Source organism: Nocardioides nitrophenolicus (assembly GCF_016907515.1).
In the GTDB taxonomy this organism is placed as follows: Bacteria; Actinomycetota; Actinomycetes; order Propionibacteriales; family Nocardioidaceae; genus Nocardioides; species Nocardioides nitrophenolicus.
This window is the reverse complement of the sequence record NZ_JAFBBY010000001.1, coordinates 3,032,512-3,088,186: the sequence shown is the minus strand read 5'-3', so window position 1 is coordinate 3,088,186 and position 55,675 is coordinate 3,032,512. Positions and strand designations below refer to the sequence as shown.

The 55,675-nt window shown below is 72.6% G+C and carries 55 protein-coding genes (1 of these 55 cut by a window edge); 26 read left to right on the top strand and 29 right to left on the bottom strand.

The genetic code is table 11. The features are described from left to right. Positions 1-190 precede the first annotated feature (190 nt). The gene (locus JOD66_RS15025) at positions 191-907 is read right to left on the bottom strand and encodes a TetR/AcrR family transcriptional regulator (RefSeq protein WP_307823542.1); all 717 of its coding nucleotides are present in this window, start codon (positions 905-907) and stop codon (positions 191-193) included. A gap of 49 nt (positions 908-956) precedes the next feature. On the opposite strand from JOD66_RS15025, the gene JOD66_RS15020 reads away from it, so the two are divergent. Genes JOD66_RS15020 through JOD66_RS15010 form a run of 3 tightly spaced genes read left to right on the top strand, consistent with a single transcriptional unit; the run spans position 957 to position 4,601 of the window. Continuing rightward, entirely contained in the window at positions 957-2,543 is a 1,587-nt protein-coding gene (locus tag JOD66_RS15020; RefSeq protein ID WP_204837650.1) for an acyl-CoA carboxylase subunit beta, read from the top strand. After that, positions 2,540-2,806, top strand: a complete 267-nt coding sequence (locus JOD66_RS15015; RefSeq protein ID WP_204837649.1) for an acyl-CoA carboxylase subunit epsilon — start codon at positions 2,540-2,542, stop codon at positions 2,804-2,806. The genes JOD66_RS15020 and JOD66_RS15015 overlap by 4 nt, the downstream gene beginning before the upstream one ends. Before the next feature lie 16 nt (positions 2,807-2,822). Next, positions 2,823-4,601, top strand: a complete 1,779-nt coding sequence (locus tag JOD66_RS15010) for an acetyl/propionyl/methylcrotonyl-CoA carboxylase subunit alpha (RefSeq protein ID WP_239545241.1) — start codon at positions 2,823-2,825, stop codon at positions 4,599-4,601. A gap of 181 nt (positions 4,602-4,782) precedes the next feature. Here JOD66_RS15010 and JOD66_RS15005 read toward each other — a convergent pair whose 3' ends face one another. Next, positions 4,783-6,051 (bottom strand): MFS transporter, encoded by a 1,269-nt coding sequence (locus JOD66_RS15005; RefSeq protein ID WP_204837648.1) that lies wholly within the window; start codon positions 6,049-6,051, stop codon positions 4,783-4,785. Between the two features lie 45 nt (positions 6,052-6,096). Between JOD66_RS15005 and JOD66_RS15000 the strand changes: the two genes are divergently transcribed. The 3 genes from JOD66_RS15000 to JOD66_RS14990 all read left to right on the top strand — a co-directional run bounded on the left by JOD66_RS15000 (position 6,097) and on the right by JOD66_RS14990 (position 7,589). Beyond that, positions 6,097-6,585: a winged helix-turn-helix transcriptional regulator gene (locus tag JOD66_RS15000; protein WP_204837647.1), complete on the top strand. Its 489-nt coding sequence runs from the start codon at positions 6,097-6,099 to the stop codon at positions 6,583-6,585. A gap of 16 nt (positions 6,586-6,601) precedes the next feature. Then, positions 6,602-7,138: a gamma carbonic anhydrase family protein gene (locus JOD66_RS29530; protein ID WP_204837646.1), complete on the top strand. Its 537-nt coding sequence runs from the start codon at positions 6,602-6,604 to the stop codon at positions 7,136-7,138. A 121-nt stretch (positions 7,139-7,259) separates the two neighbouring features. After that, a complete protein-coding gene (locus JOD66_RS14990; RefSeq protein WP_204837645.1) occupies positions 7,260-7,589 on the top strand; it encodes a HipA domain-containing protein in 330 nt (109 codons plus the stop codon). A 304-nt stretch (positions 7,590-7,893) separates the two neighbouring features. Here JOD66_RS14990 and JOD66_RS14985 read toward each other — a convergent pair whose 3' ends face one another. Then, on the bottom strand, positions 7,894-8,985 hold the full coding sequence (locus JOD66_RS14985) for a hypothetical protein (protein ID WP_204837644.1): 1,092 nt from the start codon (positions 8,983-8,985) through the stop codon (positions 7,894-7,896). 203 nt (positions 8,986-9,188) lie between these two features. Here JOD66_RS14985 and JOD66_RS28460 point away from each other — a divergent pair, with 203 nt between their 5' ends. Next, positions 9,189-9,656: an OsmC family protein gene (locus tag JOD66_RS28460; protein WP_204837643.1), complete on the top strand. Its 468-nt coding sequence runs from the start codon at positions 9,189-9,191 to the stop codon at positions 9,654-9,656. Then, positions 9,653-10,909, top strand: a complete 1,257-nt coding sequence (locus JOD66_RS14975) for an amidohydrolase family protein (RefSeq protein ID WP_204837642.1) — start codon at positions 9,653-9,655, stop codon at positions 10,907-10,909. Before JOD66_RS28460 ends, JOD66_RS14975 begins: the two co-directional genes overlap by 4 nt. Here the strand turns inward: JOD66_RS14975 and JOD66_RS14970 are convergent. Both JOD66_RS14970 and JOD66_RS14965 read right to left on the bottom strand, forming a co-directional pair. Then, a complete protein-coding gene (locus JOD66_RS14970; RefSeq protein WP_204837641.1) occupies positions 10,879-11,598 on the bottom strand; it encodes a GntR family transcriptional regulator in 720 nt (239 codons plus the stop codon). The genes JOD66_RS14975 and JOD66_RS14970 overlap by 31 nt on opposite strands. A 63-nt stretch (positions 11,599-11,661) precedes the next feature. Then, positions 11,662-12,831, bottom strand: a complete 1,170-nt coding sequence (locus JOD66_RS14965) for an acyl-CoA dehydrogenase family protein (RefSeq protein ID WP_204837640.1) — start codon at positions 12,829-12,831, stop codon at positions 11,662-11,664. Between the two features lie 79 nt (positions 12,832-12,910). Between JOD66_RS14965 and JOD66_RS14960 the strand changes: the two genes are divergently transcribed. From JOD66_RS14960 to JOD66_RS14935, 6 genes are all read left to right on the top strand, one after another. After that, positions 12,911-13,504 (top strand): TetR/AcrR family transcriptional regulator, encoded by a 594-nt coding sequence (locus JOD66_RS14960; protein WP_307823539.1) that lies wholly within the window; start codon positions 12,911-12,913, stop codon positions 13,502-13,504. 5 nt (positions 13,505-13,509) lie between these two features. Further along, a complete protein-coding gene (locus tag JOD66_RS14955) occupies positions 13,510-14,412 on the top strand; it encodes an LLM class flavin-dependent oxidoreductase (protein ID WP_204837639.1) in 903 nt (300 codons plus the stop codon). Positions 14,413-14,486: 74 nt separating this feature from the next. Next, entirely contained in the window at positions 14,487-15,398 is a 912-nt protein-coding gene (locus JOD66_RS14950; RefSeq protein ID WP_204837638.1) for a collagen-like domain-containing protein, read from the top strand. Between the two features lie 40 nt (positions 15,399-15,438). Beyond that, the gene (locus JOD66_RS14945; RefSeq protein WP_204837637.1) at positions 15,439-16,644 is read left to right on the top strand and encodes an aminotransferase-like domain-containing protein; all 1,206 of its coding nucleotides are present in this window, start codon (positions 15,439-15,441) and stop codon (positions 16,642-16,644) included. A 61-nt stretch (positions 16,645-16,705) separates the two neighbouring features. Then, the gene (locus tag JOD66_RS14940; RefSeq protein ID WP_204837636.1) at positions 16,706-17,041 is read left to right on the top strand and encodes an ArsR/SmtB family transcription factor; all 336 of its coding nucleotides are present in this window, start codon (positions 16,706-16,708) and stop codon (positions 17,039-17,041) included. Beyond that, a complete protein-coding gene (locus JOD66_RS14935; RefSeq protein ID WP_204837635.1) occupies positions 17,038-18,726 on the top strand; it encodes a SulP family inorganic anion transporter in 1,689 nt (562 codons plus the stop codon). Before JOD66_RS14940 ends, JOD66_RS14935 begins: the two co-directional genes overlap by 4 nt. Here the strand turns inward: JOD66_RS14935 and JOD66_RS14930 are convergent. The 3 genes from JOD66_RS14930 to JOD66_RS14920 form a co-directional block, all read right to left on the bottom strand. Further along, positions 18,713-19,528, bottom strand: a complete 816-nt coding sequence (locus JOD66_RS14930; RefSeq protein ID WP_204837634.1) for a WD40 repeat domain-containing protein — start codon at positions 19,526-19,528, stop codon at positions 18,713-18,715. The two genes, JOD66_RS14935 and JOD66_RS14930, sit on opposite strands and share 14 nt — an antisense overlap. A 134-nt stretch (positions 19,529-19,662) precedes the next feature. Beyond that, positions 19,663-20,880: an acetyl-CoA C-acetyltransferase gene (locus JOD66_RS14925; RefSeq protein ID WP_204837633.1), complete on the bottom strand. Its 1,218-nt coding sequence runs from the start codon at positions 20,878-20,880 to the stop codon at positions 19,663-19,665. A 14-nt stretch (positions 20,881-20,894) separates the two neighbouring features. Further along, positions 20,895-21,824: a LysR family transcriptional regulator gene (locus tag JOD66_RS14920; protein ID WP_204837632.1), complete on the bottom strand. Its 930-nt coding sequence runs from the start codon at positions 21,822-21,824 to the stop codon at positions 20,895-20,897. A 71-nt stretch (positions 21,825-21,895) separates the two neighbouring features. On the opposite strand from JOD66_RS14920, the gene JOD66_RS14915 reads away from it, so the two are divergent. Next, complete coding sequence (locus tag JOD66_RS14915) at positions 21,896-22,915, top strand: YeiH family protein (protein WP_204837631.1); 1,020 nt, start codon at positions 21,896-21,898, stop codon at positions 22,913-22,915. Positions 22,916-22,985: 70 nt separating this feature from the next. Then, complete coding sequence (locus tag JOD66_RS14910) at positions 22,986-23,216, top strand: hypothetical protein (protein ID WP_204837630.1); 231 nt, start codon at positions 22,986-22,988, stop codon at positions 23,214-23,216. On the opposite strand, the gene proC is transcribed toward JOD66_RS14910, so the two are convergent. The 7 genes from proC to JOD66_RS14875 all read right to left on the bottom strand — a co-directional run bounded on the left by proC (position 23,176) and on the right by JOD66_RS14875 (position 30,890). Then, a complete protein-coding gene (proC, locus tag JOD66_RS14905) occupies positions 23,176-24,060 on the bottom strand; it encodes a pyrroline-5-carboxylate reductase (protein WP_204837629.1) in 885 nt (294 codons plus the stop codon). The two genes, JOD66_RS14910 and proC, sit on opposite strands and share 41 nt — an antisense overlap. A gap of 62 nt (positions 24,061-24,122) precedes the next feature. Further along, the gene (locus tag JOD66_RS14900; protein ID WP_204837628.1) at positions 24,123-25,301 is read right to left on the bottom strand and encodes a thiolase family protein; all 1,179 of its coding nucleotides are present in this window, start codon (positions 25,299-25,301) and stop codon (positions 24,123-24,125) included. A gap of 16 nt (positions 25,302-25,317) precedes the next feature. Next, positions 25,318-26,094 carry an enoyl-CoA hydratase/isomerase family protein gene (locus JOD66_RS14895; protein WP_204837627.1) on the bottom strand — a complete coding sequence of 259 codons (777 nt, stop codon included), beginning with the start codon at positions 26,092-26,094 and terminating at the stop codon, positions 25,318-25,320. 11 nt (positions 26,095-26,105) lie between these two features. Beyond that, positions 26,106-27,074: a zinc-binding dehydrogenase gene (locus tag JOD66_RS29525; RefSeq protein ID WP_204837626.1), complete on the bottom strand. Its 969-nt coding sequence runs from the start codon at positions 27,072-27,074 to the stop codon at positions 26,106-26,108. An 8-nt stretch (positions 27,075-27,082) separates the two neighbouring features. Beyond that, the gene (locus JOD66_RS14885) at positions 27,083-28,018 is read right to left on the bottom strand and encodes an LLM class flavin-dependent oxidoreductase (RefSeq protein WP_204837625.1); all 936 of its coding nucleotides are present in this window, start codon (positions 28,016-28,018) and stop codon (positions 27,083-27,085) included. Then, positions 28,015-29,226 carry an epoxide hydrolase family protein gene (locus JOD66_RS14880; protein ID WP_204837624.1) on the bottom strand — a complete coding sequence of 404 codons (1,212 nt, stop codon included), beginning with the start codon at positions 29,224-29,226 and terminating at the stop codon, positions 28,015-28,017. Before JOD66_RS14880 ends, JOD66_RS14885 begins: the two co-directional genes overlap by 4 nt. Further along, positions 29,223-30,890 carry an AMP-binding protein gene (locus tag JOD66_RS14875; RefSeq protein ID WP_204837623.1) on the bottom strand — a complete coding sequence of 556 codons (1,668 nt, stop codon included), beginning with the start codon at positions 30,888-30,890 and terminating at the stop codon, positions 29,223-29,225. The genes JOD66_RS14880 and JOD66_RS14875 overlap by 4 nt, the downstream gene beginning before the upstream one ends. Before the next feature lie 145 nt (positions 30,891-31,035). On the opposite strand from JOD66_RS14875, the gene JOD66_RS14870 reads away from it, so the two are divergent. Together JOD66_RS14870 and JOD66_RS14865 are read left to right on the top strand one after the other, a co-directional pair. Next, positions 31,036-32,049: an LLM class flavin-dependent oxidoreductase gene (locus JOD66_RS14870; RefSeq protein ID WP_204837622.1), complete on the top strand. Its 1,014-nt coding sequence runs from the start codon at positions 31,036-31,038 to the stop codon at positions 32,047-32,049. Then, complete coding sequence (locus JOD66_RS14865; protein WP_204837621.1) at positions 32,046-32,822, top strand: SDR family oxidoreductase; 777 nt, start codon at positions 32,046-32,048, stop codon at positions 32,820-32,822. The genes JOD66_RS14870 and JOD66_RS14865 overlap by 4 nt, the downstream gene beginning before the upstream one ends. 45 nt (positions 32,823-32,867) lie before the next feature. Here JOD66_RS14865 and JOD66_RS14860 read toward each other — a convergent pair whose 3' ends face one another. Further along, a complete protein-coding gene (locus JOD66_RS14860) occupies positions 32,868-33,329 on the bottom strand; it encodes a MaoC family dehydratase (protein WP_204837620.1) in 462 nt (153 codons plus the stop codon). Positions 33,330-33,475: 146 nt separating this feature from the next. Between JOD66_RS14860 and JOD66_RS14855 the strand changes: the two genes are divergently transcribed. Then, a complete protein-coding gene (locus tag JOD66_RS14855) occupies positions 33,476-33,982 on the top strand; it encodes a thioesterase family protein (protein ID WP_204837619.1) in 507 nt (168 codons plus the stop codon). A gap of 180 nt (positions 33,983-34,162) precedes the next feature. Here JOD66_RS14855 and JOD66_RS14850 read toward each other — a convergent pair whose 3' ends face one another. Next, positions 34,163-35,848, bottom strand: a complete 1,686-nt coding sequence (locus JOD66_RS14850) for an AMP-binding protein (protein ID WP_204837618.1) — start codon at positions 35,846-35,848, stop codon at positions 34,163-34,165. A 91-nt stretch (positions 35,849-35,939) separates the two neighbouring features. Then, on the bottom strand, positions 35,940-36,704 hold the full coding sequence (locus JOD66_RS14845; RefSeq protein ID WP_204837617.1) for a PaaI family thioesterase: 765 nt from the start codon (positions 36,702-36,704) through the stop codon (positions 35,940-35,942). Between the two features lie 124 nt (positions 36,705-36,828). Between JOD66_RS14845 and JOD66_RS14840 the strand changes: the two genes are divergently transcribed. Beyond that, on the top strand, positions 36,829-37,623 hold the full coding sequence (locus JOD66_RS14840; protein WP_204837616.1) for an enoyl-CoA hydratase-related protein: 795 nt from the start codon (positions 36,829-36,831) through the stop codon (positions 37,621-37,623). 9 nt (positions 37,624-37,632) lie between these two features. Continuing rightward, positions 37,633-38,769, top strand: a complete 1,137-nt coding sequence (locus JOD66_RS14835) for an acyl-CoA dehydrogenase family protein (RefSeq protein ID WP_204837615.1) — start codon at positions 37,633-37,635, stop codon at positions 38,767-38,769. Positions 38,770-38,801: 32 nt separating this feature from the next. On the opposite strand, the gene JOD66_RS14830 is transcribed toward JOD66_RS14835, so the two are convergent. Beyond that, positions 38,802-39,923, bottom strand: coding sequence for an NAD(P)H-dependent flavin oxidoreductase (locus tag JOD66_RS14830; RefSeq protein WP_204837614.1), 1,122 nt, complete (start codon positions 39,921-39,923; stop codon positions 38,802-38,804). 69 nt (positions 39,924-39,992) lie between these two features. On the opposite strand from JOD66_RS14830, the gene JOD66_RS14825 reads away from it, so the two are divergent. Genes JOD66_RS14825 through JOD66_RS14815 form a run of 3 tightly spaced genes read left to right on the top strand, consistent with a single transcriptional unit; the run spans position 39,993 to position 43,470 of the window. Beyond that, a complete protein-coding gene (locus JOD66_RS14825) occupies positions 39,993-41,171 on the top strand; it encodes a 2-hydroxyacyl-CoA dehydratase subunit D (protein WP_204837613.1) in 1,179 nt (392 codons plus the stop codon). A 17-nt stretch (positions 41,172-41,188) separates the two neighbouring features. Beyond that, a complete protein-coding gene (locus tag JOD66_RS14820; RefSeq protein ID WP_204837612.1) occupies positions 41,189-42,535 on the top strand; it encodes a 2-hydroxyacyl-CoA dehydratase subunit D in 1,347 nt (448 codons plus the stop codon). Beyond that, a complete protein-coding gene (locus tag JOD66_RS14815; RefSeq protein ID WP_204837611.1) occupies positions 42,532-43,470 on the top strand; it encodes an acyl-CoA dehydratase activase in 939 nt (312 codons plus the stop codon). The genes JOD66_RS14820 and JOD66_RS14815 overlap by 4 nt, the downstream gene beginning before the upstream one ends. 13 nt (positions 43,471-43,483) lie before the next feature. Here JOD66_RS14815 and JOD66_RS14810 read toward each other — a convergent pair whose 3' ends face one another. Next, complete coding sequence (locus JOD66_RS14810) at positions 43,484-44,341, bottom strand: oxidoreductase (RefSeq protein ID WP_204837610.1); 858 nt, start codon at positions 44,339-44,341, stop codon at positions 43,484-43,486. Positions 44,342-44,538: 197 nt separating this feature from the next. Between JOD66_RS14810 and JOD66_RS14805 the strand changes: the two genes are divergently transcribed. Continuing rightward, positions 44,539-45,567 carry a helix-turn-helix transcriptional regulator gene (locus JOD66_RS14805; RefSeq protein ID WP_204837609.1) on the top strand — a complete coding sequence of 343 codons (1,029 nt, stop codon included), beginning with the start codon at positions 44,539-44,541 and terminating at the stop codon, positions 45,565-45,567. Here the strand turns inward: JOD66_RS14805 and JOD66_RS14800 are convergent. After that, positions 45,533-47,155, bottom strand: coding sequence for an AMP-binding protein (locus JOD66_RS14800; protein WP_204837608.1), 1,623 nt, complete (start codon positions 47,153-47,155; stop codon positions 45,533-45,535). The genes JOD66_RS14805 and JOD66_RS14800 overlap by 35 nt on opposite strands. A gap of 136 nt (positions 47,156-47,291) precedes the next feature. Here JOD66_RS14800 and JOD66_RS14795 point away from each other — a divergent pair, with 136 nt between their 5' ends. Continuing rightward, the gene (locus JOD66_RS14795) at positions 47,292-48,080 is read left to right on the top strand and encodes an SDR family NAD(P)-dependent oxidoreductase (RefSeq protein WP_204837607.1); all 789 of its coding nucleotides are present in this window, start codon (positions 47,292-47,294) and stop codon (positions 48,078-48,080) included. 21 nt (positions 48,081-48,101) lie between these two features. Here the strand turns inward: JOD66_RS14795 and JOD66_RS14790 are convergent, their stop codons facing one another. From JOD66_RS14790 to JOD66_RS14755, 8 genes are all read right to left on the bottom strand, one after another. Next, positions 48,102-48,959, bottom strand: a complete 858-nt coding sequence (locus JOD66_RS14790) for a PaaX family transcriptional regulator (protein WP_204837606.1) — start codon at positions 48,957-48,959, stop codon at positions 48,102-48,104. A gap of 50 nt (positions 48,960-49,009) precedes the next feature. Then, entirely contained in the window at positions 49,010-49,780 is a 771-nt protein-coding gene (locus JOD66_RS14785; RefSeq protein ID WP_204837605.1) for a FadR/GntR family transcriptional regulator, read from the bottom strand. A gap of 34 nt (positions 49,781-49,814) precedes the next feature. Next, a complete protein-coding gene (locus JOD66_RS14780) occupies positions 49,815-51,035 on the bottom strand; it encodes an ABC transporter substrate-binding protein (protein WP_204837604.1) in 1,221 nt (406 codons plus the stop codon). A 51-nt stretch (positions 51,036-51,086) separates the two neighbouring features. Then, on the bottom strand, positions 51,087-51,785 hold the full coding sequence (locus tag JOD66_RS14775; RefSeq protein WP_204837603.1) for an ABC transporter ATP-binding protein: 699 nt from the start codon (positions 51,783-51,785) through the stop codon (positions 51,087-51,089). Next, entirely contained in the window at positions 51,782-52,480 is a 699-nt protein-coding gene (locus JOD66_RS14770) for an ABC transporter ATP-binding protein (RefSeq protein ID WP_205126396.1), read from the bottom strand. The genes JOD66_RS14775 and JOD66_RS14770 overlap by 4 nt, the downstream gene beginning before the upstream one ends. Then, positions 52,464-53,552, bottom strand: coding sequence for a branched-chain amino acid ABC transporter permease (locus JOD66_RS14765; RefSeq protein WP_204837602.1), 1,089 nt, complete (start codon positions 53,550-53,552; stop codon positions 52,464-52,466). The genes JOD66_RS14770 and JOD66_RS14765 overlap by 17 nt, the downstream gene beginning before the upstream one ends. Next, the gene (locus JOD66_RS14760) at positions 53,549-54,403 is read right to left on the bottom strand and encodes a branched-chain amino acid ABC transporter permease (RefSeq protein WP_204837601.1); all 855 of its coding nucleotides are present in this window, start codon (positions 54,401-54,403) and stop codon (positions 53,549-53,551) included. Before JOD66_RS14760 ends, JOD66_RS14765 begins: the two co-directional genes overlap by 4 nt. 96 nt (positions 54,404-54,499) lie before the next feature. Beyond that, positions 54,500-55,675: the 3' portion of an AMP-binding protein gene (locus JOD66_RS14755; RefSeq protein ID WP_204837600.1), read on the bottom strand. 696 nt of this gene lie beyond the right edge of the window; 1,176 of the gene's 1,872 nt are visible here — the last part of the coding sequence; its start codon lies off the right edge, out of view; it ends in the stop codon at positions 54,500-54,502.

Here is a 55,675-nt window from a genome sequence, read left to right as displayed (position 1 = left end):
GCGGGTGGCCCGTCCCCGTCGGCGGGCGCTGTAACACGCGGTCCGCTGCTGTAGCAGACCCGAGACGTCGCGCGGGACCCGTCGTACGGGTCCGGTACAGCCGACGGGGGTCATCGAGAGCGGCGGACAACGTGTTACAGCCCACTCCCAGCCGAGACCCGGCACGCCGCGCCGCGCCGCGCCGCGCCGCTTAGAGCCCGCGCAGCTGCTCTGCCACCGCGGCCAGGTCCTGGTCGGTGCGCACCACCACGATCGCCCCCGGCCCCGCGGCGCCCCCGGCACCACCAGCACCACCAGCACCACCAGCGCCGGGCGCGAAGAGCGCGTTGACCTGCGCCATCGCCTCGTCGATCTCGACGTGGGGGTCCTCGCACTCCTCGCGCAGCCACCGGCGCAGCACCCGGTTGTGGGCGGCGACGACGGCGGCGGCCATCAGCTCGCCGCGCCGCTCGGACTCCTCGGAGCCGTCACCCCAGGCGCTGATGTACTGCCGGAACAGCTGCTGGTAGCGGGCGCCACTGATCAGCTCGCGCTCACGCAGGGCGGGCACGGTGGAGGTCAGCTGGTAGCGGCGGCGGGCCAGCGGTCCCTCGGCGATGTAGTGGAAGAGCACGATCCGGACGGCGTCCGAGACGGCGAGGATGGCGCTCTTCTCGGTGGAGGCGGCGAGGCGCTCCTCGACGGCGGCGAGGAGCGCGTCGTGCTCGGGGAAGATCACCATCTCCTTCGACCCGAACAGCCGGAAGAAGGAGCTGCGGCTCACCCCCGCGGCGGCGGCGATGTCGTCGACGCTGGTGGCGTCGTACCCGTGCTCGGCGAACAGCCGGAAGGCGGCCTCGACGATGGCGCCGGCCGCGCCCTTGGCGGCCGGGCCGCGCCGGACGGTCTCGTCCTGCGAATGCGTCACACCCCACCCCCCTTGAGAACTCCAGTGTCAATGGATGATACTCAGTTTCATGACCGAGATCGACCTGCACACGACGGCGGGCAAGCTGGCGGACTTCGACCGCCGCACCGACGAGGCCGTGCACGCTCCCGCCGCCAAGGCGCAGGAGAAGCAGCACGCCAAGGGACGCAAGACCGCCCGCGAGCGCATCGAGCTGCTCTTCGACGAGGGCAGCTTCGTCGAGCTCGACGAGTTCGCCCGCCACCGCTCCACCGCCTTCGGCCTCGAGAAGAACCGCCCCTACGGCGACGGCGTGATCACCGGCTACGGCACCGTCGACGGCCGCCAGGTCTGCGTGTTCTCGCAGGACTTCACCGTGTACGGCGGCTCGCTCGGCGAGGTCTACGGTGAGAAGATCACCAAGGTGATGGACCTGGCGATCAAGTCCGGCTGCCCCATCATCGGCATCAACGAGGGCGCCGGCGCCCGGATCCAGGAGGGCGTGGTCTCGCTCGGCCTGTACGGCGAGATCTTCAAGCGCAACGTGCACGCCTCCGGCGTGATCCCCCAGATCTCGATGATCATGGGCAACTGCGCGGGCGGCCACGTCTACTCGCCCGCCGTCACCGACTTCACGATCATGGTCGACCAGACCTCCGCGATGTTCATCACCGGCCCCGACGTGATCAAGACCGTCACCGGCGAGGACGTCACGATGGAGGAGCTCGGCGGCGCCCGGGCCCACAACACCAAGTCGGGCAACGCCCACTACATGGCCTCCGACGAGGAGGACGCCTTCGAGTACGTCAAGGCGCTGCTCGCCTTCCTGCCCCAGAACAACCTCGACGAGGCGCCGTCGTACGACGAGGCGGCCGACCTCGAGCCCTCCGCCGAGGACCTCGCGCTCGACACGCTGATCCCGGACTCGCCCAACCAGCCCTACGACATGCACGACGTCATCACGACGATCGTCGACGACGGCGACTTCCTCGAGGTGCAGCCGCTGTTCGCGCCCAACATCATCGTCGGCTACGGCCGGGTCGAGGGCCGCTCGGTCGGCGTGGTCGCCAACCAGCCGATGCAGTTCGCCGGCACGCTCGACATCGACGCGTCCGAGAAGGCCGCCCGCTTCGTGCGCTTCTGCGACGCCTTCAACATCCCCGTGCTGACCTTCGTCGACGTCCCGGGCTTCCTCCCGGGCGTCGACCAGGAGCACCTCGGCATCATCCGCCGCGGCGCGAAGCTGATCTACGCCTACGCCGAGGCCACCGTCCCGCTGGTCACGATCATCACCCGCAAGGCCTACGGCGGCGCGTACGACGTGATGGGCTCCAAGCACCTCGGCGCCGACATCAACCTGTCGTGGCCGACCGGCCAGATCGCCGTGATGGGGGCCCAGGGCGCGGCCAACATCGTGCACCGGCGGACGCTCGCCGAGATCGAGGCCGCCGGTGGCGACGTCGAGGCCAAGCGCGCCGAGCTGATCGACGAGTACGAGACCACGCTCGCCAACCCCTACATCGCGGCCGAGCGCGGCTACGTCGACGGCGTGATCAAGCCGTCGGAGACCCGCGCCGAGGTGGTCAAGGCGCTGCGCCTGCTGCGCAACAAGCGCGAGGTGCTGCCGCCCAAGAAGCACGGGAACATCCCGCTGTGAGCGCCGAGACCGTGACCGAGCCCGCGACCGAGCAGGTGGCGGCGGCGCCCGCCGCTCCGCTGCTGCGGGTGATCACCCCGGGCACCACGCCGGAGGAGGTCGCCGCGATCGTCGCCGTGCTCTCCGCCGTCGGCGGTGGCGCCCCGGCGCCCGACGCACCACGCTCGGAGTGGATCAACCCGGCCCGCCGCCTGCGTCGTACCGCCAGCTCCCACCCGAATCCCGGACGCGGCGCCTGGCGTGCCAGCGCCCTGCCCCGCTGAACTGGAAGGCCACACCATGTCGTTGAAGAAGGTCCTCATCGCCAACCGCGGCGAGATCGCGGTGCGGGTCATCCGTGCCGCCAAGGATGCCGGGATCGGGTCGGTCGCGGTGTACGCCGAGCCCGACGCCAACGCGCTGTTCGTGCGCCTGGCCGACGAGGCCTACTCACTGGGCGGCTCGACGCCGGCGGACACCTACCTCGACATCGCCAAGATCATCGAGGTCGCCCATCAGTCCGGCGCCGACTCGGTCCACCCGGGCTACGGCTTCCTCGCCGAGAACGCCGCGTTCGCGCAGGCCGTGCTCGACGCCGGCCTGATCTGGATCGGCCCCTCCCCCGAGGCGATCGACGGCCTGGGCGACAAGGCGAAGGCGAAGCAGATCGCCCTCGCCGCCGGCGCCCCGCTGGCCCCGGGCCTCAAGGACCCGGTCAAGGACGCCGACGAGATCGTCGCCTTCGCCAAGGAGCACGGCCTCCCGGTCGCCATCAAGGCGGTCTTCGGCGGTGGCGGTCGCGGCCTCAAGGTCGCCCGCACCCTCGAGGAGATCCCCGAGCTGTTCGAGTCCGCCACCCGCGAGGCGATCAGCGCCTTCGGCCGCGGCGAGTGCCTGGTCGAGAAGTTCCTCGACAAGCCGCGCCACGTCGAGACCCAGTGCCTGGCCGACTCCCACGGCAACGTCGTGGTCGTCTCGACCCGTGACTGCTCGCTGCAGCGCCGCCACCAGAAGCTGGTCGAGGAGGCGCCCGCGCCCTTCCTCACCGACGAGCAGGTCGAGCGGCTGTACTCGTCGTCCAAGGCGATCCTCAAGGAGGCCAACTACGTCGGCGCCGGCACCTGCGAGTTCCTCGTCGCCGCCGACGGCACCATCTCCTTCCTCGAGGTCAACACCCGCCTCCAGGTCGAGCACTGCGTGTCCGAGGAGGTCACCGGCATCGACCTGGTCCGCGAGATGTTCCGCATCGCGGCCGGCGAGGAGCTCGGCTACGACGACCCGGAGATCCGCGGCCACTCGATCGAGTACCGGATCAACGCCGAGGACGGCGGCAACAACTTCATGCCCGCCCCCGGCACCCTCACCGCCTGGAACCCTCCGCAGGGCCCCGGCGTACGCGTCGACGGGGGCTACGAGGTCGGCGAGACCGTTCCCGGCGCCTTCGACTCGCTGATCGCCAAGCTGATCATCACCGGCTCCTCGCGGACGCAGGCGATCGAGCGCTCGCGCCGGGCGCTCGCGGAGTTCGAGGTCGACGGCATGCCGACCGCGATCACCTTCCACGAGGTCATCGTCAACGACCCGGCCTGGGTCGGCGCCTCCAACCCGTCGGGCGAGGGCTCCTTCGACGTCTACACCACGTGGATCGAGACCGACTTCGACAACCAGATCACGCCCTACGGCGGCGCGGCCGGTGAAGCGGCGGATCCCGGCGAGAAGCAGAAGGTCGTCGTCGAGGTCGGCGGCAAGCGGATCGAGGTCGTCCTCCCCGCCGGCCTGGGTGGTCTCGGTGGGGGCGCGGCCGCCGGCGGCGCGAAGAAGCCGAAGCGCGCGGGCGGCAAGAAGGCCGGCGCCGCCGCCTCGGGCGACTCGGTCACCTCCCCCATGCAGGGCACCATCGTCAAGGTCGCCGTCGAGGAGGGCCAGGCGGTCGAGGAGGGCGACGTGGTCGTCGTACTCGAGGCGATGAAGATGGAGCAGCCCCTCAAGGCCCACAAGGCCGGCACCATCACCGGCCTGACCGCCGAGGTCGGCGCCACCATCGGCAACGGCGAGGTCGTCTGCGAGATCAAGGACTGACCCGTCTCGAAGTGGCTCTGGTTTTGCGCCGACCCGGCAGAAACTAGCCTCAGTACGACGCCGACCCGGCAGAAAGTGGCTCGCCTAGATGCCACTTTCTGCCGGGTCGGCGCATTTCCGGAGCCACTTTCTGCCGGGTCGGCGCATTTCCGGAGCCAGTTTCTGCCGGGTCGGCCCAAAATCAGAGCCAGTTTCTGCCGGGTCGGCGGACGAGGGACAGCACCGCGGCGAGGGCGCAGAGGGCCGCGCCGCCCCACCAGGCCCAGGTGTAGGCGCCGAGCTGGTCGCGGATGACGCCCGCGGCGAGGGCCGCGGCGGCGGCGCCGAGCTGGTGGGAGGCGAACACCCAGCCGAAGACGATGGTGCCGCGCTCACCGAACGCCTCACGACACAGCGCCGCGGTGGGCGGGACGGTGGCGACCCAGTCGAGGCCGTAGATGACGATGAACAGCACCATGCTCGGGTGGACGGCGTCCGCGAGCAGGCTCGGGAGCAGCAGCAGGCCCAGGCCGCGGAACAGGTAGTAGGCGACGAGCAGCGCGCGCGGGTCGAACCGGTCGGTGAGCCAGCCGGAGGCGATGGTGCCGACGATGTCGAAGACGCCGACCACGGCGAGCAGGCCGGCGGCGGTGGTCGTGGACATGCCGTGGTCGTGGGCCGACGGGATGAAGTGGATCCCGATCAGGCCGTTGGTGGTCGCGCCGCAGATCGCGAACGCGCCGGCGAGCGCCCAGAAGGCGCGGGTGCGGGCGGCGTACGTCAGGCCCTCGATCGCCCGCCGGGTGGCCCCTCCGGTGGCGCGCGGCGGGGGCGTCCAACCCGGAGCGGCGCCGTACGGCGTGACGCCGCGGTCCTCGGGATGGTCGCGGACTACCCACCACACCACGGGTACGACGGCCAGGGCCGCCGCCGCGATCACGAGGGACGCCGGCCGCCAGCCCGCCCCCTCGGCGAGCGCAGCCACGACGGGGAGGAAGACCAGCTGTCCGGCCGCGGACCCGGCGGTGAGGATGCCCATGACCAGGCCGCGCCGCTGTTCGAACCAGCGGTTGGCGACCGTGGCGGCGAAGACGAGCGCCATCGAGCCGGTGCCGAGCCCGATCAGCACGCCCCAGCACACGAGCAGCTGCCAGGACGCGGTCATCAGGACGCTGCCGCCCGAGCCGAGCGCGACCAGGGTGAGCGCGGCGGCGACCACCCGTCGTACGCCGAAGCGGTCCATCAGCGCGGCCGCGAACGGTGCGGTCAGCCCGAACAGGACCAGGTTGATGCTCACCGCGAGCGACATGACGCTCGTCGACCAGCCGAACTCGTCGTGCAGCGGCACCATCAGCGCGCCGGGCGCCGCCCGGAAGCCGGCCGCCCCGACGAGCGCGAGGAAGGCGACCGCCGCCACGACCCAGGCCGGGTGGAGACCGCGACGGGTGAGCGGCGGGGAGGAGATCGTCATCGAGCAGGCTTTCTTGAGCGAAGTCAGACCGGTACGCTAGCACGCATGGCGCTGCGCTCCGACTGGTCGACCGACTTCTGCCCGGTCCGCCGCTCGCTCGACGTCCTCGGCGACCCGTGGCTCCTGCTCATCGTCCGCGACGTGCTCCACGGCACCGGCCGCTTCGAGCAGCTGCGCGACAACCTCGGCATCTCCGAGGCGGTGCTCAGCCGGCGCCTGCGGGCGATGCGCGAGGCCGGCCTGCTCGACACCGTCGACTACGTCCGCGACGGCCGCACCCGCCAGCGGTACGTCGCCACCGAGGCCGCCGCCGACCTGCTCCCCCTGCTCCAGCAGCTCGCACTCTGGGGCGAGAAGCACACCCGGCTCCCCGAGGGCGGCGCGCACATGGGGCTGCGCCACGAGAGCTGCGGCCAGGAGACCACGCGCGCCGAGACCTGCAGCGCCTGCGGCGAGCCGCTGCGGCCCGAGGACATGACCTGGGTCAAGCCGTGGCGCGCCGCGGAGCACCGGCTGCGCGCCGCCGGCAGCTGACCCCTACGGTGGGGCCGTGTTCCTCTACGAGTTCGAGGGCCGACGGCCCCAGGTCCACCCCGAGGCGTTCGTCGCGCCGACCGCGACCCTGATCGGCGACGTCCGCGTCGAGAAGGGCGCCAGCGTCTGGTACGGCGCCGTCCTGCGGGCCGACATCTGCACGATCATCGTGCGCGAGGGCTCGAACATCCAGGACAATTCCGTGGTCCACGGCGCCCCCGACGTGGTCGTCGACATCGGCCCGAACGCGACGGTGGCCCACGGCTGCGTCTTCCACGGCGACACCATGGGCGAGAAGTCCCTGCTCGGCAACGCCAGCACCGTCCTCGACCACGCCTCGATCGGCGCCGGCTCCCTCGTCGCCGCCGGCGCCGTCGTCACGCCCGGCACCCAGATCCCCGAGGGCGTGCTCGCCGCGGGCGCGCCGGCCGAGACCAAGCGGCCGATCGAGGGCACCGGCGCGCACTTCTGGGTCGAGACCAATGCCGTCTACTACGCCGAGCTGGCGCAGCGGCACCGCGCGGGCGTCGTACCGGTCGACGGCGGACCCTGATCGCCGCCGTCCCGCGCAGGGAACGCGTCTCGGGCTTGTCGTCGTACGAGGACATTTCTGAATTGTCTTCGTACGAGGACACGTCGAATGTCGTCGTACGAGGACGACCAGGAGGCGCCGGATGCCTGACATCGAGATACCCGACCGATTCGATCGCGCAACGTCCGCCGACAGGGTCCTACGTCTTCACCAGGAGGACTTCTGCCAGGCACTGGGCCGATTGCCGGAGAAGAAGTACGAGTCGGCCGGCGGCCCCGGCCTCCGCGACCTGGCCGGGCTCGTCCGCAAACAGATGACACAGCCCGAGGACGATCTCCGCGCCCTGGCCGACTTCCTCGCCGTCAACCTGGTCGCCGGCGCCCCTGACGGTCATGCCAAGAACATCTCCCTGATCCTCGGCCCGATGGCAGCCGCTGGATCGCTCCGCTCTACGACCTCGCAACGGGACTGACCTACGACCCCGAGGCCGTCGAACGCACCGTTGCCCTGTCCATCGGCGGCGAACGGATCTTCAGCAGGATCCGAGCCAAGCAGTGGACGAAGGCCGCTGCGATCCTCGGCCTCGATCCCGACCTCCTCCACCGCCGCGTCGCCGCCCTGGCCACCGACTTCCCAGCAGCATTCGAGACGGCGCTCGGCGATGTCAGCGATGCTCCCGGCGCGACCGAGGTGGCCGAGCGGACCCTGCCCGTCCTCCGAGATCACTGCGCCGAGATCCTCGACCGACTCGACGAGTAGCCGCGACAGCCGCGATCTCACGGACCGCCAAGCAGATCCCGCACCAGCTCGACCGCCGCCGGAAGCAGCGCCAGGACGAACGGAGCTCCCACGACGGCCGCAAGGAGCAACCCGAATCGACGAAGCGGCTCGAGACCAGGGGGCAACGCCTTCACGACCCTGCTCGTGGCCACTGCGCCCGAGATCGCCTCACGGATCATGACGTCCAGCACGTCCAGGACATTGCGTCCGAGGTCGCGGCCACTCACTCCTGGCGCGGCGAGCCGTGCCAGGAGATCCTCCCGACCACCCGTCGTGTCGATACCCGTCGGGTACCGCCCCGCGACCCGACCGAGCCCCACCGCCGCGACCCAGACGAGATGTCGCTGATCGGCCAGCACTCGGGACTCCGCCGTACCGCGCAGACCGTAGGGACTGACGATCCGGTCGAGAGTCGTGGGCGCGACGGCGAGGCGCCCCGGGTCGAGCACCCGGAACCAAGCCCGACTCGCCAGCACTGCGAGCGGATCTACGTAGACGAGAACGACCTCCGTCGCCCCGAGGGCCGCGAGCCACAGCAGGAGCGGGACGAACGCCGCCGCCATCGCGAGCTGGTCGTCGTGGACGAACGCACGGATGGTGACGGCCATTGCGGGGATCAGCAGGATCGACGATCCGGCCGCCGCAGCCCCGAACCGACACCGGTAGCGCGCCACGCGCCACCCCACGGTCCGCGCGTCGTCGCCGTGCGGCCCCAGGAAGTCATCACGTGCACACCGCGTCTCCCATCGCTGGATGCTCCGCCGGCACAGCTGTCGCCAGCCTTCGACCCCGAGGACCGCGGCAACCATGACGAGACCGAGAAGGATCCACAGTTCACGCTCGGGCATGGTTTCGGGAAGCGCCCAGCCGATGGAGCTCAGCAGAGCGGGCGCAGCGAAGACGACGGCGAGCAGCCAGTTCAGGCCGACTGCCGTGGACACGAGCGCACGGGCACCCCCGCCGATCTCCTTTCCGACACGTTCGCGAAGCGCGGCCGAGAATGTCCGACCACCCACGAACAACGAGGCGAAGATTCCCTGAAGTAACCACCAAAGCGGGGTTCCCAGGATCCCGAGCAAGGCGTTCATGCGTCAGCTCCCTTCAGCAAGGACGAGGAATGTGCACTGACCGCCTATCGCCCGCCCACGGCACTGGCAACTCCTCACCCGAACCCGGACGCACGTCGTCGACACCTGACGAGCCGGCCCGGCAGCACACCCCAGGGTCTTGACACATGTCTGACAGGTGGGGACCGTCCTGTCTGACAGATCCTTGACCCCGGGGAGGACCCGTGACCGCAACGACCCATGCGTCGGCCAACCGCGACGTCGTCGTGCACAGCCTGACCGACTTCGCCTCGCTCGCCGTCGTAGGCGGCGAGCACACCGTCGTCATCGACGAGCCACGGGAGTTCGAAGGAGGCGGTACGGCGCCCAACCCGTTCGGGCTCGTGTTGTCGGCGCTCGGCGGCTGCATGGCCGGCACCCTGCGCGGCGTCGCACGTCAGCACGGCTTCGACTACGAGCGGGCCGAGATCCGGCTCTCGCTGCGAATCAACCGGCCGACGTCGGGGCCGCTGGACCCGGGCGAGCGGGAGCTGCGGATCTCGCGGATCATCGCGGACGTCACCGTCCACGGCGAGCTCACCGCCGACCAGCAGGACGCGCTGCGGCACGGTATCGAGTCCTGCCCGGTGGGCAACACGCTCCGTCGCGCGCTCACTCTGCAGGAGTCGGTCACGTTCGAGGCGGCGGCATGAGCGCGCCCTTCGACCTGCTGGTCACGAACGCACACCTGGCCGACGGCTCGCCCGTCACCCTGGGGATCCGCGAGGGCCGCTACGCGTACGTCGGCCCGGAGGCCCCGGCCGGCGCCACCGCGGCCGCGACCATCGACGCGGGCGGCGGGCTGGTGACCGAGTCCTTCGTCGACGGGCACCTGCACCTGGAGAAGGTGCACACCCTCGACCGGGCCGGCGACGGGGCGCTGGCGGCGTACACCTCGGGCAGCATGGGCGCCGCGCTGCGCTCGATCGTGCGGGAGGCGAGCGGGGTGAAGCGGCAGTACGACCGGGCCTGGCTCGAGCCCAACGTACGCCGGGCGCTCGACGCCGCGGTCGCGCACGGCGTGCTGCACGTCCAGGCCTTCGTCGACGTCGACACCACGGCGCGGCTGGTGGGGATGGAGGCGGTGCTGGCGGTGCGCGAGGAGTACCGCGACCTGCTCGACGTGCAGGTGGTGGCCTTCCCGCAGGACGGGCTGCTGCGCGACCCGGGGGCGGCCGCGCTGTGCGAGGAGGCGTTGCGGCTGGGTGCCGACGTGGTCGGCGGGATCCCGTGGATCGAGATGACCGACGCCGACGCGCGGGCGCACGTGGCCTGGGCCTGCCGGCTCGCGGCCGAGCAGGGCAAGCGGGTGGCGATGCTGGTCGACGACGCGGGCGACCCGGGGCTGCGGACCACGCAGATGCTGGCCGAGGCGATGCTCGAGCACGACCTGCGCGGACGCGGGGTGGCCTGCCACGCGCGGGCGCTGGCGACCTATCCCCAGCCGACCCTGCAGCGGCTGATGGACCTGGTCCACGCGGCCGGCCTGGGCTTCGTCTCGGATCCGCACACCGGTCCGCTGCACCTGCCGGTGCGGGACTTCGCCGACGACGGCATCCCCGTCGCGCTCGGCCAGGACGACATCGAGGACGCGTACTACCCCTTCGGCCGGCACAGCATGCTGGAGGTCGCCTTCCTCGCGGCCCACACGCTGCGCTTCCTCACCGGCGCCGACCAGCGGCTGCTGCTCGAGCTGATCACCACCCGGGCCGCCGACGTGCTCGGGATCGCGGACCACGCGATCGCGGAGGGCAACCCGGCGAACCTGTGCGTGCACGCCGACGAGCGCCTGCGCGACGTGCTCACCGAGCACGCCCGCCCCCGCTGGGTGATCCGGGAGGGCCGGGTGGTCGCCGAGTCGGAGACGACGACCCGCTACCAGTCCGCGCGCCGCACCAGCGCGTAGCGGAACGCCCCCCGCAGGTGGACCTCGCGGGTCCAGTAGCAGACCGTGCCGGTGCGGCTGATTCCCGTCGCGTCCAGGGTCATCGCCGGCTCACCTTCGGGGCGACCGGTCAGCCCGGCGTCCTCGGCCGACAGGCCGTCGGCGCCGGGCCACACCAGCTCCCAGCCGACCTGCTCGCCGGCCAGCCCACGGGCCAGCTCGGCCATCGGCGCCGCGGGCTCCAGCGTGGCCGGGTCCACCCCCGTCAGCACCGGTACGACGTCGCGCGCGACCAGCACCGGCTCACCGTCGGCGGACCACACCTTGGTGGTGCGCAACACACCCTGGCGCGGCGAGACGTCGTAGGCGTCCGCCTCCTGGAGGCTGACCTCGCCGACCTCGGCGGAGACCACCTCGACCGACGGCGTCCGGCCCATCGCGGCGATCAGCTCGGCGCTGTCGAGGCGCTGCTCGAAGCGGGCCGGGATGCCGAGCAGCGAGCTGTTGACCGTGGTGTCCGCGCCCTTGCGGCGGTGGATGAAGCCGCGCTCCTCGAGCCGGACCAGCGCCTCGCGCACCGCCGGCCGGCTGATCTCCAGCTCAGAGGCCAGGACCGTCTCGCCCGGCATCGGCCCGCCCCGCTCGGCCGCGTCGGCCCAGAGTCGCTGCAGCCGGCGCTCGACCGGCTCCGGCAGCTCCGCATCGCTCACGGCGCCACCCTAGGGTGCCCGGGTCGGACGGGCTCGTGCCGGGCCGGGCAGCAGCCCGCCCCGTCAGGCGGTGACGATGGCGCCCTGGCCCGCCTCACGGTCGAGCGAGCGGCCGATGACCATCCGCTGGATCTGGTTGGTGCCCTCGAAGATCTGCATCACCTTGGCCTCGCGCATGTAGCGCTCGACCGGGAAGTCCTTGGTGTAGCCGGCGCCGCCGAGCACCTGGACCGCGTCGGTGGTGACCTTCATGGCGGCGTCGGTGGCGACCAGCTTGGCGATCGAGGCCTCGCGGGAGAAGGGCAGGCCGAGGTCCTTGAGCCGGGCGGCGTGCAGCACCGTCGCGCGGGCGGACTGGATCGCGGCCTCCATGTCGGCGAGCACGAAGGCCAGGCCCTGGTGGTCGATGATCCGCTGGCCGAAGGCCTCGCGCTGCTGGGCGTAGGCGACCGCGCGGTCGAGGGCGCCCTGGGCGAGACCGGTCGCGACGGCGGCGATGCCGAGCCGGCCGGCGTCGAGGCCGGCGAGCGCGATCTTGAGCCCCTGGCCCTCGTCACCGAGCCGCTGCTCGACGGGGACCCGGACGTCCTCGAAGCGCACCGTCGCGGTGGTCGAGCCCATCAGACCCATCTTGTCCTCGGGGGCGTCGGCGGACAGGCCGGGGGTGCCGGCGCGGACCAGGAAGCAGGAGATGTCGCCGCGGGCGTCGCCGGTGCGGGCCATCACCTTGTAGAAGTCGGCCTTGCCGCCGTGGGTGACCCACGCCTTGGCGCCGTTGAGGACGTAGGCGTCGCCGTCGCGGCGGGCCCGGGTGCGCATCGCGGCCGGGTCGGAGCCGGCGTGCGCCTCGGAGAGGCAGTAGGCACCGAGCAGGTCGCCGCCGAGCAGCTCCGGGAGCCAGGCGGCACGCTGCTCGTCGGTGCCCGCGGTGGCCAGGCCGAAGCAGCTCAGCGCGTGGACGGAGACGCCGACGCCGACACTGGACCAGACCGAGCCGATCTCCTCGAGGACCTGCAGGTAGACCTCGTAGGGCAGCCCGCCGCCGCCGACCTCCTCCGGGTAGGGCAGACCGAGGAAGCCGGCCCGGCCGAGCAGGCGGAACACCTCGCGGGGGAAGGTCCCCGTCGCCTCGGCCTCCGCGGCGCGCGGCAGCAGCTCCTCGGTGGCGAGCTGCCGGGCCAGGCGGAGCAGGTCGGCGTACTCGTCGGACGCCATCAGGCGACGTGCGGGCATCGGGTCCTCCGGTGTTCAGTACTGAATCGGTGATTCTGGTACGGACTACGGTACCCCCTTCGTTGCTAACCTGCGACCCGTGCAGCAGCAGCGAAGCCTCCCGCCGCGCACCCGACAGCGTCGGGACGCGCTGCTCGACGAGCTCGTCGAGCTGTTCCTCGCCGAGGGCTTCGCCGCGTTCGGCATCGGCGAGCTCGCCCAGCGCCTGTCCTGCTCGCGCAGCACCCTCTACCTGGTCGCGCCCAGCAAGGAGCAGGTCATCACCGCCACCGTGCGGCACTTCTTCAAGCGGGCCGCCGAGCGGATCGAGGAGCGGGTCGCGGCGGCGCCCGACCCGGCCGACCGGCTCTCGACGTACCTCACCGCGGTGGCCGACGAGCTGGCTCCCGCCTCGCCCCGGTTCTACGCCGACCTGGCCGGCTTCCCGCCCGGCGCCGAGGTCTACCGCGCCAACACCGCCCAGGCCGCCGCCCGGGTGCAGGCACTGGTGTCCGAGGGCGTCGCGGCCGGCACCCTGCGCCAGGTCAACGCCATCTTCGTCGGCGCCGCCGTCGCCGAGGTGATGGACGCGATCGGCGACGGCCGGATCGGTACGGCGACCGGTCTCGACGACGCCCAGGCGTACCAGGCTCTGGTCGACCTGGTCGCGACCGGCCTGCGGGCGCGAGGCTGAGCGGCATGAGCACCCCGCTGGACGTCGGCATGACCCTGCCCGTGATGGAGCCGGACCTCGCGCCCGCAATGCTGCGGGACTGGGCCGAGCGGATCGACGCCGGTCCCTACAGCTCGCTGTGCTTCGGCGAGCGGATCGCCTTCGACAACCCCGACGCGCTCACCCTGCTCGGCGCCGTCGCGGCGTGGACCGGCCGGGTGCGGATCGCCACCACGGTCGTCGTACCCCAGCTGCACGATCCGGTGCTGCTCGCCAAGGCGCTCGCGACCGGCGACCAGCTCAGCGGCGGCCGGCTGAGCGTCGGACTCGGGGTCGGCGGGCGCGAGGAGGACTACGCGGCCGTCGCCGCCGACTGGAGCAGCCGGACCATGGCCGACCTGGCTGAGCGCGCCGGGGTGCTGCGCCGGGTCTGGGCAGCCGAGAACCTCACCGGCGCCACCCGTCCGGTCGGGCCGCGGCCGGTGCGGCCGGGCGGCCCGGAGCTGCTGGTCGGCACCCTCGGGCACCGCATCGTCCGGCACGCCGCGCGGTGGGCCGACGGCCTGGCCGGCATGTCGCTCACCGCCGACGTCGACGAGACCGCCGCGCTGTTCGACGTGGCCCGCGCGGCCTGGGCCGAGAACGGGCGGCCCGCCCCGCGGCTGACCACGTCCTTCTGGTTCGCGCTGGCGGAGACCTCGCCCGACCCGCGCGGGCAGATCCACCGCCACCTGCGCCACTACATGAACTGGCTGCCGCCGGCCCTGGTCGACGCGCTCGCGCCGACCGCGGGCTTCGCCGGCTCGCTGGACCAGCTGCGGGCGCTGCTCGACCGGTTCGCGGCGATCGGCGCCGACGAGGTGCAGCTGATCCCGACCAGCGACGACCCGCGCCAGGTCGACCTGGTCGCGGACCTGCTCGGCGGCTGAGCCCCGGGCGAACCGGTGGGTGAACTTCCGCGAAGCACGTCCTTCAGCGAAGGATCACCACTAGCGTGCCGGGCATGCGCATCCCCCTCAAGGGCAGCGGTCCGGCAGCGCTCGTGATCGCCCTCCTCGCCCTCCTCGTCGCCGTCTCGGGCAGCTCCTACGCGGCGGTCGTCGCCCACAAGAACTCCGTCGACACCGCCGCCCTGCAGCACCACGCCGTCACCCGCGGCAAGATCGCCAAGGGCGCGGTCGGCTCCGGCAAGGTGCTCGACGGCAGCCTGCGCGCGCGTGACTTCGCCTCCGGCGAGCTGCCGGCCGGCGCTCCCGGCGCCGCCGGGGCGAACGGGCAGCCGGGCACTCCCGGCCAGCAGGGCGCGCCGGGCCAGGCAGGCGCGGTCGGCCCCCAGGGACCGGTCGGACCCGTCGGACCCGTCGGACCCGTCGGCCCCCAGGGCCCCGCCGGCCCGGTCGGCCCGGTCGGCCCCCAGGGACCGGTCGGACCCGCCGGGCCCCAGGGCGCGGACGGCGCGGACGGCACCCCGGGCAGTGCCTACACGGCCTACGAGTACAGCGCGCCGGGCTCGATCGCCGTGCCGATCCTGGTGCTCAACACCCCGCAGAACGTGAGCGGCCTGGCGTTCGACAAGCTCGGCGACGGACCGGCCTTCCTCGGCCCCAACGGGCTGACCTTCACCCGCGCGGGCACCTATCGGATCAGCTACGGCATGGATCTGCAGACGCCGCTCGCGCTGGTGAGCCTGTACGCCTTCGCCACCAAGGGCGCCAACGGCCTGCCGACGGACCCGGTGGTGCCCGGCAGCCAGGTCAACAAGACCGTCAACAACAACGTGCTCGCCAGCGAGCGGATCAGCCAGGACTTCCTGGTCGAGGTCACCGCCGGCCAGACCGTGACGGTCTACGTGCAGACCAACCTGCTCGGCGTCGTCCGCACCAGCCAGCAGGTCGACGTGGAGCTGGTCAGCTGAGGTACCCGCTCGCGCCGGCCGGCGGGGTGACACTGTCCGGGTGACCGATCTCCTGGACTCCCTCTTCGCCGGCCGCGCGGGCGGCTTCCGGCCCTCCCCGGTGCGCGACTTCTGGGAGGTGTCGATGGAGCCGGGGATCATCTCCCTGGCCGGCGGCAACCCCGACCTCTCGGTGCTGCCGCTCGACGCGCTGGGCGAGGTCGCGGCCCGGGTGATCCGGGAGCGCGGCCTCGAGGTGCTGCAGTACGGCGGCGGCACCGGCGCTCCCGGCGCCCGCGAGGCCGCCGCCCGGACCATGGCCGCCGAGGGACTCGACGTCGACCCGGACCTGGTGCAGGTGACCGCGGGCTCCCAGCTCGGGCTGGACCTGGTGGTCAAGCTGCTGTGCGACCCGGGCGACGTGGTGCTCGCCGAGGGGCCGTCGTACGTCGGGGCGATCGGGCTGTTCGTCGGCATGCAGGTCGACGTGGCGCACGTCCCGATCGACGGCGACGGGCTGCTCCCCGAGGCGCTGGCCGAGACGATCGCGCGGGTGCGCGCCGCGGGGCGGCGGGTCAAGGCGCTGTACACGATCCCCAACTTCCACAACCCCAGCGGGGTGACCCTCGCGGCCGAGCGGCGTCCGGAGGTGGCCCGGATCTGCCGGGACGCCGGGATCGCCATCATCGAGGACAACCCCTACGGCCTGCTCTCCTTCGACGGCGGCACGCTGCCCAGCCTGCGCTCGCTCGACCCCGACAACGTGATCTACCTCGGCTCCTTCTCCAAGGTGGTCGCCCCCGGCCTGCGGGTCGGCTGGGTGGTCGCGCCCGAGTCGCTGCGCCGCCCGCTCCAGCTCGCGTCCGAGGCCACCGTGATCTGCGCGTCGGTGCTCAGCCAAGCCGTGGTCGAGGAGTACGTGCTGCGCCACGACTGGCTCGACGTCCTCGCCGGCGCCCGCGGCCGCTACCAGGCCCGGGCCACCGCCGTCCTCGACGCGCTCGCCACCGGCGCCGGGCCGGACGTCACCTGGTCGGTGCCCCGTGGCGGCTTCTTCACCTGGGTGACGCTGCCGGCCGGCACCGACGTGCACGCCGTCCTGGACGCCGCGATCGAGCGGCGGGTGGTGTTCGTGCCCGGGTCGGCGTTCTACGCCGACGGCGGCGGCGCCGAGCAGCTCCGGCTGGCGTTCTCGCTGGAGCGGGAGGAGGTGCTGGCCGAGGGGGTGCGCCGACTGCTGGACGCGGTCACGGAAGTCACGACATGAAGACTTCTTCATGTTCATGTATCGTGGGCGAGTCGATCCCCGAAGCGAGGGAGCACCCGCGATGGGCGTGCCGCTCTACCAGACCAAGGCCGAGTTCTTCCGCACCCTCGGGCACCCCGCCCGGATCCGGATCCTCGAGCTGCTCTCCGAGCGCGACCACGCCGTCCACGAGCTGCTCGAGCGGATCTCCATCGAGCCCAGCAACCTGTCCCAGCAGCTCGCCGTGCTGCGTCGGACCTCGCTCGTCGTGTCCCGGCGCGAGGGCACCGCCGTCGTCTACTCGATCAGCGCACCCGAGGTCCGCGAGCTGCTGCTGTCGGCCCGCCGGATCCTGGTCGGCCTCGCCGAGACCCGCACCGACTTCGAGGACGAGCTGATGGTCCCCGGCGCTCGATGAGTCCCCTGCTCGCGCGGGTCGGCCGGTTGGCGCCGCGCCGCGCCGACTGGCGCCCGGCAGAGCTGCGCCACGACCTGACGGCCGGCGTCATGGTCGCCCTGGTCGCCCTCCCCCTGGCGCTCGGCTTCGGGGTGAGCTCCGGCGTCGGAGCCGGCGCCGGGATCACGACGGCCGTCGTCGCCGGCGCCGTCGCGGCCGTGTTCGGCGGCAGCCACGTGCAGGTGAGTGGACCGACCGGCGCGATGACCGTCGTCCTCATCCCCATCGTGGCCGCGCACGGCGCCGACGGCGTCCTCGTCGTCGGGCTTCTCGCGGGCCTGATGCTGCTCGGGCTCGCGGTCACCGGCGCCGGCCGCGCGATCAGGTACGTCCCGGTGCCCGTCATCGAGGGCTTCACGGCGGGCATCGCGGTGATCATCGCCCTGCAGCAGCTCCCCGCCGCGCTCGGCGTCGACGTCCACGCCGAGAAGATCCTGGCCCTCACCGCCGACGCGCTCCGGGCCTGGGGCAGCGCGCCGACCTGGGCCGCTCCGTCCACGGCGGTCGGCATCGCCGTCCTCATCGTGGCGACGGCCCGGGTCCGCGCCGGCTTCCCGACGGCCCTCCTCCTCGTCGCCGTGGCCACCGTCGGCAACGCACGGCTCGCGGATCCGGACGGGACGACCCCGCTCGCCACCATCGGCACCATCCCCTCGGGCCTCCCCGCGCCCCGACTCCCCTCCGTTCCCTGGGCCGATCTCGACACCCTGGCGCTCGCCGCCGTCGCCGTGGCCGCCCTCGGCGCCCTGGAGAGCCTGCTGTCCGCCACGGTGGCCGACGCGATGAGCGTTGGACAGCGCCACGACCCGGACCGCGAGCTGCTCGGGCAGGGCCTGGCGAACCTGGCCGCGCCCCTCTTCGGCGGCATCCCCGCTACCGCGGCCATCGCCCGTACGGCGGTCAACGTCCGCTCCGGCGCCCGCTCGCGGCTCGCCGCACTGACCCACGCCGTCCTGCTCCTGGTCGTCGTGCTCGTGGCCGCGCGCTGGGTCGGACAGATCCCGCTGGCCGCGCTCGCCGGCGTACTGATCGCCACCGCCGTGCAGATGGTCCGGGTCTCGAGCCTGGTCCCGCTGCTGCGCTCCACCCGGGGCGACGCGGCCACCCTCGTCCTGACCGCCGCCGCGACGGTCGCTCTCGACCTGGTCCTGGCCGTGACCGTCGGCCTGGCCGCGGCCGGCTTCTTCGCGCTGCGCCAGGCCGCGACGACCGCCCGGCTGGAGGAGGTGCCGCTCGACGCCTCCGACCACCAGGACGAGGAGCGACGCCTGCTCGACGAGCACATCGTCGCCTACCGCCTCGACGGCCCGCTGTTCTTCGCCGCGGCCCACGACTTCCTGCTCGAGCTCACCGAGGTCAAGCAGGTCCGGGTCGTCGTCCTGCGGATGTCACGCCTGACCACGGTCGACGCCACCGGAGCGCACGTCCTCGCCGACATCATCGGCCGGCTGGAGCAGCGCGGCGTCACCGTCCTGCTCTCGGGCACCCGACCCGAGCACCTCGTCGTCCTGGAGCACCTCGGCGTCCGCCGGCGGCTCGCTCACGAGCGGCACCTGTTCGCCTCGACACCCGAGGCGATCGAGCACGCCCGGCTGCACGCCGCGCGGGTCGAGCACGATCCCGGAGCGTCGCTCAGCTCGGGCTGACCTCGACCAGCACCCGCTGGCCGGTGGCCGTGGCGGTCGTGACGACGTACGCCCGTCCGGCGGTCGGTCCGGCGGTGGACCAGGCCACCGCCCGGCCGAAGGAGGTGCCGGCGAGGTCGCTGACCGGCTGCATGGTCTGGGTGTCGACGACGCCGCTGAGCGACGACGTACCGCCGAGGCTGACGACGAACAGGTAGCGGCCGTCGGGCGAGAGCGAGGCGTCGGTGATGTCCTCGTAGTCGGGGATGGTCCAGGCGCCGGCGGCGCGCCCGTTGCGGGCGGCGACGCGGAGGTACTGGGTCGGGCCGTCGATGCTGTTGGAGTCGGTGACCAGGTACGCCGGGTCGGTCGACCGGTTGCTGGCGACCGCGAACACGTCGCCGGCGTTGATCGGCTGGCGCGAGAGCTTGCGCGGCAGCCCCTTCTTCTTCAGCTTGTAGACGGTCAGCCAGCCGTCGCCGACGGTGCTCAGGGACAGCAGTCGCTTGCCGTCGCGGGTGATGGACAGCTCACCGCCGCCCTCCTTGGCCTTGACCGTGCCGACCAGCCTGGGCTTCTTCGGGTTCTTGAGGGAGAGGACCTTGATCTTGTTGGTCTGCTTGACGTAGAGCAGCTTGCCGTTGCGGGAGATCTCGATGTCGGCGACCTCGCCCTTGCCGACGAACTTCTTGCCGGTGCGGACCTTGACCGGGTTCAGGTTGCCGCCGCGGACGTCGAGGACGTAGAGCCGGTTGGGGATCTTGATCGTCGGCGGCTCGTCGACGACATAGGCCCAGCGGCTGTCGGGGCTGATCGCGACCACGTGGCCCGCGACGCTCGTCGTGGGGCGGGTCCTTCCCCGCGCATCTGACGAACGGGCTGCGAAATCGCCTCCGCGAGAGCCCATTCGTCAGATGCGCGCTGGCCCAGCCGCCCCCGAGGGCGGGCGGGCGAACCTCAGCTCAGCCGCTCGAGGACCATGGCCATGCCCTGGCCGCCGCCCACGCACATCGACTCGACGCCGAACTGCTTGTCGTGCCACTGCAGCGAGTTGATCAGCGTCGCGGTGATCCGCGCGCCGGTCATCCCGAAGGGGTGACCGACCGCGATCGCGCCACCGTTGACGTTGAGCTTGTCGACGTCGATCCCGAGCTGCTGCGCCGAGCCCAGCGACTGCACCGCGAACGCCTCGTTGATCTCGAACAGGTCGATGTCGCCCAGGCTCATCCCGGCGTTCTTCAGCGCGGCCGGGATCGCCTCGACCGGACCGAGGCCCATGATCTCCGGGGAGAGGCCGGTGACCGCGGTCGACACGATGCGGGCGAGCGGGGTCAGGCCCAGCTCCTTGGCCCGGGTGTCGGACATGATCACCAGCGCCGCCGCACCGTCGTTGAGCGGGCACGCGTTGCCCGCGGTGACCGTCCCGTCGGGGCGGAAGACCGGCTTCAGGCCCGAGACCGCCTCGAGCGTCGTACCGGCGCGCGGGCCGTCGTCGGCGGTCACGACCGAGCCGTCGGGCAGCGTGACCGGGGTGATCTCGCGAGCCCAGAAGCCCTCGCTGATCCGCTGCTCGGTGAGGTTCTGGCTGCGCACCGCGAAGACGTCCTGCTCCTCGCGCGACATGCCCAACACCTGCGCGACGTTCTCCGCGGTCTGCCCCATCGCGATGTAGAGGTCCGGCAGGTTGCCGGCCTCGCGGGGGTCGACCCACGTCTCCGCGCCGCCCTGCGACCGCTTCTCGGTCAGCGCCTGCGCATCGGCGAAGGCCGGGTTCTGGCCCTCGGGGTTGTCGGACCAGCCGTTGAAGAAGCGCGACACCGTCTCGACACCGGCCGAGATGAACGCGTCGCCCTCGCCGGCCTTGATCGCGTGGAACGCCATCCGGGTGGTCTGCAGCGACGACGAGCAGTAGCGGTTGACCGTCACCCCCGGCAGCCGGTCCATCCCGGACAGGACGGCGACCGCACGGCCCAGGTTGTTGCCGGCCTCACCGGCCGGCTGCCCCACGCCCAGGATCAGGTCGGTGATCTCGGCGGGGTCCAGGCCCGGCACCTTCGCCAGCGCGGCCTGGACCATCTGCACGGCCAGCTCATCGGGCCGCATGTCCTTCAGCGAGCCCTTCCCGGCCCGGCCGATGGGCGAGCGGGCGGTGGAAACGATCACGGCTTCGGGCACGACGACTCCTCGGGTCAGATGTGATGCGGCCGGGCGAAAGCCTGCTCGGCACTCGCGAGCAAGCGTACGGCTGCCTCCGACGGTTCCGTCCCGGCCGGCCAGATCGCGGTGAGCGGGCGGCGCAGGAGCACGCCGTCGAGCGGTACGGCGCGCAGCTCGCCGAGCCGGACCTGCGCCTCCAGTGCCCGCTCGGACAGCGCCACCGGGCCGAGTCCGGCGATCGCCGCGTGGGTGAGGCCGTTGTTGGAGGCCATCACCAGCCCGGGCCGCAACGCGTGGCCGGCACGGCGCAGCGCCTCCTCGAGGGTGACCCGGGTACCCGACCCCTCCTCACGCACCAGCAGGCCCCCGGTCGCGAGCTCCGCGGCGCCGACCCGCTCGGCCCGCGCGGCCCGCTCCGCCCAGGGATGGCCGGGCGCCACCGCCACGATCAGCTCGTCGGTGCCGACCTGCCGGCCGCGCATCCCGTCGGGCGCGGACGGGACCTCGACGAACCCGAGCTCGGCCGCTCCGGTGCGGACCAGCCGCTCGACCTCGGTGGAGTTGGCGACGGTGAGCGCGACCTCGAGGTCCGGCGCACCGGCATGCAGCCGGGCCAGCCAGGCCGGTGCGTAGTGCTCCGCGATGGTCATCGACACCGCGGCCCGGACCACCAGCTCTCCCTCGGCGCGCAACGTCGCGACCGAGCGGGTGAACCGGTCGGCCGCACCGAGCAGCTCGGCCGCCCAGTCCACGACCAGCCGACCGTGCGCGGTCAGCGTCGTCCCCTGCGTGCTGCGGTGCAGCAGCGTGACGCCGAGGCGTCGCTCCAGCGCGAGCATCCGTCGGGACACGCTCGGCTGCGAGAGCCGCAGCTCCTGGGCGGCCTGGCCGATGCTCCCGGTCCGCGCCACGAGGGCGAGCACCTCGAGGTCGTCGAGGTCGGGTCGACGGGTGGTGCTCATGCGCTCTCCGTATGACGTGATGCCGAGGTGCTCACTACCGAAGCCTGCCCCACCGCTCGAAGGTGGTGGACATGACCTCCACGACCGTCCGGGACCGTACGACGACCGGCCGCCGCCGCGGCCCCGGGTCGGCGCCGCTGCCCGGTCTCGTGTTCACCGGCATCGGCGTCGCGCTCGCCGCGGCCGGCCACCGGCTGCTGCCGTCGGTGGGCGTGCTGACCTGGGCGGTGCTGCTCGGCGCCGCGGCCGCGAACCTGGACCTGGTCCCTCCCGCGGCCCGGCCGGGCCTGCGGGTCGCGGTCCGCCGACTGCTGCGGATCGGCGTGGTGCTGCTCGGCTGCTCGCTGCCGCTGACCGCGATCGCCGGCCTCGGCGTGCGGGTGATCGCGATCGTCGTGCTGACCCTGGTCACCACCTTGGCCCTGACCTGGTGGCTCGGCCTGCGGATGGACGTCGGCCCGGCGCGCAGCCTGCTGATCGCGACCGGATTCTCGATCTGCGGGGCCTCGGCGATCGCCGGCATGGAGCGCACCGCCGACGCGGACGAGGACGACGTCGCGACCGCGATCACCCTGGTGACGCTCTTCGGCACCGTCGCGATGATCGCGCTCCCCCTGCTGCAAGCGCCGCTCGGGCTCTCCGACCGCCAGGTCGGGATCTGGGCCGGCGCCAGCGTCCACGAGGTCGGCCAGGTGGTCGCCGCGGCCGGCCCCGCCGGAGGCGCCGCCGTCGCACTCGCGGTCGTGGTCAAGCTGACCCGGGTCCTGCTGCTCGCGCCGGTCGTGGCGGTGGTGAGCGCGGGGCGCCGCGGCCGTGCCCCCGACCTGCAGCGGCCCCCGGTCGTGCCGCTGTTCGTGCTGGGGTTCGTGGCGTGCGTCCTGCTGCGCAGCGCCGGCCTGCTGCCGGCGGGGGTGGTCGACCTGGTCGGCACCCTGCAGGCGGGGACCCTCGCCGCGGCGCTGTTCGCCCTCGGGACGGGCGTCCACCTCGGCGGCCTGCTCCACGGCGGAGGTCGACCGCTCGCGCTGGGCGCGGTGTCGACACTCATCGTCACCACGGTCTCCCTCGTCGGCGTCCTCGTCGTGGGCTGAGGTCTCCCGCCGGCCGTTGCGGGTACCGCCCGGCCATGACCAACTCCCCCGCTCCCCCGTCGGTCTCCCGATGAACGCCTCGACCGCGACCGGCGCCGGTCTCGGCGACCCGGCCGTGGAGTACTGGACCCGGGCGATGACCTCGGTGCGAGCCGAGGAGCATCGCCGGCGGGGCCTGATCGTGCCGCTGGCGCTCCACGTGACGACCGCCGTCGGCGCCGCGGTCGCGGGCTACGTCGGTGGCCACCTCACCGGTCGGCTCACCGGCTCGCGGCGTCCGGCTCGTCGACGCCACCGGTGACGCCGGTCGCGACCTCCGCCGTCAGCTCCCTGGTGATCTCGGCCGCGCGGGCGGTGGCGGCTGTCGTGCCCGCGGCGACGGTCGCGCGCAGCCCGCGCTCCTCGAACGCGGCGATCGCGCGCTCGGTGCTGCCGTGGGGGCTGCTGACCGCGCGGCGCAGCGCCGCGGGGTCGGCGGCGGGGTCGTCGAGCAGCCGACCCGCCCCGGCGACGGTGTGGGCGGCGAGGCTGCGGGACAGCGCGGCCGGCAGGCCCAGCCGCTCGCCCGCCTCGGCCATCGCCTCGGCGAGGTAGAAGACGTACGCCGGCCCGGAGCCGCTGATCGCGCCGACCGCGTCGACCTGGTCCTCGGTCACCTCGACGACCAGGCCCACCGTCGCGAACAGCTCCCGGGCGGTCGCGAGCTGTTGGGCCCCGGCGTGGGCGCCGGCGGCGAGGGCCGTCACGCCGTGCCCGACCCGGGCCGGCGTGTTGGGCATCGCCCGGACCACCGGCTGCCCGGCCGGCAGCACCTCCTCGATGCGCGCCAGGGGCACGGCGCCCGCGACGCTCACCACCACCGCGTCCGGCGCCAGCGCGGGCGCCACCTCCGCCGCCACCTCGCGGACCAGCCCGGGCTTCACGCCGAGCACGACCAGGCCCGCGTCGGCGGCGGCCTCGGCGTTGGCCGGGCTGTCCTCGGTCGACGTCGCGGTCACGCCGTAGGTGTCGGCGAGCCAGGCCGCGCGAGCGGGCGTGCGCACGGTCGCGCGGACCTGCTCGGCCGGGAAGCCGGAGCGCAGCAGTCCGGCCAGGATGGCCTCGCTCATGGCGCCGCAGCCGAGGAAGGCGATGTTCGTGCGCATGCCACGAATCCTGCCAGCCGGGCCCGACGGAATCAGGCCCGACGGAATCAGACCCGGCGGAATCAGACCCGGCGGAATAGGGCGGCCAGCGCCTGGCCCCCACCGATGCACATCGTCACCACACCCAGCTCCAGGTCCCGCCGCACCAGATCCCGCGCCACCCGCAACGACAAGATCGCACCCGTCGCCCCCACCGGATGACCCAACGCGATCGCACCCCCATAGGGGTTGACCCGCTCCGGGTCCAGACCCGCATCCCGGATGCACGCCACCGCCTGCGACGCGAACGCCTCGTTCAGCTCCACCGTCCCGATGTCCGACGGCGACGTCCCCGTCCTCTCGAACAACCCCTTCAACGCCAGCACCGGCGCATAGCCCATCAGCTCCGGCTCCATCGCCGCCGTCGCCACCGCCTCCACCACCGCCAACGGACGCAGCCCCCGCTCGACCGCAACCGACTCCCGCGCCAACACCACCACCGCCGCACCATCATTGATCCCCGACGCATTGCCCGCCGTGACCGTGCCATCGCGCTGGAACGCCGGACGCAGACCCGCCAACGTCTCCACCGTCGTCCCCGGCTTCGGATGCTCGTCCTCGGTGACCGTGACCGGCCGCCGACCACCCACCTCGACCGGCACGATCTCCTCAGCGAACACCACCCGCGCCCGCTCGGTCGCGGCCCGACGCTGCGACTCCGCCGCGAACTCGTCCTGCTCGACCCGCGACACCCCGTACCTCTCCGCGACCCGCTCCGCCGTCACCCCCATGTGGAAACCGTGGAACGGGTCGGTCAACATCATCACCGTCCCGTCCACCAACGACCGGTCCCCCAGCTTGTAGCCGGCCCGGGCACCGAAGTCATAGAACGGCATCCGCGACATCGACTCGTCCCCACCCGCCAACGCGAAGTCCAACCCGTTCCACCGCATCTGCATCGCCGCCGACCAGATCGCCTGCAGACCCGAGCCACACAACCGGTTCACCGTGTACGCCGGCACCCGCATCGGCAAGCCCGCCGCGAGCGCGACCCGCCGTGCGTTGTAGGCGTCCGGGCCGACCTGACCGATGCAGCCCATCACCACCTCCTCGACGTCGTCCGCATCCACCCCGGCGCGCGCCAACGCACCCCGCGCCGCGACCGCACCCAGCTCGAAACCCGGGACGTCCTTGAACACCCCACCGAAGCTGCCCACCGGAGTCCGCGCCCCGTCGACCAGCACGATCCTGTCGTCTGCCATGTCCTGCTCCTCCTCGTCAGCGCATCCGCCACACGGGCGCGCGCTTCTCCCGGAAGGCGGTGACGCCCTCCTTGATGTCCTCGGTCGTGAACGCCAGCGCGAGCTGCGCCTGCAGGGCGGAGAGCGCGTCCGGCAGCGCCATGTCCCGGGTCGCGTCGATCGCGTTCTTGCCCAGCCGCATCAGCAGCGGCGACCGGTCCGCGAGCCGCCGGGCCCAGTCCCGGACCGTCGCGTCGAACTCCTCGGCCGGGACCACGACGTTGACGATGTCGAGCCGCTCCGCCTCGCGGGCGTCGATCGGCTCCCCCAGCATCATCAGCTGGTTGGCCCGCATCCGCGGCAGGTTGCGGTAGATCAGCGCCGAGATCATGAACGGGAAGACCCCCACGTTGATCTCGGGACACCCGAAGCGCACCCCCTCCCGCGCGATCACCAGGTCGCACGCCAGCGCCAGGCCGAAGGCGCCGGCGAGGACGTCCCCACCCGCCGCGCAGACGACCGGCTTGCCCAGCCCGCCGAGCAGCGCGTAGAGCCGCGGGAAGCGGTCCAGGCCGGCGTACTTCTCGACGGTCGGGGCGTCGCTCGCGAATGCCTTGAGGTCGCCGCCGGCCGAGAAGACCCGCTCGTGGGACGAGCCGAGGACGACCACGCGGACCGCCTCGTCGCCCTGCGCGTCCCGCAGCCGGTCGAGGAGCTCGTCGAGCAGCGCGTCGCTCAGCGCGTTGCGGGTGTCGGGCGAGTCGAGGGTCACGAAGGCGACCCCGTCCTCCACCTCGTAGCGGACCAGGCTCATCGGGGCACCTCTCAGATCTCGAGGACGACCTTGCCGAAGCCGGCGCCGGACTCCAGGTGGGCGTGGGCGTCCGCGGCGCGGTCGAGGGGGAAGGAACGGTCGACGACCGGGGGCGGTACGTCGTGCTCGGCCATCAGCCGCAGCAGGCCGGCGAAGTCGGCGGGACTGCCCATGGTGGTGCCGAGCAGGTCGTACTGGCCGAAGTAGAACGGCCGCACGTCGAGCAGCGCCTGGTCGGACCGGTTGGCGCCGAGCACCACCAGCCGGCCACCCGGCCGCAGCGCCCGGATCGACTCGGGCCAGCTGCCGACCGAGTCGAGCACCACGTCGAAGCCGCCGCCCACCAGCTCGCGCGCGGCCTCCGGCCAGGAGTCGGCCGCGGCGCCGTCGTACCGGACCCCGCCGAGCGCGCCGAGCGCGGTCGCCTGCGCGATCTTGGCGTCGGCCGAGGACGTGACGACCACGCGGGCGCCGACCGCCGCGCCGAGGGTGACCGCCGAGCTGGCGACGCCGCCGCCGGCGCCGAGGACGAGCAGCGACTCACCGGCCCGCAGCCGGCCACGCGAGAAGAGCGCGCGATAGGTCGTGAGGCCGACCAGCGGCAGCGCCGCCGCCTCGGCCCAGGTCAGTCCGACCGGCTTCGGGGCGACGCACTCGACCGGCACGGCCACCCGCTCGGCATAGGTGCCGGGGCGGTGGTCGCCCAGGATCTCCCAGCCCGCACCGGGTGCGGACTCGTCGCGGCCCCAGGACAGCGAGGGCAGCACCACGACCTCCTCGCCGGTCGCGAGGTCGATGCCGGCGCCGTCGGCGCCGGGCGTGTGGGGCAGCGGCGACCCGTACCTCCCCTGCCGGACCAGGACGTCGTGCCAGTTCAGCGCGGCCGCGCGCAGCTCGACGACCGTCCAGCCGCGGGGTGCGTGGGGGTCCGGTCGGTCGCCGAGCCGGAGCACCTCGGGAGGCCCGTAGGCCTCCTGCACGACCGCCTTCACGAGCCGGCGGCCACGGAGCGCAGCCGGGTGCGGACCTCACCAGAGAGCGCGATCGCCTCGTCAGCCGAGTCCGCGACCGGGATCAGGGTGATCGTGCGGGCCCCGGCCTCGACGTACGACGCCACGAAGTCGGCCACGTCGTCGGGCGTGCCCGCGGCGCTGACGTGCTGGAACTTCTCGGGCGGCAGGTTGTAGAGCGCGGACATCCGCTCGCCCAGCCTCGTGCGCGCTCGGCCGGCGTCCGCGCCGAGCCCGACCCAGATGTTGAGGCCGGCGAAGGTCGGGCCGCCGCGGCCGCTCTCGGCGAAGCCGTCGAGGAGCTGCTGGTGGGTCTGGGCGTAGCGCCGCGCCGAGCACCACATACCGAGCCAGCCGTCGCCGTACCGCACCGTGCGGCGCACGGCGACGTCCCCGCCGCCGCCGATCACGATCGGGACCCGCGGGTCCGGCGGCGGCAGGATCCGGCTCCCCTCGAAGCGGTAGAACTCGCCGTCGTGGTCGACCACCTCGCCCGAGGCCAGCCGGCGCAGCACGGCGAGGGTCTCGTCGACCCGGCGGCCGCGGGTGGCGGGGTCGACGCCCATGTTGGCGACCTCGGTGCGGTCCTCGCCGGCGACGCCGACCCCGAGGGTGAGCCGTCCGGGCGCGAGCTGGCTGAGGGTGGCGAGCTGGCGCGCCGTCGCGAGCGGGTGCCGCAGGCCGACCAGGTAGACGCCCATCAGCACCTTGAGGGTGTCGCTGGTGGCCAGCGCCGCGGTCGCCGCCACGAAGCCGTCGAAGCCCTTGCCGCCGTGGAAGCTGATGTGGTCGCCGACGGTGAGGTGGTCGAGGCCGGCCGCCTCCATCGCGGCGAGCTGGGACCGGCGGGCGGCCGGACCGGCCTCGAGGAAGTCGTCGTTGAGCGCGATGCCCACCTGGATCTCACTGGTCACCGCACGATGCTCCGCCACCGGACGCCCTCCTCACAAGAATTGGCCTGACCATTAACTGGAGATCCCTCCAATGCCGCGACCGTGCCCCCGAACGCCCGCAGCTCCGCGGCGAGCAGGTCCGGCACCTCCACCGCCGGGAAGTGACCGCCCCGGTCCAGCTCGCGCCACGAGCACAGCCGCCGGTACTGACGGGCGACGGCGGAGCGCGGCGGCCGGATGATCTCGTCGGGGAAGATCGAGCACCCGGTCGGCACGTCCACCGGCGCGGCCTGGGCGCGCCAGTCGACCTCGCGGTAGAGCCGCGCCGCCGATGCTCCCGTGGCGGTGAGCCAGTAGACCGACACCACGTCGAGCACGGCGTCGTCCGAGAGCAGCGACCCACCGTCCGGGCCGCGCCCCGACCAGGCCAGCAGCTTCTCGGCGAGCCACGCGCACAGCCCGGCGGGCGAGTCGACGAGGGCGTAGCCGATCGTCTGCGGCCGGGTCCGCTGGATCTGCGCATAGCCGGAGCCGGTACGCCGGTACTCCGCCTCCCGGTCCAGGCCGCGCCGCTCCGACGCCGAGGCCCCGGCGCGGTCCTCGGCGCTCGCGGCCGACATCGGCAGGGTCAGGTGCAGGCCGGCGACCCGGTCCGGATGGCGCCGCGCGAGCGCAGTGCCGACGACGGCGCCCCAGTCGCCGCCGTGCGCGAGGAAGCGGTCGTAGCCCAGCCGGGCCATCAGGACCGCCCAGGCGTCGGCCGTGCGCTCGATCCCCCAGCCCGCGCTCGCCGGCCGCTCGCTCCAGCCGTACCCGGGCAGCGACGGCGCGACCAGGTGGAAGGCCGGCCCGCTCGCGGGCTCGGTCAGCAGCGGCACCAGGTCGAGGAACTCGAAGCAGGTGCTCGGCCAGCCGTGCGTCAGCAGCAGCGGTACGGCGTCGGGCCGGCTCGAGCGGACGTGGACGGCATGGATGCCGAGCCCGTCGATCTCGGTCACCAGCTGGGGGACCGACGCGAGCCGGGTCGCCAGCCGGGACCAGTCGTAGGTGGTGCGCCAGCGCTCGACCAGCGCCTGCACGGTCTCCAGCCGCAGGCCCTGGCCGTCGCCGGGCTCGGTCGCCTCCTCGGGCCACCGGGTGCGGGCCAGGCGGGCCCGCAGGTCGGCGACGTCCGCGTCGTCGATCCGGGGGACGAAGGGGCGCGGCTCGGCGGCCGGCCCGGTGCTCACGCCTGGCCGGCCGGCGCGACCTTGGCCGCGATGTCCGCGCGGAGCAGGTGCTTCTGCACCTTGCCGGTCGCGGTCATCGGCAGCACCGCCGTGAGCTCCAGCCGCTCCGGGAGCTTCTGGGTCGCGACGCCGTGCTCGCGCAGGTAGGCGGTGACGTCGGCGAGGCTCAGCTCCCCGTCGGGCTCGGCCGGCACGACGTACACGCAGACCTTCTCGCCGAGCCGCTCGTCGGGCATGCCGACCACGGCGACGTTCGCGATCGCCGGATGGGCGAGCAGGTGCTCCTCCAGCTCGCGGGCGCTGATGTTCATGCCGCCGCGGATCACGATGTCCTTGAGCCGGCCGGTCACCCGGACGAAGCCGTCGGCGTCCATCCGGCCCAGGTCGCCCGAGCGCGAGAAGCCGTCGGGGGTGAAGAGCGCGGCCGTCTCCTCGTCGTTGCGGAAGTACTCGATCATGTGGCTGGGTCCGCGATAGGCGATGTCGCCCTCCTCGCCGCGCGGCACCTCGGCTCCGGCCGCGTCGACGATGCGGACCTCGGCGCCGTCGAGCGCCGAGCCGTCGGACGCCGCCGAGCGCGCGGCGTCGTCGCGCACCGTGCACATGGTGGTCAGGAAGTTCTCGGAGCGGCCGTAGAGCGACAGCGTCTGGCAGCCCGCGAACAGCTCGCGGGAGCGCTCCACCACCGAGCCGGGGATCGGCGAGCCGGCGCAGACCCACAGCCGCAGGCTGGAGGCGTCGTGCTTCGCCGGGTCGTAGGCGCCCATCAGCATCTGCAGGAAGGGCGTCGCCGTGACGGCGGCGGTGCAGCGGTGCTCCTCGATCAGCCGCAGCCCCTCGGCCGGGTCCCACGCCTCCATCAGGTACGACGTGGCGCCGGCCAGGAGGGGCAGCACCACGCTGGTCACCAGGCCGGTGCTGTGGGTGATCGGCGAGGGCCCGAACTGCACGTCGGCGGCGGTGTAGTCGAGGCTGCGCGCGATCGCCGCCGCGCTGGCGCGCAGGGTGTTGAAGGTGTGGAAGCAGCCCTTGGGCCGCGAGGTGGTGCCGGAGGTGTAGACGATGAGGAAGCCGTCGTCGGGCGAGGAGTCCGGGCCGATCTCGGCCGCCAGGTCCGTCGGGTCGCCCTCGGCGTACAGCTCGTCGAGCGCGGGGCCCGCGCCCGTCGTACCGCCGGCCCGGGCGACGTAGACCTCGCGCAGGGCGGGGGCGTCGGCCCGCACGCCGGCGAACATGGCCGCGTGGTCGAACCCTCGGAACTCGCCGCAGGTGATCGCCATGACGGCGCCGGAGTGCTGCACGACGTACCCGACCTCGTCGTCGCGGTAGATCGGCATGATCGGGACCAGGATCGCGCCGATCCGTGAGGCGGCCGCGGCGACGAGGGGGAACTCCACCCAGTTGGGGAGCTGGACGGCGATCCGCTCACCCCGGCGCAGTCCGGCGCGGTGCAGGCCGGCGGCCAGCCGGAGCGCCCGGTCCGCGAAGTCGGCGTAGCTGAGCGTCGTGGCCACGTCGATCAGGAACGGGGCGTCGGGCGTGGCCGCCGCCTGGTCCGCCGCCAGCTGGAAGAAGCTGGCCTCCCGCCAGTAGCCCTGCTCGTAGAACGTCGCGATCTCGTCGGCCGAGTACCGATCCCGCACCGACTTCAGCTGCTCCACCACTGCCCACTCCTGTCCCTGATGCGACCTACCTCACATCGAGATTAGAATGGTCAGTCCTTTTTATCAAGCGGTCCAATGGTGAGACCTCCAGCGCCGTCGACGGCAGACGTTTGCGAGGCGCCGCCGCTCCGGCGACAGTGGCGGCGTGACCACACGAGGAATCACCGTTCTGGCCGGCGGACTCGCGGAGACCGTCGAGATCACCACGGCAGCCGACCGCGCCGGCTTCGACGGCGCCTGGTCCGGCGAGTTCTTGAACCGCTCGGCCGTGGTCTCGGTCGCGGCCATGGCCGCGGCCACCCAGCGGATCGGCGTCGGCACCGCGATCGCGTACGCCGTCGGCCGCTCCCCGCTCGTGCTCGCCAACGACGCCCGCTTCCTCGACGAGATGAGCAACGGCCGGCTCACCCTGGGCCTCGGCACCGGCACCCGCGGCATGATGGTCGGCTGGCACGGCGTCACCGACCCCGACGGCCCGGCCAGCCGGATGGAGGAGCTGATCCCGCTCCTGCGCCGACTCTGGCACCTCCACGAGGAGCCGGTGAAGCACGAGGGCCGGTTCTACACCTGCGACATCACGCCGACCGCCGACATCCAGCCCCCGCTGCGGCCCGCCATCCCGATCTACACCGCCGGCGTCAACGCCCGGATGATCGAGGTCGCCGGGCGCGTCTCCGACGGGCTGATCTGCCACCCGACCCTGACCGACCGCTATCTCGCGGAGATCGCCCGGCCGGCGATCGAGCGCGGTGCCGCCAAGACCGGCCGCGACCCGTCCGACGTACGGCTCAAGGGCGTGATCATCACCTCGATCCACGACGACCCCGAGGTCGCCCGCCGCGAGGCCGCCGCCCAGATCGCCTTCTACGTCGCACCGAAGGCGTACGGACCGGTGATGGAGGCGTCCGGCTTCGGCGAGGAGGCGGCCGCGATCCAGGCCGCCTTCCGGGCCAAGGACCACGACGCCATGGTCGCCGCCGTGTCGGACCGGATGCTCGACGAGATGGCCGCCGCCGGCACCCTCGACGAGGTGCGTGACCGGGTGGCGCTGCTCGAGAAGCGCTACGACCACGCCGCGCTCTACTCCCCCAGCTTCACGATGGCCGCCGAGCGGGTCAGCGAGAACACCTTCGCGATCATCGAGGCCTTCGCCCGGTGAGCGGACCGACCGGCGATCTCGACGACTGCGTCGTCCTGGTCACCGGAGCGACCAGCGGCATCGGCCGCGCGGTCGCGCTCGACCTCGCCTCCCGCGGCGCCCTGGTGGCGGCCGTGGGACGCCGAGCGGACCGGCTCGACGAGCTGGTCGAGCGCCTGGGACACGCCCTCGGTCCCGGGCGCTGCGTCGCGGTGCCCGCCGACCTCGCCTCCCGTTCCGAGGCGGCGGGCGCCGTCGACGTACCGGTCCAGCGGTGGGGGCGCCTCGACATCGTCGTCAACAGCGCCGGCGCCATGCTCAACGGCCCGACCGCCGAGGCCCACCTCGACGAGTGGGACGCCATGGTCGACATCAACCTCAAGGGCCTGATGTACGTCGCCAAGGCCGCCCTCCCGCACCTGGTCACCGCCGCCGCCACCAGCGCCCGCGGCGTGGCCGACCTGGTCAACATCTCCTCGATCGCGGGCCGCTTCGCCAACCGCAACGTCGCCGTCTACAACGGCACCAAGTTCGGCGTCACCGCGATGTCGGAGTCCTGGCGCCAGGAGTACGCCCCGCACGGCGTCCGGGTCGCGGTCGTCGAGCCGGGAGTCGTCGACACCGAGCTCTTCGCGCACCAGCAGGCGCCGGTCCAGGCGCACTACGACCGGCTGTTCGCCGGAGTCGAGCGGCTCCGGGCCGAGGACGTGGCCGACGTGGTGGCGACCATCGTCACGGCGCCACGCCGGGTGGCGCTGGCGGAGGTCGTCGTACGGCCGACGGACCAGGTGTGACCGGAGGCGCGAGGGCTCTGGTCGGCCGGGCTCAGGCCGCCGGGCTCAGGCCGCCGGGTAGGTCAGGTAGATCGACTCGCCCACCATGGCGGGCCGCTCCTGGCCCCGAACGTCCACCCGCAGCGCGACCCGGTACTGCACGCCGCCGTCGTCCCGTCGTACGCCTTCGGGGACGGACGCGCTCAGCCGGATCTCGGCGTCCACCGGCACCGGCGCGGTGAACCGGACCTTCTCGAGGCCGTAGTTGGTGCCTCGCCCGTGGTCGGTGATGACCATCAGCTGCTTGAGCATCGACGGGACCAGGGAGAGGGTCAGGTAGCCGTGGGCGATGGTGCGGCCGAACGGCCCGTCAGCCGCACGCTCGGGGTCGACGTGGATCCACTGGTGGTCGTCGGTGGCGTCGGCGAAGGTGTCGATCCGGGCCTGCTCCACGCGCTGCCAGGGGGACGACCCGAGGTCGAGGTCACGGGCCTCGGCCAGCTCGGCAACGGTGATCTGCAGGGTCATCGACTCTCCTCGACGGTGGTGGGGGCACCACCGTCGCGGACCGGGCGGCGCGGGTCAACGCGGCCGAGGGCGCCGACTGTCGCGGCCCACAGTGATCAGGGCCACCCGCCGTGCCGCCGGAGCCCGGGACCGCCTAGGTTCCGGTCATGAGCGGAACCGCGCTGCCGTCGTACGAACAGGTCGGGGAGCTGCCCCCACTGCTGGAGGGCGAGGTGGTCGCCGACTTCATCGACGTCAACGGCCACATGAACATCCGGCACTACCTCGACGCCGGCGCCCAGGGCGCGGACCAGGTCTGCCGCCGGATCGGCATCGACGACGACTACCGGGCGACCCGGCGGCTCGGGGTCTTCACCGCCGAGCACCACATCCGCTACTTCTCCGAGATGCACCTGGGCGAGAAGTTCTCGGTGCACACCGTGGTCGTCGACCGCTCCGGCCGGGCCGGCCACCTGCTGTCCTTCATCCTGGACCGCGCGAGCGAGCGGCTCGCGTGCACGGTCGAGATCATCCTGGTCGGCGTCGACATGGACACCCGCCGCCCCGCCGAGTTCCCCGCCGACGTCGCGGCCGGCCTGGACGAGTGGGTCGCCGCGGCCCGGGCCCTGCCCTGGCCGCTCCCCCTCTCCGGCGCGATGGGGATCCGGCGCTGACCCGGCAGAAACTGGCTCCTGAATCTCGCCACCCGGCAGAAACTGGCTCCTGAATCTCGCTGACCCGGCAGAAACTAGTCCCGCAAACGCGCCGACCCGGCAGAGAGTGACATCCGCGCGGCGCCACTTTCTGCCGGGTCGGCGACATTCCGACGCCACTTTCTGCCGGGTCGGCGGTGATCAGGAGCCAGTTTCTGCCGGGTCGGCGAGGGCGGCGCGGAGCTGGTGCTTGCGCACCTTCCCACCGACCGTCTCGGGCAGCGCGTCGACGACGACCACCCGCTTCGGCGTCTCGAAGCCGGCGAGCCGCTCGCGCGCCCAGGCGATCAGCTCGCCGGTGTCGACCTCCCGCCCCGCCACGGGTACGACGACCGCGGTCACCAGCTCGCCCCAGGTCTCGTCCGGCAGGCCGACGACCGCGACCTTCTCGACGGCCGGGTGGGTGGCGAGAACCGCCTCGACCCGGACGCTGGAGACGTTCTCACCGCCGGTCTTCACCACGTCCTTGAGCCGGTCCAGCATGATCTGCGACCGGTCCGGGCCGCCGACGTACGCGCAGCTGTCGCCGGAGTGGAACCACCCGTCGCGGAAGGCCTCGGCCGTCGCCTCGGGGTTGCGGTAGTAGCCCTGGGTAACGACCGGGCTGCGGTAGACCGCCTCACCGGCCTGGCCCACGGTGCCGGCCAGGCTGGTGCCGTCGGGTGCGTGGATGTCGGCGGCCAGCAGAGGCACCGGCAGGCCGACGTGGTTGACGCCGCGATAGGACTCCTCGGCCCGCTCGGAGTGGGCGTCGGGCCAGAACCGGAAGCAGCACTGCGACTCGGTCTGCCCGAAGACCTCGACCGGCTGCACCGCGTCACCGGTGACCGCGCGCAGCCGCGGGAACAGGTCGGGCGTGAGCGCGCCCCACGAGAACAGCGCGACCGTGACCGAGGTCAGGTCGATGTCGTCGGGGCGGGCCTCGGCGACCTCGACCAGCTTGCGCACCCACAGCGGAGAGCCCGCCCAGACCGTGGTGATCCGCTCACGGGTGATCGCCTCGGCGAGGGCCACGTCGTCGGGACGACGACCGATCACGCAGGTGCCGCCGCTGAGCGCCGCCGGCAGCACGGTCGCGTTGTGGCCGCAGTGGTAGATGATCGGCAGGAAGGTCCCCACTACCAGGTCGGTCTCGTACGCCAGCCCGCGAGTGAACGACATCGCGTACGTGTAGCCGCTGAGGTACGAGTACGAGTGCGCCGTCATCGAGGCCTTCGGCATCGACGTGGTGCCGGAGGTGAACAGCAGCGCCCAGATGTCGTCCCCGTGGATCCGTACGTCGACCTCACCGGTCGGCATCGACGCGATCCAGTCGGGGAAGGCGACCGCCGGCCCGGTCGTCGTACCGCCGAGCTCGATCACGACGTCGGGCTCGAGCCCAGCGGCGGCGAGGACCCCGGCCCCGCGGGGCAACAGGGCGGCGTCGGCGATCACGAAGGAGGCGCCGACGTGCTCGACGGCCCAGGCCAGCACGTCGGGCGCGAGCAGGGAGTTGACCGGGACCACGACCATCCCCGCCTTGGCGATGCCGACCATGGTGACGACGGCCTCGACCGAGTTGTCGCAGTAGAGCAGGATCCGGTCACCGGGCTGCCGCCCCGCCGCGAGCAGGGCATGGGCGACCTGGTTGGCGGCCCGGTCCGCCTCGAGATAGGTCATCCGCTCGAACCGGGGCGCGGAGTAGGCGCCCTCCCAGCCGACCAGCGCCACCTTGTCGGGGGTCGCCCAGGTGACGCGCTCGAACACGTCGCCAACGGACATCCGGTTCCAGCGCTGGTCCGCCCGGCGGCCGCGCAGCGTCTCCACGTCGAACTCGTGCTCCGTCACCCGGTCGAGTGTGCTGACCGTGCGGGCCGGGCCCCAGGGTCGTCGTACGGGCGACTGTGGACTCCGACAGTCGGGTCCCTCACCGTGCCGGTCAGCCGGCGGTGATCGTCGCGACCGTGCCGACCTTCCCGTCGACCCGGCCGACGACATGGGTGACCCACAGGGTGCGCCCGGCGTGCCGGTGCTCGACGTCGAAGACGACCGACGCGCCGGCGGGGATGCCGCGGGTGTGCACGATGTGGACCGACGTCGTCCGGAGGGACGAGCCGCGGTCCACGCGGGCCCGGGTCGCGACCGCCTCGGAGGCGGCCAGGGAGATGCCGCCGTGCAGCATGCCCTTCGGGTTGGCCAGCTCGGGGCGGGCGTCCAGCACCCAGCCGTCGGCGGCGGCCCGGAGTCCGAGCACCGCCTCGATGCCGTCCGCGGCCGCCGGCGCCACGCTCGGAGCCGCGGCCACGGCATCCTCGTCGGGCCGCGACACCGACCGGCCGCGCTGACGACAGCTCACCAGCAGCCGCCCGCGGCCGTCGCGGATCTCTCCGGTGGAGAAGGCGCCGGTCTGCACCGGGGTGGCGTGGCCGACGAGGTCGACGCCGGGCCCGGGCAGCTCACTGACGACGTCGAGCCAGATCTCGGTGCTGATCGACCACTCGTCCTGCGGCAGCGACGCCATCAGCGCGTATCCCAGCACCTCGTCGGCCAGGACGCCGAGCGCACCGACCGCCAGGCGCCCGTCCGCACCCCGGCCCCAGGCCCCCAGCGTCATCAGCCCGCCGACACCGTCGGAGCACTGGCGCAGTCCGGAGACCTCGAACAGGTCCTCGGGCCCGCTGCCCAGGAAGCGAAGCTGCTGCACGTGTCCTCCAGAGGGGTTGTGAACGATCGTTTACACGCCTATTGTTGCAAATGGTCAGGCCAAACGTCACGCGCATCGGACGCGGCCCACGAACACACGAGAAGGCACGAGAAGGACAGCGACCATGGACAACTTCACCGACATCACCTACGAGGTCGAGAACGGCCTCGCCTGGATCACCATCAACCGGCCGGAGCGCTTCAACGCCTTCCGCGCCCAGACGGTCGACGAGCTGGTGCTGGCCTTCAAGCGCGCCTGGGCGAGCGCCGAGGTCGGGACCATCTGCCTCACCGGCGCCGGCGACAAGGCGTTCTGCGCGGGCGGCGACCAGAAGCAGCGGATGGAGACCGGCGACTACGGCCCCTCCCAGAGCGGGCTGTTCGAGGTCGAGGCGCTGCACCGGGTGATGCGCGACGTACCGAAGCCCGTGATCGCGGCCGTCAACGGGCTCGCCATCGGTGGCGGCCACGTGCTGCACGTGCTCGCGGACCTGACCATCGCCGCCGACACCGCGAGCTTCGGCCAGAACGGGCCCCGCGTCGGCAGCTTCGACGCCGGTCTCGGCTCGGGCTACCTGGCCCGTGTCATCGGTGAGAAGCGCGCCCGCGAGATCTGGTTCATGCTGCGCCGGCTCAGCGCCGAGGAGGCGCTGGACTGGGGCCTGGTCAACAAGGTCGTCCCGGCGGCCGACCTCAAGGACGAGGTCCGCGCCTGGGCCGAGACCATGAACTCGTACTCCCCCACCGCGCTCAAGGTGCTCAAGCAGTCCTTCAACAGCGACACCGAGCACTTCGTCGCGATCGGCAACATGGCGATCACCACCCTCAAGCTGTTCGGCGAGATGCCGGAGGCGCAGGAGGGCATCACCGCGTTCAACGAGAAGCGGCAGCCCGACTTCTCGCAGTACCGCGGGAACTGAGGGCACCCGATGCAGCTGGACGCCGAGCGGCTCGAGTTCGCCGCCGCGATCGAGGCCTTCTGCGCGCGGGAGTACGGCACCTCCGCCCAGTGGGACGCGCTCACCGAGAACGACACCGTCGCCACCAGCCAGGTGATCCTCGACAAGATGGCGGACCTCGGCTGGCTCGGCGTCTCGCTGCCCGAGGAGTACGGCGGCGGCGGGGCCGGCTTCGTCGACGAGTGCGTGTTCATCGAGGAGGCGCACCGCGGCCTGACGCCGGGCATCCTGGCGTACACGACCGGCCTCACCGCGGCGCAGACCTACCTCAAGTGGGGCACCGAGGAGCAGAAGAAGACCATCGTCTCCAACCTCGTGGCCGGGCGCACCGAGGCGATCGCCCTCTCCGAGCCGGGCACCGGCTCCGACCTCGGGGCGGTGCGGACCCGCGGCATCCGCGACGGCGACGCCTACGTCATCGACGGCCAGAAGACGTGGATCTCGGTGGCCCACATCGCCGAGCACATGCTCGTCCTGGTGCGCGAGGACGCCTCCGGCCCCAAGCACCAGGGTCTGACCCTGCTGATGGTGCCGACCGACACCCCCGGCATCGAGATGCGCGAGGTCCGCACCATGGAGGCGCGCACCTGCAATGACGTCTTCTTCACCCAGGCCAGGGTGCCGGCGTCGGCCGTGGTCGGCGAGGCCGGACAGGGCTGGAAGCAGCTGATGCGCGGGCTCAGCGTGGAGCGGATGATCATCGCCGCCTTCAGCATCGGCGCGGCCCGCCGGTCGCTGGAGGACGCGATCGCCTACATGCGCCAGCGCGACGCGTTCGGGCAGTCGATCAGCGGCTTCCAGGCCCTGCGCCACCGGGTCGCCGACCTCGCCACCGACATCGCCGTCACCCGCTCGTTCGTGTACGACGTCGCCCAGGCGATCGACGAGGGCCGCGAGGACCACCTGGCCCGGGAGTCCGCGATGGCCAAGATGCGCGCCACCGAGGTCGCCAAGCGGACCGCGCTCGAGGCGATGCAGCTGATGGGCGGTGCCGGCTACGCACGGGAGTACGGCATGGAGTTCCAGGTACGCCGGGCGTTGGCGCCGCCGATCTTCGGCGGCACCAACGAGATCCAGCGCGAGATCATCGCCAAGTCGCTCTTCTGACCGCCCGTCGTACCCGACGAGATGGTCGTGGATCAACCTGAATCACCGCCATTTCGTCCGGTACGACGCGGGGCACCGGCCACTCCGTCGAGCTGCCGCGCCAGCGACCGCAGTACGTCGGCCGCCTCCTGCGCCATCCGGGCCACGAACTCCGCGACGTCGATCAGGTCGTGGATGGCCGAGGCGACCTGGCCGGTCATCACCAGGCTGCCGGTCGTGTCGCCGGTCGTCTGCGCGCGCTGCATCGACTCGATCTTCCAGCGCACCAGCTCCACCGGGTCGGCCGGCAGCCCGGACGCGCCATGGGCGAGGAGCTGCTCCGAGGCCGCGTTGCGCAGGCCGCGGCAGGGTCCGTAGACGCCGTCGAAGGCGACATCGTCGCCCTCGGTCGCGGCGAGCAGGGCCTGCACGTACGCCGGGTGCCAGTCGGAGTTGTCGCGACTGGTGATGAACCGGGTGCCCATGGCCACGCCGTCGGCGCCCATCGCCAGCGCCGCCGCGAGGCCGCGGCCGTCGCGGGCGCCGCCGGTCAGCAGCACCGGTACGTCGACCGCCTCGGTCACGCTCGGCACCAGCACGTAGGTGTGCACCTTCGCCGCCGGTGCGTGGCCGCCCATCTCGAAGCCCGCCGCGAGCACGACGTCGACGCCGGCCTCGGCCGCCTTCACCGCCTGGCGGGTGGCGCCGACCTTGTGCTGGTGGACCATGCCGGCGTCCTTGACCATGGCGACGTAGTCGCCGGGGAAGCCTGCCGAGGTCGTCATGACGGTGAGCCGGCGGGCGATCTCGCTGTCGGTGCGGCGCAGGTCGAGCACCATCCGGATGTAGACGTCGGTGAAGGGGAGCACCCGGCCGGCGGCGTCGACGCCGACGGGGATGTTGACGGCGAAGGGCCGGTCGGTCAGCGCGGCGCACTCCTCGATGTGCTCGCGGAAGGTCCGGGCGCCGCTCTCGATGTCCTCGGGCATGCCGGGCATGGACACGGTCCCGAGCCCGCCGGCGTTGGAGACCGCCGCGGCCAGCCGCGGCGTCCGGAAGGGCCCGAGGCCCTCCTGCACGATCGGGTGGCGTACGCCGACCAGGCGGGTCCACCGGTTGCTGATCGGGGCGGCGTCGAGGCTCGCTCCCGCACTTCCCAGGGCTTCACTGTTCATGCTCGATGTTATACAGTCTAGATGTCTGAATGACCAGATCCGTCAAACTTTAGAAGGGTGGAAGCCGCCATGGACAGGCCGGACACCGCCGACGCCGCGGACCCGCTCGCCGCCCTGCGCTCGATCGCCCGCGACCCGCGTTCCTACGTACAGCGCTGGCGGGAGGAGCATCCCGACCGCAAGGTCCTCGGCGTGCTGCCGATGAACTTCCCGCGGGAGCTGGCGCACGCCGCCGGCGTACTGCCGGTGATCGTCCCCGACGACCAGCAGCCGGTGACCGAGGGGCGGGCCTTCCTGCCGGAGTTCTACTGCGGCTTCACCCGCAACCTCGCCGACCAGGCCGCGACCGGGCGGTTCGACCTCTACGACGGGCTCTTCGTCGCCGACCACTGCATTCAGCTCCTCGGCGCGACCGACATCGTGCGCGAGCTCGAGCCGCGTGCGCCGGTGTTCCTGGGCCAGCTGATCAGCTCGCTCAGCGACCGCGGGGCCGGTGCCAAGATCGCCGAGATGGTCGCGACCCTCCGGGCCGAGGTCGAGGCCTTCGCGGGCACCGAGGTCACCGACGCGGCACTGGCCGCCAGCATCCGGGCGTTCAACCGCGACCGCTCGCTGATCCGGCGGCTCTTCGACGCGCGCGCCGCGGGCGACTGCGCGTTCGGCCCGGTCGAGCTGCAGGACATCGTCGCCTCGGCGCAGGTGATGGACCCCGACGAGCACCACGCGCTGCTGTCCGCGGTGGTCGCGGGCCGAGCGCCGCGCACCCGCGACGACCGGATCCGGGTCCACCTCTCGGGCCACCTCTGCCATGCCCCGCGCCGCGAGCTGCTCGAGGTGATCGAGGAGGCCGGCGCCGTCGTGGTCGACGACGACCTGTGGACCGGGCGCCGCTACCTGCAGACCGACCTGGACGAGTCACTGCCGCCGATGACCGCCGTCGCCGAGTGGTACGCCGGCCGGAACGTCGCGCTGCCGTGCCCGACCCGGGTGCAGCACGACGTCGACTGGGACCAGTGGCTGCTGGCCGCCGCGGAGCGCAGCGGCGCCGAGGCCGTCGTCCACCTGATGCCGAAGTTCTGCGAGCCGCACATGCTCTATTACCCCGAGCTGCGCCGTGCCCTCGAGGCCGCCGGGATCCCCCAGCTGCTCATCGAGACCGAGCACGAGGGCATCCCGCTGGAGTCCTTCCGCACCCGGCTCGAAGCGCTGATCGAGCGCAGCCACCGCAACCGTCCCGCCTACGCCTGACCGACGAGGAGCCACCCATGACCGCCACGATGCCCCCGCTCGCCACCCCGGACCGCACCAACCGCCTCGCCGCCACCCGCCACGGCAACCGGATGGTCGCGCAGTACTGGGACGACCTGTTCACCGCGCGCGAGCGTGGCCAGCAGATCGTCTGGTACAACGGCGGCGCGCTGAACCCGATCTTCCAGGCCGCCGGCCTGGCCTGGTGCCACGGTGAGGCGTTCGCCGCCCGCCTCGCGGCCCAACAGCTCGAGGGCCCGGCCCAGCTCGCCGGGGCGGAGTACGGCTACAACGCCGAGCTGTGCTCGTACTCCCGCACCCACCTGGGCTGCGCCGTCCTCACCGTGCAGGGCGACGAGGGCGCCCAGACCGGCGTCGTCGGCGCGCACGACCAGGCCGAGCTGGCGGCCCGGCTGCCCGCGCCGGACTTCTTCGTCAACAACTACGCCGGCTGCAGCACCGGCCAGCAGTGGGACGAGATCTCCTACCGGGTCTTCGACAAGGAGGTGCCGATCTTCAACATCTCCCACCCCTTCCTGTGGGGCAACAAGGCCGACGCCGGGTACCTCCAGGGTGAGGAGTGGGAGTCGGCGTCGCGCTACGTCCGCGACCAGCTGGTCGACCTCATCGCCTGGCTGGAGGAGCGATCGGGCAACAAGTTCGACTGGGACCTGCTGCGCGAGTCGATGACCTACATCAAGCGCGCCGCCGAGCTGCGCCGTGAGGGCCTCGAGCTCTGCAAGGCCAAGCCGGCGCCCGCGACCTTCTGGGACTGGATCTCCGCGATCGCCCCGATCAACTTCCTGCCGGGAAACCAGGAGCTCGTCGACTACTTCGCGTCCGTGCGCGACGAGATCCAGCACCGGATCGACCACGGCATCACCGGCATCGAGAACGAGCGCTACCGGCTCTACTTCGACGGCATCATGAACTGGAACAAGCTCGGCTTCCTCTCGCGCAAGTTCGCCGAGCACGGCGTGGCCGTGATGGCGGGGCGCTACATCACCAACGCCTTCTGGCAGGAGCCGCAGCTGATCGACACCGACGACCCGCTGCTCGGCATGGCCCAGCACTACCTGCTCTGCCCGACCAACCACGGCACCCGGACCCTCGACTACCTCACCCTGCGCGACTGCGAGGAGTACGACGTCGACGGCATCGTCTTCCACTCGACCCGCACCTGCCGCGCGTTCACCGGCCCCCAGCGGCTGCTGGCCCGCTCGGCCCAGAACAACCTCGGCATCCCGTCGATCTTCTTCGAGGGCGACGTCGCCGACGCCTCCTTCTACAAGGAGGAGATCCTGGAGAGCCGGCTGGCGGCGATGCTGGAGGCGATCGACGTGAAGCGGGCGCAGGCGTCGTGACCGGCGAGCGCCGCTACCTCGGCGTCGACCTCGGCTCCACCACGGCGAAGGCGGTCGTGGTCGACCAGGACGGCGCGATCGTGTCGTCGAGCACGATCGCGATGGGCGCCGTGTCCCGCGCCGGCATGCAGCGCGCGGTCGACGCGGCACTGGCCGACGCCGGCCTCACGGCCGAGGACCTGGACGGCACCGTCTCGACCGGCTACGGCCGGCGCCTGGTCCCCGGGGCGCAGCGCACCTTCACCGAGATCACCTGCCACGCCCGCGGGACCTCCGCGATGGTGCCCGGGTGCCGGCTCGTCATCGACATCGGCGGCCAGGACTCCAAGGCGATCACCGTCGACGACGACGGCCTGGTCCAGGAGTTCGCCATGAACGACCGCTGCGCCAGCGGCACCGGCCGGTTCTACGAGGTGCTGGCCACGGCGGTCGAGGTGCCGATCGAGGAGCTCGGCGCGCTCGCTCTGAAGGGCAGCACCGACCTGGAGATCTCCACCATGTGCGCGACCTTCGCCGAGACCGAGATCGTCTCACTGCTCGCGCAGGACGCCCCGGTCGCCGACATCGCGTCCTCGGTGCACCGCGCCATCGCCGCCCGGACCCTCGCCCTGGTGGCACAGGTCGGGCGGCACACACCCGTCGTACTCACCGGCGGGGTGGCGCAGAACCCGGCCGCGGTCGCCTTCCTCGCGCGGGCACTCGACACCGAGGTGCTCGTTCCCGCGCACCCGCAGATCACCGGCGCGTACGGCGCCGCGCTGCTCGCCCGCGACGCCGACCGGCGTGGCCGGCCGGTCGCCGACGACGTGGCCGGCGCGGACCGGCTCTTCCCCCGTCCGAGCGAGCCGCACTCCTGCGGCAGCTGCGACGGCACCATCGACACCGGCGCCGCCCACGCGGTCGACCTCGGCCTGCCGGTGCGGCTCGGCGGCTGAGCCGCCTGCTCCGTCAGACGGAGGGAACGCCGGTGACCCGACGCATCATCGAGTCGAAGGCGCGGTCGGGAAGCACGTTGTGCAGGAAGATCATCGGCTTCGCGCCGAAGCCGACGGCGTAGCGCGTCCTCGGCTTCCGAGCCCGGACGGCCCTGGCGATGGTGCGGGCGATGAGCGTGGGCTCGGAGGACCGGTTGGCATTGGTCTCCGAGGCCAGGGAGTCGGCGACGGCATTCCCCTGCGGCGCGTAAGGGCCGGTGCCGGAGACCTCGCGGACCTTCTCGGCGGCGATGCCGGACCATTCGGTCTTGATGCCGCCGGGCTCGATGATGACGACGTCGATGCCGAACGGCTTGACCTCGAGGCGCAGGCAGTCGCTGATCGCCTCCAGGGCGAACTTGGTGGCGTGGTACCACGCACCGAGCGGGGTGTGGATCCTGCCGCCCATGGAGGTCACGTTGACGATCGTGCCGGAGCGCTGGGCCCGCATGTGGGGCAGGACCAGCTGGGTGAGGCGGGCCGCGCCGAAGACGTTGACCTCGAACTGGCGCCTGGCCTCCGCCATCGGGACGTCCTCGAGCGCGCCGTAGGAGCCGTAGCCGGCATTGTTGACGAGGACGTCGATGCGTCCGCTCTCGGAGACGACCTGCTCCACGCCGGCCAGCATCGAGCTCTCGTCGGTGACGTCCATCGCGATGGGGCGGATTCCCGCGGCCCGCAGGTGCTCCATGCGATCGACGCGCCGGGCGGCGGCGTACACCGTGAAGCCGGCGCCCGCGAGCTCGAGCGCCGTGGCCTCGCCGATGCCGGACGAGGCGCCTGTCACCAGGGCGACCTCGGCAGGGGCGGCTGACTTGTTCCTGGTGCTCATGGCGCTCTCTTCCTTCTTCGATCTGTCGGGCCCGGTCGGCCGGCACCTCGAACCTAGGTCCGTCCCGGCGACGGGTCTCTAGCGGTAAGCGCCAGTCGACCCGCATCTCGCGCCAACGCCGCCGGTGTCGTGATCTGCGAGTGAGCAGGCGCTTGACGCAGGTCACCTCGCGAGCCGCGAGGCGTAGCCTCAGGCCCATGGCCGGAGAACGGTTCGACGTGGACCCCATGATGAGGGCACTCCTGCGCGACCTCGACCTGTCGGTGCCGCGGGTACTGAAGCGTGCGCGTCTCCCCGGGCAGCTGTTCGCGGAGCGACCGATCGAGCTCACGGTCGCCGAGTACTACGCCTTCTGGCGCGCCATCGACGACGAAGCCGCGTCGGCCGGTCGCACGGACACAGCGGTCGCGATCGGCAACGCCATCTCGGTCGACCTGTTCTCGCCCCCGATCTTCGCTGCGCTGTGCAGCGGCGACCTCGCCACCGCCGCCACCCGCCTGGCCGCGCACAAGCCCCTCATCGGCCCGTTGCGGACCGACGTCGAGACCGACGCGTCCGGTCGTCTCACCATCACCTACCGCTGGCCCCTCGGAGAGGACCCGCCGCCGCTTCTGGCCACCGCGGAGCTGGTCTTCTGGATGGCGCTGGCACGCATCGGGACCCGCGAGAAGGTCGGACCGGTCGCGGCCACCCTCCCCCGGTGGATCGAGCGCAGCCCGAGCCTCACCGAGTTCCTGGGCGTCCGGCCCACCGTCGCCGAGCTGCCTTCCATCACCTTCAGCGGCCTCGACGCCGCGCGGCCGTTCCTGACGGAGAACGAGACCATGTGGCGCGTGTTCGCGCCGGAGCTGCGCCGCCGGCTCTTCGATCTCGAGGCGGGCGCGACGGTGGCCGACCGCGTTCGTGCGGCCCTGCACGAAGCACTGCCGGCCGGCGACCCCTCCATCGCGGCCGTCACCTCGCGACTGAACGTCAGCGCTCGCACCCTCCAACGCCGGCTCAACGCCGAGGGCACCTCGTTCCAGTCCGTCCTCGCCCGGACGCGCGAGGACCTGGCGCGTCACTACCTCGCTCGCCCCGACCTGCGCACGTCCGACGTGGCGTACCTGCTCGGCTACGCCGACACCAACTCCTTCTATCGATCCTTCAAGACCTGGACCGGCACCACTCCGGACGCCCTCCGGGGGCTGGTCAGATCGTCGCCTGCCGAACCTCGTCGAAGGTGAGCGACCCGGCGTCGATCCGGTCGCGCAGCACGAACTTCTGGATCTTCCCGGTCGGCGTCATCGGCAGCTCCTCGACGAAGGACCAGTACGTCGGCGCCTTGTGGGGCGCGATCTGCTCGCGGACGAAGGCGGTCAGCTCGGCGACGGTCGGCCGGTCGTGCCCGGCCCGGACGCACAGCACCGCCCCGACCTGCTCGCCCCACTTCTCGTCGGGAACGCCGATCACGGCGGCGGTCTCGATCGCGGGATGGTCGAGCAGGACCGCCTCGATCTCCGCGGGGTAGAGGTTCATCCCGCCGCGGACGATCATGTCCTTGGCCCGCCCGGTCACGCGCAGGAAGCCGCGCTCGTCCATGGAGCCGATGTCGCCCATGTGCAGCCAGCCGTCGGCGTCGATGGTCATCGCGGTCTCGCCGGGCAGGTCGTAGTAGCCGCGCATGTTCTGGTAGCCGCGCACGCAGATCTCGCCGGCGACGCCGGTCGGCAGCGGCTCCCCCGACGCCGGGTCGGCGATCTTGACCTCGAGCCGCGGCAGCGGCTGGCCGACCGTGTCGGCCTGGTCCTCGGGCGAGTCGGTCACCCGGGTCTGGCTGATCACGCCGTGCGTCTCGGTCTGCCCGAACAGGATGGTGAACTGGCAGCCCAGCTGGCTGATCGTGCGCCGCACCAGCGCCGCCGGCACCGAGGCGGCGCCACTGAGGACCGTCTTGAAGGAGCCGAGGTCGCGGGTCGCGGCGTCGGGGTGGTCGAGCATCGCGATCAGCATCGTCGGTACGACGAGCGAGTGCGTGCCGCGGTAGGTCTCGATCGCCTCGAGCAGGTGCGCGGGGTCGAACCCGGGCAGCAGGACGAAGGTGCCGCGCTTGGCCCAGGCGCCGAAGGAGGTCACCGCACCGCCGCCGATGTGGTACATCGGCATCGCGTTGACGTAGACGTCGCCGTCGGCGAAGTCCGCGCGCTCGGCCACGAAGGTGGCCTCGTTGACCAGGCCCATGTGGTGCAGCATCGCGCCCTTGGGGAAGCCGGTCGTGCCCGAGGTGTACTGGACCTGGATCATGTCCTCGGGATCGATCGCCGGCAGGCTCGTCGCCGGGTCCGCGCTGTCGAGGAAGGCCGACCACTCGCCGAAGGAGTGCACGTCGTGGAGGTCGGGGAGCTCGTCGCGGATGCCCTCGACCAGCGCGCGCATCTCGAAGCCGCGGTACTCGTCGACGCAGAACACCGCGACCGCCCCGGACTGGCGCAGCACGAAGGCCATCTCGCGGGTCCGGTACGCCGGGTTGAGCGCCACCAGGACCATGCCGGCCATGGCGACGCCGTGCTGGAGCACGATCCAGTCGGCGCTGTTGGGCGCCCACACCGCGATCCGGTCGCCGCGGCGGTAGCGCTGGAGCAGCGCCCGCGCGGCCCGCTCGGCGTCGGCGACCAGGTCGGCGTAGGTCCAGCTCCGGCGACGCTCCGGCTCGGCGACGCAGTCGACCAGGGCGAGCCGGTCCGGGACCGTCTCGGCCGCGTGGCGCAGCACCTCGCACACGGTGACCGCGCGCACGTCGCCCGGCTCGGCCGGCCAGTGGGAGGTCTTCAGCATGGTCCGCTCCTGTGGGTCGTCATCGGGTCGCGGGAACACCATCTTGTGACCCGCATCACCCAAAAGGTAAGACCATAACGCTCGACAATCAAGGGCACTCAGTGCCCATACTTGTAGAAATCAACAGGAGGCCCGCATGACCGTCCCGCTCGTCCGCTCGTACGCCGACTCGGCCGTTCTCGTCGCCGGCGGCACCTCCGGCGTCGGCCTGGCGACCGCGGAGGCCTTCGCCGACGCGGGGGTCCGCCGGATCGCCCTGCTCGGCCGCGACCCGGGCCGCGGCGCCGCGGCCCGCGAGCGGGTCGCCGAGCGCTGCCCCGACGCGCGCGTCGAGTTCCTCGCCTGCGACGCCGGCGAGCTGAGCCAGGTCGTCGACGCCGTGGGAACCGCCCACGAGCGGCTCGACGGGCTGGACGCGCTGGTCTGCTCGACCACGACGGCGTACCGCCCCGAGCTGCTGCACCGCACCGACCCCGCCGACATCGAGCGGATCCTGGTCGGCCAGGCGCTGCCGCCGATGCTGCTGACCCGGACCGTGCTGCCCTACCTGCAGGAGCAGGGCGGCGGCAGCGTCGTCGCCATCGCCTCGGACGCCGCGAAGGTCCCGACGCCCGGCGAGGCCGCGCTCGGCGCGGCGATGGCCGCGATCGTCGTCTACAGCCGGGTCGCGGCGCTCGAGGCGAAGCGCAACGGCGTCCGGGTCAACGTGTTGACCCCGTCGTTGATCGCCGGCACCGCGACGGCCGCCAACGTGCTGAGTGACGGCTTCAGCAAGAAGCTCTTCGAGAAGGCCGCCAGCCAGGCGCACCTCGGCGTCGCCGAGCCCGCCGACCTGGCCGCGATGGCCGTCTTCCTGTGCGGTCCGGCGGCGGCCCGGGTCACCGGTCAGGCGATCAGCGTCAACGGCGGTGTCTCCATCGTGTGAGGGCGGCGGGCTCGACCTGCATCAGGCGGACTCGTCGACGATCTGCCAGAACCGGGCATGGGCCTTGCGGGCCCAGCTCCGGCGGCGCTCGCGCAGCAGGGCCGCGGCCTCGCGGCCGACCCACTCCGGCAGCAGCGCCGAGGGCAGCTGCGGGTCGCGCCGCATGAAGCGCTGCTGCAGGTTGAGCAGGTCGAGATAGCTGAGCAGGATCGCGTCCGCGCCGGCGGGCTCGGGCGCGGCGGAGACCTGGTCGATGAAGCGGCGGTACTGCTCCGCCAGCTCACGCAGGTCCCAGGACCGCTCGACCAGCTCGGCCTCGGTGAGCCCCACGCCGACCGTGGGTCCGGCCACGGCCACCGCGGTGTCCTCGAGACCGAGGTCGGCGACCAGTCGCTGCAGCTCCGGCACCCGCTCGTTGTGGGGACTGACCCACAGCCCGGGTGTCGGGTTGCCCATGCCGAGCCAGTCCAGGCCGCCGTACAGCCGCTTGCGGGTGGTGCGCTGCTGCTGCGGCACGCTCACGAACAGGAACAGCCAGCGCCCGTCCCAGGAATCGTCGGCCGCGAGATAGGTCTCCGAGCGGCGTACGCCCTCGGCCACCAGCTCCCGGCCGTGCGCGGCGAGCTGCCAGCGGACCGAGCGGCCGACCCGCTCGCGGTCCAGCCAGCCGGCGGCGGCCGAGCGGGCGAGCACCTGCCGGCCGGCGTGGTCCTCGATCCCCAGCCCGCCGAGGACCTGCAGCAGCGCGGTCGTCCACGCCCCCTCGGGCCGGTCCGGGAGCATCTCGCCGGCGAGCGTCAGCAGCAGCGAGCGCGCGCTCGGGGGCGGCAGCAGGGGCTGCTCCCCCCGCTGGCTCGGCAGTACCAGTGCGTCGGCCATGGAGCACATGCAACCAGCCCCGGCCCGGCCGCCCGCGCGAGGCCCACCGGTCAAGGCGCGTCGGACCCGGTCCAGTCGAGCAGGGCCCCGTCGCCGATCCCGGCCACGTAGGCCTCGACGTGGCGCGCCATCCGGTGCCGCGCCAGCGCCCGGTCGCCCGAGCGGACGGCGGCGGTGATCGCCTGGTGCGCACGGCAGGTCTCGGTGCGCACCCGCGCGTCGACCTGGCCGACCACGCCGGTGGAGTCGTAGATCAGCTCGGCCAGCGCCTCCATCAGGCCGGAGAGCAGCTCGTTGCCGGACTCCCGCGCGACCGTCATGTGCCAGTCCACATTGGCCCGCAGGAAGCCGCTGACCTCGCTGGTCGCCGACATCAGCCGGTTGCTCTCCTCGAGCTGCCGCAGTCCCGCCGGCGTACGCCGCAGCGCGGCGAGGCCGGCGCACGGCGGCTCGACCGTCGCCCGGGTCTGCAGCAGCGCCGCCAGCGACACCTGGGAGCCCCGGACGACGAGCCGGACCGAGTCCGCGAGCAGGTGCCCCGTCGGCCGGCGTACGACGGCGCCGCCGCCGCGCCCCGCCCGGATCTCCAGGAAGCCGCGCACCTCCAGCACCCGCAGCGCCTCGCGCACCGAGGTGCGGCTCAGCCCGGTCTGCGCGACCAGGCTGCGCTCCGGAGGCAGCAGGTCCCCCTCGGCCAGCTCGCCGCTGCTGATCCGCGCGGCCAGGTCCTCGGCCAGCACGTCGCTCGCCTTCGGCACGTGCAGCAGCCCGAGCGTGGTCCGATCCGTGGCGGACGGGGGTGGGCCCACGACCTTGGTCATCCGCGCCACCCCCGCCCTCTCGTCACCGGCGCCGTCAGCCCAGGCTGCAGGCCGGGTTGGGCTCCGGGTTGTTCTCCGAGGCCGGGATCGCCTCCGTGGCGACCAGCTGGAGGGAGCCGTCGTCGGTCTTCTCGACGGTGCCGACGTAGGTCGGTGCCTCGATCTGGTGGTCCTCGGCCCGCAGCGTGACCTCACCCTGGATGGAGTCGAAGGTCAGTCCCTCCAGCGCCTTCGCCACGTCGGCCGGCACCACGCTGCCCGCCTTCTCGACGGCCGCGAAGATCGCCTGCATGCCGAGATAGCCGTTGCCGATGTTCTCCGTCGGCGCCACGCCGTTCTCGTCCCGGTAGGCCTCGACGAACGCCCGGGTGCCCTCGTTGTCGGCGGTCGGGATCCAGGAGTTGGTCCCCAGCGCGCCGACCAGCCGCTCGTCGTCGAGCGCCGCGAGCGTGGTCGACGACAGTCCGGTGTTGACCAGGACCTTGTCGTACTTCTGGAGCACGCCGAACTGCAGGGCCTGCTTGAGGAAGTTGATCGCGTCGCCGCCGGCGAGCGAGACGACCAGCCCACCCTTGCCGCTGAGCTGGCTCAGGTAGCTGCCGAAGTCGGTGGTGCCGAGCGGCGAGAACAGCTTGACGCCGAGCTTGCTCCCGTCACTCTCGAGCGTCCTCTCGACGCCGGCGGTGCTGGCCTGGCCGAAGGAGTAGTCGGCGGCGATGCTGTCCCACTGCGGCTCGTCCTCCTTGGTGAGCCAGTAGGCGAGCGTGTTGATGCCCGCGCTGTCGTTGGCGGTCACCCGGAAGTACCGCGAGGTGCAGGACTTCCCGGTCAGGTCGTCGCTCTGTCCCTGGGTGCCGATCATCACCGCGTCCCAGGCCTCGAGCTTCGGGGTGACCGCGGCCATCTCCGGCGAGGACACCATGCCGATCACGAAGCGGGCGTTCTTCTCCTGCACCAGTCGCTGCGCGGCCGCCAGCGCCCCCTCCGGGGTGCCGAGGTCGTCGGCGAACTCGAGCTCGATCTCGTGCCCGTCGATGCCGCCGTCGGCATTGGCCTGGTCGGCGGCGAACTGGATGCCCTTGCGCTGCTCCTCGCCGTACGCGGCGTAGGGACCCGACTCCGGGGTCACCACCGCGATCCGGAGCGGGCCGTCCGCGTCCTGCTTGCCACTGCTGGCCGCTCCACCCGAGCAGCCCGCGGCCGCGATCATCAGCCCGCTGAGCGCGGCGCCGAGGAGGACTCGCTTGTTCTTCATGCTTCTTCTCCAATCAGGTCGGCCGATCGGCTGATCGGCCGGTCCAGCGGGTCAGACCCCGACGAGCTCACGCAGCGTCTCGGTCGTGGTTTCTTCGATGCGGCCCTCGGCGACCGTCTCGCCCTTGAGCAGTACGGCGTACCGGTCGGCGAGACGGGTGACGAGGTCCAGGCGCTGCTCGATGAGCAGCATCGACGTCCCCGCGGCCTTCAGGCCGGCGAGGCAGTCCCCGAGAAGATCGATGACGACGGGCGCGAGTCCTTCGGACGGCTCGTCGAGGAGGAGGACGCGAGGGTTCGACATCAGCGCTCGGCCGATGGCCAGCATCTGCTGCTGACCGCCGCTAAGATGGGTCCCCAGCGAGCCGCGCCGCTCCGCGAGGTCGGGGAACATCGCGTACACCGCCGCGAGATCCCACGGTCCCTTGCGGCGCGGCGCGGAGCCGACGACGAGGTTCTCCTCGACCGTCAGCGACGACAGGATCCACCTGCCCTGCGGCACCAGCGCCGCGCCGAGCGCCGCGGCCTCGTGCGGCCTGCGGCCCCGCAGCGGCCGGCCGCCGATGGTGATCGCGCCGTCCCGCAGGTGGGCGATGCCGAACATGGTGTTGAGACTGGTCGTCTTGCCGACGCCGTTGGGCCCGAGGAGCGCGAAGGACTCGCCCTCCTCGACCTCGAAGTCCAGCCCGTCGAGGATCAGCGCGTCGTCGTAGTAGGCGCGCACGCCCGCGAAGCTCAGCACGCTGCTCATGCCGCGCTCCTGCCCAGGTAGGCCTCGACGACCCGGGGATCGCGACGGACCTGCTGCGGGTCGCCGTCGGCGATCACCGCGCCCTGCTCGAGCACGGTCAGCCGGTCGCACACGCGGTAGACCACCTCGAGGTGGTGCTCGACGAGGACCACCGTCATCCCGCGCTCGCGGACCAGCGCCGCGAGGTGGTCGGCCAGCGAGATGCTCTCCTCGCGGGACAGCCCCGCCGCCGGCTCGTCGAGCAGGACGAGGTCCGGCGCGCCGAGGAGGGCCAGGGCGATGTCGACCCGCCGCTGCTCGCCGTACCCGATCTCGGCGGGGGTGTGCGCCAGGCACGGACCGAGCGCCAGCGCCTCGACGACCGCGTCGACGTCGCGCTCCCTGACCAGCCGGCTCGCGATGTCGAGCTGGTCGGCGACGGTCAGGTCGGCGTACACGCTGATCCGCTGGAAGGACCGGGCGATCCCGGCGTGCCGGCGTCGTGGCGCCGCGAGCCGGGTGATGTCGCGGTCGCGGAACCTCACGGTGCCGCTCGTCGGTCGCCGGCGGCCCGAGATCAGGTCGATGCAGGTGCTCTTGCCCGCGCCGTTCGGCCCGATCAGGCCGTGGATGGACCCCTCGACGACGTCGAGGGACACCTGGTCGACGGCCTTCACGCTGCCGTAGGCGAAGGACAGCTCATCGAGCCGCAGCACGACGACCTCCTCGGTCGGGGGTGGGAGTGGGGGTGGGGACGACGGGCATGCCGGCCTCCTTCCGGGGACGACGGGACAGGCGCCGCCGCGCCGCGGCGGCCGCGCGCTCGACGAGCTCGACGCAGCCGCCGGGAGCCACGAGCACCACGACGATCAGGACCACGCCGATCACGGCCTGGTAGTGGTTGCCGCTGCCGGCCAGCGAGTTCTGCAGCACCACGAAGAGCACCGCCCCGAGCGGCGGGCCGAGCACGCTGCGCACGCCGCCGATCACGGCGACGATGAGCGCGATGCCGGACGTCGACCAGAACAGCGCCGAGAGCGAGATGAAGCTGGTGGTGACCAGGTTGAGGGTGCCGGCGAGGCCGGCCACCGCGCCGGAGACGGTGAACGCCACCACCCGTGGCCAGTAGGTCGCGTAGCCGGAGAAGCGCATCCGCTCCTCGTTGTCGCGGATCGACGCGAGCCGGCGGCCCCACGTGGTGCGACTGAGGGCCCACAGCGCCGCCACCACGGCCATCAGCACGCCCCAGACCAGCGGCCAGGCCTCGACCGGGTTGCCGTACATCACGACGTCCTTGCCGAGCAGCGTGCCGTCGAGCGAGACGTTGAGCCCGTCGGCGCCGCGGGTGACCGAGTGCAGCTGGCCGCCGGCGACCCAGACCAGCATGCCGATGGCGAGCGTGAGCATCGCGAAGGCGATGCCCGGCACCCGGATGGTCACCAGCCCGACGACGAACGCCGCGAGGGTGCCGCACGCGATGCCGGCCAGCAGGGTCAGCCCGATCGGCAGGTCCGCCTCCTGGGCGACGTACGACGTCGCGTAGCCGGCGATGCCGTAGAAGGCGGCGTGGCCGAAGCTCAGCTGCCCGGTCTGCCGCAGCAGCCAGCCGATGCTGAGGGCGAGCAGGCCCATCACCATCGCCTGCTGCGCGAGCTGGAGCTGGTAGAGCGAGATCACCCAAGGGGCGCCGAGCCCGGCGACGGCGAGCACCAGCCAGGCCAGGGCCTGCCAGCGCGCGGTCCGGTTGCGGCGGCGCAGGGTGTCCGCGACGGTCGGCGTGCCGCTCACAGCGCCGTCCTCCTTCCGGCGATGCCCTGCGGGCGCAGGAGGAGGACCACCAGCATCAGCAGGTAGGGCACGTAGGCCGCCAGCGTGGGGGCCTGCACCGTGGCGAGCGAGTTCGCGAGGCCGATCAGCAGCGCCGCGACCATCGGTCCGCCGATGCTGCCGAGGCCGCCGACCACGACCACGATGAAGGTGGTGATCAGGATCTCGGTGCCCATGGCGGGTGACAGGGTCAGGTACGGACCCGCGAGCACCCCCGCCAGGCCGGCCAGGCCGAAGCCGAGCGCCACGACCGTCGCACTGACCCGGTCCACGTTGATGCCCATCGCACCGGAGGTGACCCGGTCGTCACCGGCTGCCCGCACGAACAGGCCGGTCCGCGAGAACCGCAGCCAGGCCATCAGCCCGGCGCACACCAGGAGACCCATCACGATCACGAACAGCCGGTACGTCGGGTAGGTCGCGAACCCGAGGTCGGTGCTGCCCGCCAGCACGGCCGGCGGATCGATGGTCCGGGCCTGGGTGCCCCAGAAGGTCTGCACGACGTCGGCCACCACGAAGGTGATGCCGAAGGTCAGCAGCACCATGTCGAGCGGGCTGCGACCGACCAGGAAGCGCAGGCCGTAGCGGTCCACCAGCAGGCCGGCGCCGGCGAGCAGCACCGGCACCGTGAGCAGCGCGAACCAGAAGGACGTCCGGTCGGACACCGACAGGCCGACGTACGCCGCCAGCATGTAGATCGCGCCGTGGGCGAAGTTGACGACGCCGCGGAGCCCGAAGATCAACGCCAGTCCCGAGGAGAGGACGAGGAGAAGGACGCCGAACGCGAGACCGTTCAGCACCTGGACGAACATGGCACCTCCAGTGGTGGCCGAGGGAGAGAGTGGGTAGGACGGACCGCCCGCGGACCGGTCGGCCCGTGGTCGGGGTGGGAGTGGGGACGCCCGGGGCTAGCGGGCTCCCGCGTCGGCGAGCAGCACCCGGGTGGCGAACTCGAAGCCCGCGACCGCGCGCCGCAGCTCCTCCTCGACGCCCGGCACGGTGACGGTCACGTCGACGCCGAGCCGCGGCCCGGACTGGTCGAGGCGCACCGTCGCCGTCGCGTCGTGGGACCGGGCGATGTCGCCGACGACCCGGGTGACCGCGTCGGCGCGCAGCACCGGCTTCGCGATCTTGCCCACCGGGGTCAGCGGCATCTCGTCGACGACGATCACCTCCACCGGGACGGCGGCGCGCTCGTGGACGTGCTCACGGCAGTGCGCCAGCAGCTCCACAGGATCGGGCACGACGCCCGCGCGCGCCTGGACGTAGGCGACCGGGAGCTCGCCCTTGGCGAGGTCGGGCCGCCCCACCGCGGCGGCGAGCTGGACCGAGGGATGCGCGATCAGTGCGTCCTCGATCTCCTTCGGGTCGATGTTGTGCCCGCCGCGGATGATCAGGTCCTTGGCCCGGCCGAACACCCACACATGGCCGGTCTCGTCCACCATCCCGAGGTCGCCCGTGTCGACCCAGCGGGCGCCGGCGGGCAGCTCGCCGGGGACGCCGGTCGGGAACAGCTCCCGGTCGAGCGAGCCGTCCAGGTAGCCCGCGCACGCCGTGGGGGTCCCGGTGAGCAGCACGCCGCGCTCGCCGACCGCGCAGTCCCGCAGCCACCGGCCCTCGGCGTCGAGCTCGACCGCCTTCACCCGGACGAAGGGCAGCGGGCGCCCGACGGAGCCGACGAGTGGCTCGCGGGTGCCGTCGAAGTGCCCGGTGGTGGTGCCGTGCAGCTCGGTCATCCCCCAGTTCTCGCGCAGCCAGATCCCGAAGCGCTCGTGGAAGCCCCGGACCAGCTCCATGGGCACCGCGCTGCCTCCGCAGTGGAAGTCGCGGATGACGCAGCCCGCGGCATTGCCTGCGCCGTGCAGGAGCGCCAGCGCGGTGGTGGGCGTAGCGAGCAGCGAGGTCACCCCGTAGCGCCGGGCGATGTCCCAGAACGCCTCGACCACCTGCCGCGAGCGGAAGCCCACCCGGGTGAGGGTCAGCAGGGTGCCGCCGAACAGGACGGTGCGCAGGCCCAGCGAGATGGTGCCGCCGCAGTGGAAGTTGGGCATGCCGTGCGCGGTGACGCCGTCGGGCTCGTTGCC

What these genes read in the sequence shown, in the direction of transcription:
- JOD66_RS14940 (WP_204837636.1), top strand. Translation starts at nt 16,706, where the DNA reads ATGGGCGTGCCGCTCTACCAGACCAAGGCCGAGTTCTTCCGCACCCTC.
- JOD66_RS14910 (WP_204837630.1), top strand. Translation starts at nt 22,986, where the DNA reads ATGAACGCCTCGACCGCGACCGGCGCCGGTCTCGGCGACCCGGCCGTG.
- JOD66_RS14785 (WP_204837605.1), bottom strand. Translation starts at nt 49,780, where the DNA reads ATGACCAAGGTCGTGGGCCCACCCCCGTCCGCCACGGATCGGACCACG.
- JOD66_RS14895 (WP_204837627.1), bottom strand. Translation starts at nt 26,094, where the DNA reads ATGAGCCTGGTCCGCTACGAGGTGGAGGACGGGGTCGCCTTCGTGACC.
- JOD66_RS15005 (WP_204837648.1), bottom strand. Translation starts at nt 6,051, where the DNA reads ATGACGATCTCCTCCCCGCCGCTCACCCGTCGCGGTCTCCACCCGGCC.
- JOD66_RS14965 (WP_204837640.1), bottom strand. Translation starts at nt 12,831, where the DNA reads ATGCCCGCACGTCGCCTGATGGCGTCCGACGAGTACGCCGACCTGCTC.
- JOD66_RS14810 (WP_204837610.1), bottom strand. Translation starts at nt 44,341, where the DNA reads ATGAGCACCAGGAACAAGTCAGCCGCCCCTGCCGAGGTCGCCCTGGTG.
- JOD66_RS14840 (WP_204837616.1), top strand. Translation starts at nt 36,829, where the DNA reads ATGGACAACTTCACCGACATCACCTACGAGGTCGAGAACGGCCTCGCC.
- JOD66_RS14935 (WP_204837635.1), top strand. Translation starts at nt 17,038, where the DNA reads ATGAGTCCCCTGCTCGCGCGGGTCGGCCGGTTGGCGCCGCGCCGCGCC.
- JOD66_RS14830 (WP_204837614.1), bottom strand. Translation starts at nt 39,923, where the DNA reads ATGAACAGTGAAGCCCTGGGAAGTGCGGGAGCGAGCCTCGACGCCGCC.
- JOD66_RS14775 (WP_204837603.1), bottom strand. Translation starts at nt 51,785, where the DNA reads ATGAGCAGCGTGCTGAGCTTCGCGGGCGTGCGCGCCTACTACGACGAC.
- JOD66_RS14760 (WP_204837601.1), bottom strand. Translation starts at nt 54,403, where the DNA reads ATGTTCGTCCAGGTGCTGAACGGTCTCGCGTTCGGCGTCCTTCTCCTC.
- JOD66_RS14990 (WP_204837645.1), top strand. Translation starts at nt 7,260, where the DNA reads ATGCCTGACATCGAGATACCCGACCGATTCGATCGCGCAACGTCCGCC.
- JOD66_RS14820 (WP_204837612.1), top strand. Translation starts at nt 41,189, where the DNA reads ATGACCGCCACGATGCCCCCGCTCGCCACCCCGGACCGCACCAACCGC.
- JOD66_RS14920 (WP_204837632.1), bottom strand. Translation starts at nt 21,824, where the DNA reads ATGAGCACCACCCGTCGACCCGACCTCGACGACCTCGAGGTGCTCGCC.
- JOD66_RS14955 (WP_204837639.1), top strand. Translation starts at nt 13,510, where the DNA reads ATGAGCACCCCGCTGGACGTCGGCATGACCCTGCCCGTGATGGAGCCG.
- JOD66_RS14975 (WP_204837642.1), top strand. Translation starts at nt 9,653, where the DNA reads ATGAGCGCGCCCTTCGACCTGCTGGTCACGAACGCACACCTGGCCGAC.
- JOD66_RS14800 (WP_204837608.1), bottom strand. Translation starts at nt 47,155, where the DNA reads ATGCTGAAGACCTCCCACTGGCCGGCCGAGCCGGGCGACGTGCGCGCG.
- JOD66_RS14985 (WP_204837644.1), bottom strand. Translation starts at nt 8,985, where the DNA reads ATGAACGCCTTGCTCGGGATCCTGGGAACCCCGCTTTGGTGGTTACTT.
- JOD66_RS14790 (WP_204837606.1), bottom strand. Translation starts at nt 48,959, where the DNA reads ATGGCCGACGCACTGGTACTGCCGAGCCAGCGGGGGGAGCAGCCCCTG.
- JOD66_RS14825 (WP_204837613.1), top strand. Translation starts at nt 39,993, where the DNA reads ATGGACAGGCCGGACACCGCCGACGCCGCGGACCCGCTCGCCGCCCTG.
- JOD66_RS14915 (WP_204837631.1), top strand. Translation starts at nt 21,896, where the DNA reads ATGACCTCCACGACCGTCCGGGACCGTACGACGACCGGCCGCCGCCGC.
- JOD66_RS15010 (WP_239545241.1), top strand. Translation starts at nt 2,823, where the DNA reads ATGTCGTTGAAGAAGGTCCTCATCGCCAACCGCGGCGAGATCGCGGTG.
- JOD66_RS14805 (WP_204837609.1), top strand. Translation starts at nt 44,539, where the DNA reads ATGGCCGGAGAACGGTTCGACGTGGACCCCATGATGAGGGCACTCCTG.
- JOD66_RS15000 (WP_204837647.1), top strand. Translation starts at nt 6,097, where the DNA reads ATGGCGCTGCGCTCCGACTGGTCGACCGACTTCTGCCCGGTCCGCCGC.
- proC (WP_204837629.1), bottom strand. Translation starts at nt 24,060, where the DNA reads ATGCGCACGAACATCGCCTTCCTCGGCTGCGGCGCCATGAGCGAGGCC.
- JOD66_RS14860 (WP_204837620.1), bottom strand. Translation starts at nt 33,329, where the DNA reads ATGACCCTGCAGATCACCGTTGCCGAGCTGGCCGAGGCCCGTGACCTC.
- JOD66_RS14835 (WP_204837615.1), top strand. Translation starts at nt 37,633, where the DNA reads ATGCAGCTGGACGCCGAGCGGCTCGAGTTCGCCGCCGCGATCGAGGCC.
- JOD66_RS14795 (WP_204837607.1), top strand. Translation starts at nt 47,292, where the DNA reads ATGACCGTCCCGCTCGTCCGCTCGTACGCCGACTCGGCCGTTCTCGTC.
- JOD66_RS15020 (WP_204837650.1), top strand. Translation starts at nt 957, where the DNA reads ATGACCGAGATCGACCTGCACACGACGGCGGGCAAGCTGGCGGACTTC.
- JOD66_RS14950 (WP_204837638.1), top strand. Translation starts at nt 14,487, where the DNA reads ATGCGCATCCCCCTCAAGGGCAGCGGTCCGGCAGCGCTCGTGATCGCC.
- JOD66_RS14855 (WP_204837619.1), top strand. Translation starts at nt 33,476, where the DNA reads ATGAGCGGAACCGCGCTGCCGTCGTACGAACAGGTCGGGGAGCTGCCC.
- JOD66_RS14780 (WP_204837604.1), bottom strand. Translation starts at nt 51,035, where the DNA reads ATGAAGAACAAGCGAGTCCTCCTCGGCGCCGCGCTCAGCGGGCTGATG.
- JOD66_RS14900 (WP_204837628.1), bottom strand. Translation starts at nt 25,301, where the DNA reads ATGGCAGACGACAGGATCGTGCTGGTCGACGGGGCGCGGACTCCGGTG.